This window comes from Streptomyces sp. NPDC127197 (assembly GCF_042672405.1).
Classification (GTDB): domain Bacteria; phylum Actinomycetota; class Actinomycetes; order Streptomycetales; family Streptomycetaceae; genus Streptomyces; species Streptomyces flavusporus.
In genome coordinates this window covers 248,643-306,156 of sequence record NZ_JBHXVG010000005.1, presented here as the reverse complement: position 1 = coordinate 306,156, position 57,514 = coordinate 248,643, and the positions used below count along the sequence as shown (strand labels likewise).

Annotated in this window: 46 protein-coding genes, 1 tRNA gene and 1 pseudogene (2 of these 48 only partly in view); 17 read left to right on the top strand and 31 right to left on the bottom strand. The window is 70.8% G+C overall.

The genetic code is table 11. The annotated features are described in order from the left end of the window. A protein-coding gene (locus tag ACFVJQ_RS10845) for a hypothetical protein (protein ID WP_385782683.1) crosses the window boundary here: on the top strand, positions 1-739 show its final stretch. The gene continues 1,031 nt to the left of window position 1, outside the view; only the last 739 of its 1,770 coding nucleotides appear in the window; its start codon lies off the left edge, out of view; it ends in the stop codon at positions 737-739. Here ACFVJQ_RS10845 and ACFVJQ_RS10840 read toward each other — a convergent pair. Then, positions 726-2,816: a tetratricopeptide repeat protein gene (locus ACFVJQ_RS10840; protein WP_385782680.1), complete on the bottom strand. Its 2,091-nt coding sequence runs from the start codon at positions 2,814-2,816 to the stop codon at positions 726-728. The two genes, ACFVJQ_RS10845 and ACFVJQ_RS10840, sit on opposite strands and share 14 nt — an antisense overlap. Before the next feature lie 112 nt (positions 2,817-2,928). Further along, a complete protein-coding gene (locus tag ACFVJQ_RS10835) occupies positions 2,929-3,354 on the bottom strand; it encodes a PPOX class F420-dependent oxidoreductase (protein ID WP_385782677.1) in 426 nt (141 codons plus the stop codon). Positions 3,355-3,433: 79 nt separating this feature from the next. Here ACFVJQ_RS10835 and ACFVJQ_RS10830 point away from each other — a divergent pair, with 79 nt between their 5' ends. The 3 genes from ACFVJQ_RS10830 to ACFVJQ_RS10820 are packed head-to-tail and all read left to right on the top strand — an operon-like array spanning position 3,434 to position 6,663. Then, positions 3,434-4,006, top strand: coding sequence for a TetR/AcrR family transcriptional regulator (locus ACFVJQ_RS10830; protein ID WP_385782674.1), 573 nt, complete (start codon positions 3,434-3,436; stop codon positions 4,004-4,006). Then, the gene (locus tag ACFVJQ_RS10825; RefSeq protein WP_385782671.1) at positions 4,003-5,370 is read left to right on the top strand and encodes an MFS transporter; all 1,368 of its coding nucleotides are present in this window, start codon (positions 4,003-4,005) and stop codon (positions 5,368-5,370) included. Before ACFVJQ_RS10830 ends, ACFVJQ_RS10825 begins: the two co-directional genes overlap by 4 nt. Positions 5,371-5,430: 60 nt before the next feature. After that, positions 5,431-6,663 carry a serine hydrolase domain-containing protein gene (locus tag ACFVJQ_RS10820; protein ID WP_385782668.1) on the top strand — a complete coding sequence of 411 codons (1,233 nt, stop codon included), beginning with the start codon at positions 5,431-5,433 and terminating at the stop codon, positions 6,661-6,663. A gap of 86 nt (positions 6,664-6,749) precedes the next feature. Here ACFVJQ_RS10820 and ribA read toward each other — a convergent pair whose 3' ends face one another. Continuing rightward, positions 6,750-7,409 carry a GTP cyclohydrolase II gene (gene ribA, locus ACFVJQ_RS10815; protein ID WP_385509941.1) on the bottom strand — a complete coding sequence of 220 codons (660 nt, stop codon included), beginning with the start codon at positions 7,407-7,409 and terminating at the stop codon, positions 6,750-6,752. Positions 7,410-7,450: 41 nt separating this feature from the next. Between ribA and ACFVJQ_RS10810 the strand changes: the two genes are divergently transcribed. After that, positions 7,451-8,230 carry a creatininase family protein gene (locus tag ACFVJQ_RS10810; RefSeq protein ID WP_385509940.1) on the top strand — a complete coding sequence of 260 codons (780 nt, stop codon included), beginning with the start codon at positions 7,451-7,453 and terminating at the stop codon, positions 8,228-8,230. A 155-nt stretch (positions 8,231-8,385) separates the two neighbouring features. On the opposite strand, the pseudogene ACFVJQ_RS10805 reads toward ACFVJQ_RS10810, so the two are convergent. The 5 genes and pseudogenes from ACFVJQ_RS10805 to ACFVJQ_RS10785 form a co-directional block, all read right to left on the bottom strand. Further along, positions 8,386-9,303: pseudogene (locus tag ACFVJQ_RS10805) on the bottom strand (lysylphosphatidylglycerol synthase transmembrane domain-containing protein); the annotation flags it as partial. Next, the gene (locus tag ACFVJQ_RS10800; protein ID WP_385509939.1) at positions 9,300-10,367 is read right to left on the bottom strand and encodes a trans-aconitate methyltransferase; all 1,068 of its coding nucleotides are present in this window, start codon (positions 10,365-10,367) and stop codon (positions 9,300-9,302) included. The pseudogene ACFVJQ_RS10805 and the gene ACFVJQ_RS10800, both read right to left, overlap by 4 nt. Beyond that, the gene (locus tag ACFVJQ_RS10795) at positions 10,364-11,545 is read right to left on the bottom strand and encodes a glycosyltransferase family 4 protein (protein ID WP_385509938.1); all 1,182 of its coding nucleotides are present in this window, start codon (positions 11,543-11,545) and stop codon (positions 10,364-10,366) included. Before ACFVJQ_RS10795 ends, ACFVJQ_RS10800 begins: the two co-directional genes overlap by 4 nt. After that, a complete protein-coding gene (locus tag ACFVJQ_RS10790) occupies positions 11,542-11,940 on the bottom strand; it encodes a 6-pyruvoyl tetrahydropterin synthase family protein (protein WP_385509937.1) in 399 nt (132 codons plus the stop codon). The genes ACFVJQ_RS10795 and ACFVJQ_RS10790 overlap by 4 nt, the downstream gene beginning before the upstream one ends. A gap of 100 nt (positions 11,941-12,040) precedes the next feature. Further along, positions 12,041-13,024, bottom strand: a complete 984-nt coding sequence (locus tag ACFVJQ_RS10785; RefSeq protein WP_385509936.1) for a zinc-binding alcohol dehydrogenase — start codon at positions 13,022-13,024, stop codon at positions 12,041-12,043. Between the two features lie 109 nt (positions 13,025-13,133). On the opposite strand from ACFVJQ_RS10785, the gene ACFVJQ_RS10780 reads away from it, so the two are divergent. Next, a complete protein-coding gene (locus tag ACFVJQ_RS10780; RefSeq protein WP_385509934.1) occupies positions 13,134-14,000 on the top strand; it encodes a CDP-alcohol phosphatidyltransferase family protein in 867 nt (288 codons plus the stop codon). A gap of 10 nt (positions 14,001-14,010) precedes the next feature. Here ACFVJQ_RS10780 and ACFVJQ_RS10775 read toward each other — a convergent pair whose 3' ends face one another. The 11 genes from ACFVJQ_RS10775 to ACFVJQ_RS10725 all read right to left on the bottom strand — a co-directional run bounded on the left by ACFVJQ_RS10775 (position 14,011) and on the right by ACFVJQ_RS10725 (position 27,222). Continuing rightward, positions 14,011-15,243 (bottom strand): MDR family MFS transporter, encoded by a 1,233-nt coding sequence (locus ACFVJQ_RS10775; RefSeq protein WP_385782662.1) that lies wholly within the window; start codon positions 15,241-15,243, stop codon positions 14,011-14,013. After that, a complete protein-coding gene (locus ACFVJQ_RS10770) occupies positions 15,240-17,051 on the bottom strand; it encodes an ABC transporter permease subunit (protein WP_385782659.1) in 1,812 nt (603 codons plus the stop codon). Before ACFVJQ_RS10770 ends, ACFVJQ_RS10775 begins: the two co-directional genes overlap by 4 nt. Positions 17,052-17,054: 3 nt before the next feature. Further along, positions 17,055-18,545 (bottom strand): ABC transporter substrate-binding protein, encoded by a 1,491-nt coding sequence (locus tag ACFVJQ_RS10765; protein WP_385782656.1) that lies wholly within the window; start codon positions 18,543-18,545, stop codon positions 17,055-17,057. A 5-nt stretch (positions 18,546-18,550) separates the two neighbouring features. Beyond that, positions 18,551-19,087, bottom strand: coding sequence for a GNAT family N-acetyltransferase (locus ACFVJQ_RS10760; RefSeq protein ID WP_385782653.1), 537 nt, complete (start codon positions 19,085-19,087; stop codon positions 18,551-18,553). 33 nt (positions 19,088-19,120) lie between these two features. Next, positions 19,121-19,666: a hypothetical protein gene (locus tag ACFVJQ_RS10755; protein WP_385782650.1), complete on the bottom strand. Its 546-nt coding sequence runs from the start codon at positions 19,664-19,666 to the stop codon at positions 19,121-19,123. Between the two features lie 11 nt (positions 19,667-19,677). Beyond that, complete coding sequence (locus ACFVJQ_RS10750) at positions 19,678-21,144, bottom strand: hypothetical protein (RefSeq protein ID WP_385782647.1); 1,467 nt, start codon at positions 21,142-21,144, stop codon at positions 19,678-19,680. 44 nt (positions 21,145-21,188) lie between these two features. Continuing rightward, complete coding sequence (locus ACFVJQ_RS10745) at positions 21,189-21,581, bottom strand: hypothetical protein (RefSeq protein WP_385782644.1); 393 nt, start codon at positions 21,579-21,581, stop codon at positions 21,189-21,191. A gap of 453 nt (positions 21,582-22,034) precedes the next feature. Beyond that, positions 22,035-24,131 carry an Hsp70 family protein gene (locus tag ACFVJQ_RS10740; RefSeq protein WP_385782641.1) on the bottom strand — a complete coding sequence of 699 codons (2,097 nt, stop codon included), beginning with the start codon at positions 24,129-24,131 and terminating at the stop codon, positions 22,035-22,037. Continuing rightward, positions 24,128-24,784, bottom strand: a complete 657-nt coding sequence (locus tag ACFVJQ_RS10735; RefSeq protein ID WP_385782638.1) for a hypothetical protein — start codon at positions 24,782-24,784, stop codon at positions 24,128-24,130. Before ACFVJQ_RS10735 ends, ACFVJQ_RS10740 begins: the two co-directional genes overlap by 4 nt. Positions 24,785-24,835: 51 nt before the next feature. Further along, positions 24,836-26,521 carry a hypothetical protein gene (locus ACFVJQ_RS10730; RefSeq protein WP_385782836.1) on the bottom strand — a complete coding sequence of 562 codons (1,686 nt, stop codon included), beginning with the start codon at positions 26,519-26,521 and terminating at the stop codon, positions 24,836-24,838. Positions 26,522-26,646: 125 nt separating this feature from the next. Continuing rightward, positions 26,647-27,222 (bottom strand): hypothetical protein, encoded by a 576-nt coding sequence (locus ACFVJQ_RS10725; RefSeq protein ID WP_385782636.1) that lies wholly within the window; start codon positions 27,220-27,222, stop codon positions 26,647-26,649. Between the two features lie 239 nt (positions 27,223-27,461). On the opposite strand from ACFVJQ_RS10725, the gene ACFVJQ_RS10720 reads away from it, so the two are divergent. The 4 genes from ACFVJQ_RS10720 (at position 27,462) to ACFVJQ_RS10705 (ending at position 36,201) form a co-directional block, all read left to right on the top strand. Further along, the gene (locus ACFVJQ_RS10720; RefSeq protein WP_385782633.1) at positions 27,462-29,648 is read left to right on the top strand and encodes an N-6 DNA methylase; all 2,187 of its coding nucleotides are present in this window, start codon (positions 27,462-27,464) and stop codon (positions 29,646-29,648) included. Positions 29,649-29,753: 105 nt separating this feature from the next. Then, positions 29,754-31,745 carry an N-6 DNA methylase gene (locus ACFVJQ_RS10715; RefSeq protein WP_385782630.1) on the top strand — a complete coding sequence of 664 codons (1,992 nt, stop codon included), beginning with the start codon at positions 29,754-29,756 and terminating at the stop codon, positions 31,743-31,745. Positions 31,746-31,822: 77 nt separating this feature from the next. Further along, complete coding sequence (locus ACFVJQ_RS10710) at positions 31,823-33,022, top strand: restriction endonuclease subunit S (protein WP_385782627.1); 1,200 nt, start codon at positions 31,823-31,825, stop codon at positions 33,020-33,022. Continuing rightward, positions 33,019-36,201: a type I restriction endonuclease subunit R gene (locus ACFVJQ_RS10705; RefSeq protein WP_385782624.1), complete on the top strand. Its 3,183-nt coding sequence runs from the start codon at positions 33,019-33,021 to the stop codon at positions 36,199-36,201. The genes ACFVJQ_RS10710 and ACFVJQ_RS10705 overlap by 4 nt, the downstream gene beginning before the upstream one ends. A 57-nt stretch (positions 36,202-36,258) precedes the next feature. Here the strand turns inward: ACFVJQ_RS10705 and ACFVJQ_RS10700 are convergent, their stop codons facing one another. Together ACFVJQ_RS10700 and ACFVJQ_RS10695 are read right to left on the bottom strand one after the other, a co-directional pair. Continuing rightward, positions 36,259-36,462: a DUF397 domain-containing protein gene (locus ACFVJQ_RS10700; RefSeq protein ID WP_385782621.1), complete on the bottom strand. Its 204-nt coding sequence runs from the start codon at positions 36,460-36,462 to the stop codon at positions 36,259-36,261. Beyond that, positions 36,459-37,322, bottom strand: a complete 864-nt coding sequence (locus tag ACFVJQ_RS10695; protein WP_385782618.1) for a helix-turn-helix domain-containing protein — start codon at positions 37,320-37,322, stop codon at positions 36,459-36,461. The genes ACFVJQ_RS10700 and ACFVJQ_RS10695 overlap by 4 nt, the downstream gene beginning before the upstream one ends. A 121-nt stretch (positions 37,323-37,443) precedes the next feature. Between ACFVJQ_RS10695 and ACFVJQ_RS10690 the strand changes: the two genes are divergently transcribed. From ACFVJQ_RS10690 to ACFVJQ_RS10670, 5 genes are all read left to right on the top strand, one after another. Continuing rightward, entirely contained in the window at positions 37,444-37,890 is a 447-nt protein-coding gene (locus ACFVJQ_RS10690; RefSeq protein ID WP_385782615.1) for an ATP-binding protein, read from the top strand. Between the two features lie 168 nt (positions 37,891-38,058). Next, positions 38,059-39,603, top strand: a complete 1,545-nt coding sequence (locus ACFVJQ_RS10685; RefSeq protein WP_385782833.1) for a protein kinase — start codon at positions 38,059-38,061, stop codon at positions 39,601-39,603. Between the two features lie 49 nt (positions 39,604-39,652). Next, positions 39,653-41,800, top strand: coding sequence for a UvrD-helicase domain-containing protein (locus ACFVJQ_RS10680; protein WP_385782612.1), 2,148 nt, complete (start codon positions 39,653-39,655; stop codon positions 41,798-41,800). 297 nt (positions 41,801-42,097) lie between these two features. Continuing rightward, positions 42,098-42,226: a hypothetical protein gene (locus ACFVJQ_RS10675; RefSeq protein ID WP_385782609.1), complete on the top strand. Its 129-nt coding sequence runs from the start codon at positions 42,098-42,100 to the stop codon at positions 42,224-42,226. Further along, positions 42,226-43,173 (top strand): RNA repair domain-containing protein, encoded by a 948-nt coding sequence (locus tag ACFVJQ_RS10670; RefSeq protein ID WP_385782607.1) that lies wholly within the window; start codon positions 42,226-42,228, stop codon positions 43,171-43,173. The genes ACFVJQ_RS10675 and ACFVJQ_RS10670 overlap by 1 nt, the downstream gene beginning before the upstream one ends. A gap of 181 nt (positions 43,174-43,354) precedes the next feature. On the opposite strand, the gene ACFVJQ_RS10665 is transcribed toward ACFVJQ_RS10670, so the two are convergent. The 4 genes from ACFVJQ_RS10665 to ACFVJQ_RS10650 all read right to left on the bottom strand — a co-directional run bounded on the left by ACFVJQ_RS10665 (position 43,355) and on the right by ACFVJQ_RS10650 (position 47,826). Continuing rightward, positions 43,355-43,840, bottom strand: a complete 486-nt coding sequence (locus ACFVJQ_RS10665) for a Fic family protein (protein WP_385782604.1) — start codon at positions 43,838-43,840, stop codon at positions 43,355-43,357. Between the two features lie 151 nt (positions 43,841-43,991). Next, a complete protein-coding gene (locus ACFVJQ_RS10660; protein WP_385782601.1) occupies positions 43,992-44,618 on the bottom strand; it encodes a hypothetical protein in 627 nt (208 codons plus the stop codon). A gap of 108 nt (positions 44,619-44,726) precedes the next feature. After that, positions 44,727-46,772 (bottom strand): elongation factor G, encoded by a 2,046-nt coding sequence (gene fusA / locus ACFVJQ_RS10655; protein WP_385782598.1) that lies wholly within the window; start codon positions 46,770-46,772, stop codon positions 44,727-44,729. Between the two features lie 352 nt (positions 46,773-47,124). Further along, a complete protein-coding gene (locus tag ACFVJQ_RS10650; protein ID WP_385782595.1) occupies positions 47,125-47,826 on the bottom strand; it encodes a DNA polymerase beta superfamily protein in 702 nt (233 codons plus the stop codon). 220 nt (positions 47,827-48,046) lie between these two features. Here ACFVJQ_RS10650 and ACFVJQ_RS10645 point away from each other — a divergent pair, with 220 nt between their 5' ends. Beyond that, positions 48,047-49,117: a glycerophosphodiester phosphodiesterase family protein gene (locus ACFVJQ_RS10645; protein WP_385782592.1), complete on the top strand. Its 1,071-nt coding sequence runs from the start codon at positions 48,047-48,049 to the stop codon at positions 49,115-49,117. A 216-nt stretch (positions 49,118-49,333) separates the two neighbouring features. Here ACFVJQ_RS10645 and ACFVJQ_RS10640 read toward each other — a convergent pair whose 3' ends face one another. The 6 genes from ACFVJQ_RS10640 to sucC all read right to left on the bottom strand — a co-directional run bounded on the left by ACFVJQ_RS10640 (position 49,334) and on the right by sucC (position 55,864). After that, positions 49,334-49,972, bottom strand: coding sequence for a LuxR C-terminal-related transcriptional regulator (locus tag ACFVJQ_RS10640; RefSeq protein WP_385510088.1), 639 nt, complete (start codon positions 49,970-49,972; stop codon positions 49,334-49,336). Beyond that, the gene (locus tag ACFVJQ_RS10635; RefSeq protein ID WP_385782589.1) at positions 49,969-51,594 is read right to left on the bottom strand and encodes a sensor histidine kinase; all 1,626 of its coding nucleotides are present in this window, start codon (positions 51,592-51,594) and stop codon (positions 49,969-49,971) included. The genes ACFVJQ_RS10640 and ACFVJQ_RS10635 overlap by 4 nt, the downstream gene beginning before the upstream one ends. Before the next feature lie 224 nt (positions 51,595-51,818). After that, positions 51,819-51,906, bottom strand: a tRNA-Leu gene (locus tag ACFVJQ_RS10630). A gap of 184 nt (positions 51,907-52,090) precedes the next feature. After that, a complete protein-coding gene (locus ACFVJQ_RS10625) occupies positions 52,091-53,632 on the bottom strand; it encodes an aldehyde dehydrogenase family protein (RefSeq protein WP_385509896.1) in 1,542 nt (513 codons plus the stop codon). 205 nt (positions 53,633-53,837) lie between these two features. After that, complete coding sequence (gene sucD / locus ACFVJQ_RS10620) at positions 53,838-54,722, bottom strand: succinate--CoA ligase subunit alpha (RefSeq protein ID WP_385509895.1); 885 nt, start codon at positions 54,720-54,722, stop codon at positions 53,838-53,840. 11 nt (positions 54,723-54,733) lie between these two features. Then, complete coding sequence (gene sucC / locus ACFVJQ_RS10615; protein WP_385782584.1) at positions 54,734-55,864, bottom strand: ADP-forming succinate--CoA ligase subunit beta; 1,131 nt, start codon at positions 55,862-55,864, stop codon at positions 54,734-54,736. Between the two features lie 144 nt (positions 55,865-56,008). Between sucC and ACFVJQ_RS10610 the strand changes: the two genes are divergently transcribed. Continuing rightward, positions 56,009-57,514, top strand: the 5' portion of a protein-coding gene (locus ACFVJQ_RS10610) for a thiamine pyrophosphate-binding protein (protein WP_385782581.1). Its footprint extends 177 nt past the window's final position; only the first 1,506 of its 1,683 coding nucleotides appear in the window; the start codon lies at positions 56,009-56,011; the stop codon falls past the right edge of the window.

Sequence of the window (57,514 nt, the reverse complement as noted above, 5' to 3'; positions counted from 1 at the left end):
CGGTCTCGCCCCGGACGCCCCGGTCCACGAGTTCGTGCGCACCGCACCCCGTCTGGACCCCGCGCTCCCACTCCGTCCCCAGTTGGAGACACTGCTCGACCACCACCGGCCTCCGCCGGAACCGGCCGAGTTCACCAGCTCGGTGCCCGGCGAGTCGGCGACCCTGCTGCGCCGCCACTTCTACGACGTCATCGGCATCCCCGAACCCGACGGCCCCGCCCACCTCGAACCGCTCCCGCTGCCGCCGTACGAACCGTCCGTTCACGCCGTGCCCCTCCTGGTGCTCACCCGGCTGCTGGGCTCCGGCGAGGTCGCCGTCACACGGTACGCGGGCCCGATCGCGCCGGACGACGACACGGGCGAGGCGCACACCGCCATCCACGAGGACACCTGGGAGACGGACCAACTGGACCTCGCCGACGTGGTGTTCCGGTACAGCGATGCCAACGACCTGCGCTTCGGCTCCCCCGCCCGGTGGACGGCGGAGGTCCTGGACCGGCATCCGCACTGCGCGCTCGCGGCCTACGTCACCGGCCCGAGGTCCTGTGTGCTGCGCACGCGCGCGGGAGCACTGCTGCATCTGGACGCCGACTCCGGCGCGGACGCCGACCCGGCCGCGTACGCCTCCGCCCTCCATGCCTGGCTCGCGGCCGGCAAGTCCCTGGACGAGCTGACCGCACAGGGACTGACGGTCCGAACGGGTGAGACCGGGCACCGGGTTACGGTCACTCCGGTGTGACGCACCGTTCCCGCAGCATCCGCAGATGGGCCACGTGATACTCGGCCTTCTCCGCGGAAAGGGCTGCGATCGCCTCCTCGATCAACGGCAGGGCTGCCACGAACTCACCGCCGTCCAGGCGGGTTTCGGCGAGGTCGGTGAGAGTGCGGGCGGTGTTGTAGGCCTCGCCGCCGTCCCGGAAGAAGCGCAGGGCGCCTTCCAGTCGCCGTACGGCCTCGTCGCGGCGGCCCAGACCGCGCAGTGCTCGCCCTCGGTGCCGCTGCAGCAGGGCGCGGGCGCGCGGCAGGTCGGCGGCGCCCTCGTCGGCGGGACCGATGCCGTCGAGGATGCCGTCCGCCTCCTCGAAGCAGGCGTACGCCTCCGCGAACCGCCACTGGCGCAGCCGCAGCAGGCCCAGGAACTCCACGGCGGAGGCGTGGCCGCGGACGTGTCCCGCGGACTGCTCGTCCCGGGCGGCCGCGAGCGCCTCCGGCTCGGCCTCGTCCCAGTGGCGCAACTCGGTGAGGGCGTGGGCGAGTTGGGCGTGCAGGGCACCGGCGGTCCGGGTGCCGGGGAAGTGCTCGTCGGCGGTGCGGGCTCCGGTCCGCAGGGCGGGCAGCAGGACCTCGTGGTGTCCGGCCTTGAGCTGGAGCGGCCACAGGGCCTGGCAGAGCAGGACGACTGTGTCCCTGTCTCCGAACTCGTCCGCCGCGCGTACGGCCTCCACGAGGTTGGGCGCCTCTGCGGCCAGGGTGGCAACAGCTGCACCCCTGTCCGGGTAGGAGACCGGCGAGTCCGCGTCGGGGACCCGCCAGCTCTCCGGAAGGGCCGCCCGCGCCGCGCCCACCGCCAGGTCCCGGTAGCCCTCGACGACTCGGGCCACGGCGGCGGAACAGCCCGCGATGCCGTCGACGGTGGCGGCCGTGCGCTCGGCATGGACGCGCACCGCGGGGCGGTAGCGGTGACGGCCGGTGTCGGTGCGTTCGAGGAGGAGCGCGTCGACGAGCTCGTCCAGGAGGTCGGGGACTTCGGCGGGGTCGAGGTCGGCGGCGCGTGCCGCGGCCGCGGCGTCGAGGGCGGGCCAGCCACGGAGGCCGGCGAGGCGGTACAGGCGGGCCGCCCGCGGTGTCAGCCGGCGGTACGAGTCCTCGGCGGCGGCACGGACCGGGTCGCTCTCGGGCACGGCGGGGGCCTCCGGCTGCGGGGGCGGGTCGGCGAGGCGGGGTGCGGCGGCGCGCAGGGCGTAGGGGGAGCCCGCGCAGCGGTCGAGTACGGCGGGCAGGGTGGCTCGGGCGGCGGTGACCGCGGGTTTCCCGGCCAGCTCGGTGAGCAGCCGCACGGCGTCCCGCCGGGCCAGCGGACCGACCGCGATCGGCAGGGCGTCCAGGCCGATGAGCCGGTGCCGGGCGACGACGATCGTGAACACACCGGGCGCCGAGGTCAGCAGCGGCTGCACCTGCGCGGCGGTCCTGGCGTGGTCGAGCACGAGGAGCAGCCGCCGGTCGGCCAGACAGCGCCGGAGGAGGTCGGCGCGGTCCTCTGCGGCCGGGGGTATCTCCTCGTCCGGCAGACCCAGCCCACGCAGCAGAGTGCGCAGGAGCGCCTCGGGCGTGCGGGCGCGCAGATCGGCGTACAACTGGCCGTCGGGAAAGCGGGCGGTCTGCCGCCAGCCCCAGTGCACGGCCAGTGTGCTGGTGCCGATGCCTTCGGGGCCGTGGAGGAGAACGCGGCGGGGACGTCCGTCGAAGGAGCGCTTCGCCTCCTTGTCGAGGAGTTTCAGGGCCTGTTGACGGTCCGTGAAGAAGCGCGGTGCGTCGGGAAGGCTCGGGCGCCCCGACGCGTTCGGAAGGCGGACCGTGCGCGTGAACTGGGACCACGCAGTGGCCAGTTGAGGATCGTCGTGCAGACGCTCGTGCACCAGGCGGGCCACGTCGTCCAGTTGACCGGGCGTGGTGGGCGCGGGCACCTCGCGTCCGGCGATACGGCGGACCAGACCGCCGGCCGACTCCCAGGCCCACTTGCCCGCTTCGTTCGCCATGCCGGCCCCGACGGCTCCGAGCACCGCGCCGACGGCCCCCACCGAGATCGGATCCACCATGCCGCGCATTCCCCCGTCCAGGTCTCGGTCGTGATCAACCCTAGCGGCATGTGACGGCACATCAAGGCGCGTACCGAAGCACCCACTTGAATCTGCCACCTGGCGAAATGAACTAGCCCCGCGGGGCGCCGTACACCCTCTCCACCCGTAGCCTCACCACCAGTCGACGGTCACGGATCATGGCGGCGCGGTAGTCGTCCCAGTCGGGGTGTTCGCCCCCGATGTCACGGTAGAGGCGGACGAGCTCCTCGACCGTTTCGTCGTACGGGTCCGCGGCCACCGGCGAGAGGTCGGCGGTGCCGTCGACGACCGTGTAGGCCCACCGGTCGGCGGTGGTCACGTGGTACGACGCCCGGGGGTCGCGGCGCAGGTTGCGGGTCTTGGCGCGGTCGTCGGTGACCGAGATCCGAATGGTCCGCTCCTCCGGGTAGTAGGCGTGCATGACGTTCGACAGCTGGGGGCGGCCGTCGCGCCGGAGGGTGACCAGCACCCCGCTGTGACCTTCGGAGAGCAGCTTCAGCAGTGCGTCCTCACTCATGACTCGGTAAACCGCCCGTACATGGCCTCACATTCCCAACGAGTAGACAGTGTCTACGACTGGCTGGTAGACACTGTCTATGAGCGAACCCGAGAAGGACCTGCGGACCCGTCTCGTCGACGTAGGCGTGGAACTGGTCGCCGATGAAGGCGTGCACGCGCTCACCCTGCGTGAGATCGCCCGCCGCGCCGGCGTCTCGCACGGCGCCCCTCGCCGCCACTTCCCCACCCACCTGGAACTGCTGTCCGCCATCGCGCGCCGCGGCTTCGCCGAGCTGGCCGACCGGACGACGACTGTGACCGACGGCGACCCGCGTGCGCAGCTTGAGCAACTGACCCGGATCTACCTGGAGTTCGCCTTCGACAATCCCGGCATGTATGAGCTGATGTTCCGTCACGATCTGTTGGAAAGCGGCCACTTGGGCCTCCGGGACACCAGCCTGCCGCTGTTCGCCGTCCTCGTGGACCTGGTCGGCCGGGTCCGCCCCGACGCGGATGCCCGCGCCGTCGCGGGGGCGCTGTGGGCGCAGCTGCACGGCATCGCCCAGCTGTGGGGCTGGGGCAGCCTCCAGCTCGCCACGGGCGCCGACGACCACCTGCCCCTGCTGCACACCGCCCTCGACGCCCACCTCGGCCCCGGCGGCGAGCGATGAACCGCCGGCTGACGCTGGCGAGCAGCGTGGCCGGTGCCGTGCTCGTCGCTCTCGACGGCACGGTGCTCACCATCGCGCAGCCCACCCTGCAACGGGAGCTGGACGCGTCGTTCGCACAGGTCCAGTGGACCAGCACCGGCTATCTGATCGCGGTGGCCGCCCTGCTGGTGTTCGCCGGGCGGCTCGGCGACCGGTACGGCCACCGGCGCCTGTTCGCCGTGGGCATGGTCGGTTTCGGCGTCACCTCGGCCGCGATCGGTCTGGCGCCCGGCATCGGCTGGGTGATCGGGCTGCGGATCGCGCAGGGAGTCTGCGGCGCCCTGCTCCAGCCGGCCACGCTCGGCATGCTGCGCGCCGCCTACGCGCCCGACCTGCTGCGGACGCCCCTCGCGGTGCGGACCGGCGCGATCGGGTTGGCGGCCGCCGCGGGGCCGCTCGTGGGCGGGGCGCTGGTGGACTTGCTGGGCTGGCGCTCGGTGTTCTTCGTCAACGTCGTCCCCGCCCTGGTCTTCGGTGTGCTCGCCGTGACGGCGGGCGGGCCGGAACCCCGGACGGCCACCGCACGGCTTGATCCGCCGGGTGCACTGATGCTCGCGGTGAGCCTAGCCTGCCTGGTGTACGCCCTGGTCACACTGCCGGACGCCGGCCGGGCGGCAGTCGGCTGGATCGGAGCGGTGGTCGCCGGTGCGGCGTTCGTCCGGCATGAGCGCCGTACCGCCGCCCCGCTGGTGCCACCGGAGGTCGTCGGCTCGACGGCGGTCGCTGCGGCGCTCGGCGTGCTGGTGGCAGCGTCGGCGGCACTGTTCGGCACGCTGTTCGTGGGCACATACGTCCTACAGGGCGCGCTCGGCCTCGGCCCGTTGCGCAGCGCCCTGGTCAGCCTGCCGCTGGCGGTGCTGATGGTGGTGGCGGCACCGGTGTGCGCGGTGCTGCTGCGCCGGACCGGCCCCCGGCGTACGACGGTGGCGGCGATGGCCGTCCTGGCCCTCGGCATCCTGGTGCTCGCCGCGGGCTCGGCCGCCCTCACGCTGGGCTGCGGTTTCGCCCTGCTGGGCGCCGGGTTCGGCACGGTGATGGTGGCGGCGACCCATGTCGTCGTACGCCGTGCCCCGGTCGAGTCGGCCGGCGTGGCGGGCGGTCTGCAGCAGACGGCGATGAACATCGGGCCGGTGCTGGGCGTGGCGGTGGCGGCCACGCTCCTGGGCACCGGCAGAACCGGCGTGTCCCTGACCGTCCTCGCCGTCGTGGCCGCGGCCGGGGTTCTGGCGGCCCTCGCGCTGCCGGGCCGGGACGACGAGGAGTCCGCAAGTCAGGCGCATCGCGGCCGTCCGGCGGACCGTTTGCGGATTGGTGCGCGACGATGAGGTCTGAGGGCGCCTGGGCCGGGTATGTCCGATCGCACTCGACGGAACCGGAGGCGAGCGATGGCACAGTTGCGGCAAGAGGTCGACCCGCGCGAGGCCGGGCTGGATGCGAAGGCGCTGGACCGCCTCGACCAGCACTTCGCCCACTACGTCGACGAGGGCCGCCTGCCCGGCTTCCTCGTCTGCGTGGCCCGCGGTGGCCGGGTCGCCCACCTCACGACGCACGGCCGCCGCGACATCGCCGCCGGACTCCCCGTCGAGCCCGACACGCTCTGGCGGATCTACTCCATGACCAAGCCGGTCACCGCGGTCGCCGCGCTGCTGCTGGTGGAGGAGGGGCGGCTGTCGCTGGACGACCCGGTCGCCCGTCACCTCCCCGCCTTCGCCGACGCGCGGGTGTACGAGAGCGGCTCCGGCACAGACACCAGAACCCGCCCCGCCGCCGGGCCGATACTCGTCCGGCATCTGCTGACCCACACCTCGGGCCTGACCTTCGGCTTCTACCACACCCACCCCGTCGACGCCCTCTACCGCGAGGCCGGTCTGGAGTCATCCGTGCCGCCGGGCGCGAACCTCGCCGAGACCATCGAGGTGTACGCAAGGCTGCCGCTGCAGTTCGAACCGGGCACGCAGTGGAACTACTCGGTGGCCAGCAACGTCCTCGGCCGGGTCATCGAGGTGGTGTCCGGGCAGCCGCTGGACGTGTTCTTCGCCGAGCGGATCTTCGGCCCGCTGGGGATGCCGGACGCCGGATTCGAGGTCACCGGCGAACAGGCGAGCCGACTGGCCGAGTTGTACGGGGAGAAGGAGGACGGCACCGGAATCGAGCCGATCCCCGGACTGCCGCTGCACGGGCGACCGCGGTTCCTGTCGGGCAGCGGCGGCATGGTGGCCGGCGCCTACGACGTGCACCGTTTCACGGAGCTGCTGCGCCGCCGCGGTGAGCTCGACGGCACCCGGCTCCTCACGCCCGAGACCGTGGACCTGATGACCGCCAACCACCTCCCCGGCGGTGCCGACCTGCGCGCCTTCGGCAGCCGCCCGGCCCACGACGAGCCCGGCAACGACGGGGTCGGCTTCGGCTTCGGCGTGTCCGTGGTGATCGACCCCGACCGGACGATCGCGCCCGCCGGGCTCGGCACGTACGGCTGGAGCGGCGTGGCGACCACGACGTTCTGGGTCGACCCGACCCGCGACCTGACCGTGCAGTTCCTGACGCAGGTGCGCCCGCGCACCTCGCACACGATGTTCCGGGACCTCAAGCAGCTGATCCACGACGCGGTGACGGACTGACCGTTTCAGCACGTGAGCGGCCCCCGGCGGGTCGCCCCGGCCCGGACGCCGGGGCGGTCTCCCGTCAGGACGCGTGCCGCGCCGGCTCAGGACCAGTGCGCCACCGCGTCCAGGTGCGGCAGATGATGGTCCAGTCGCTCCCGCTTCGTCCGCAGATACGTGATGTTGTTCTCGCACGGCGGGATCAGCAGCGGAACCTCCTCGGCGACCTGGATGCCGTGCCGCAGCAACGCCTCCCGCTTGCGCGGGTTGTTGGACATCAGGCGCACCGAACGCACGCCCAGGTCGCGCAGGATCTCGGCGGCGACACCGTAGTCGCGGGCGTCCACCGGCAGGCCGAGGGCGAGGTTGGCCTCGACGGTGTCCAGGCCCTCCGCCTGCAGGGCCATCGCGCGCAGCTTGGCGAGCAGGCCGATACCGCGGCCCTCATGCCCTCTGAGGTAGACGACGATGCCGCGTCCCTCGGCGACGACGGCACGCAGTGCGGAGGCCAGCTGGTCGCCGCACTCGCAGTGCTGCGAGCCGAAGGCATCCCCGGTCAGGCACTCCGAGTGCAGCCGGGTGAGAACGTCGTCGGTGCCGATGTCGCCGTAGACCAGGGCCACTTGCTCGTCACCGCGGTCGTGGTCCAGATAGCCGACCGCGCTGAATTCGCCGTACACGGTGGGCAAGGGGGCATTCACGACGCGTTCCACGCCCGTGCGCTGCGGTGACTTCTTGCCGATTATGCCAAGGTTTTCTGTCATGATTCTCGAGTTCCTATGCAGAGACGAAAGGCCGGGAAAAGATGAGTGGTTCGGGAACGCGGTCGGTGACACACGGGCTGGTGCCGTCCGACACCACGGAGGATGTACGCGCGCGCGGAGCCGGTGTCTCACGACAGGTCGCCGTCCTTCCCGTCGGCAGCTTCGAGCAGCACGGTCCGTTCCTTCCGCTGGCGACCGACACGCTCGTCGCCTGCGCGATCGCCCGGGAGATCGCCGACGCGTACCCGGTGCACCTCCTCCCTCCGGTGACGGTCTCCTGCTCGCACGAGCACGCGGCCTGGCCGGGAACCGTCAGCATCTCCTCAGTGACCCTTCATGCGGTGGTACGGGACATGGCGGCGTCGCTCCGCCGGTCGGGCGTCGAGGCCCTGGTCCTGGTCAACGGGCACGGCGGAAACTACGTCCTGGGCAACGTCGTTCAGGAGTCCTCCGCGCGGGGCGAGACCATGGCGCTGTTCCCGGCCGCGGAGGACTGGGAGGCGGCAAGGGAGCGGGCCGGGGTGCGGACCTCGCTGCTCACCGACATGCACGCGGGGGAAATTGAGACCTCCATCCTTCTGCACACTCATCCGGAATTGGTCCGGCCCGGTTATGAGAGCGCCGATTTCGTTGCGGACGACCGGCGCCGGCTGCTCACCCTGGGCATGTCCGCATATACCGATTCGGGCGTCATAGGCCGTCCTTCACTCGGAGCCGCGGAAAAGGGGAAGGAGCTGCTGGCGAGTCTGGCCGAGTCGTTCGGCGCGTATTTCAAGGTGCTCACCTCGCCATCGGCCCCGGCGGGGGGCGAGCGCGGGTAGTCGCCGTCGGATGTGTGACCCGGTTCCGCGTCCGGTACGACGGTCACGGAACCGGCGCGCAGGCTCACGCACCAGCGGGCGACCAGGACGAGAGCGCCCGGCAGACTCGCCACGAAGCTCAGCACCCCGTACACGACGGCGACGGCCAGTCCGTTGCCCGCACCCAGCCCGGCGGCGCCGAACGCCCAGGCGGTGACGCCCTCCCTCGGGCCCCATCCGCCGACGTTGAGCGGCAGGCTCATCGCCAGCAGCGCAAGCACCGCGAGCGGCAGCAGTACGGTCACGGAGGCGGACGTTCCGGCAACCCGGGCGGCAAGCAGGAACATCGCCACATAGCCGGCGAGGACGACGACGGACGAACCGACGACGCCCGGGCCGTTGCGGCGGGACAGCAGGGCCTCACGTGCCTCGTCGAGAAGGGCACGCCGACGGGTCGCGGACGTCCGGTTCATGCGCAGGGCGAGCACGATCGCAAGCGCGCCCAGCGCGGCGAACGCCAGCAGCACGGCGACGTGCCGGGCCCCGGCCATGACCGGGGACGGGACGGTCAGCAGGACGGCCACGCCCACCACGGCCAGCACGGCCTGACCGGCGGTCCGTTCAAGGACCACCGAGCGCACACCGCGGCCCAGATCACCGGCGCTCCGCCCGTGCCGTACGGCGCGGTGCACATCGCCGAGGACGCCGCCGGGCAGGGCGGCGTTCAGGAACAGCGCACGGTAGTAGTCGGCGACAGCCGGCCCGAACGGCAGCCGGATCCGCAGCCCCCGGGCCACCAACTGCCAGCGCCAGGCGCTGAACACGGTGGTGACCAGGCCGATCCCGACCGCCGCGACCAGCGTGAACGCATCGATCCGCCGCAGCCCGTCCAGGAAGACACCGGTACCGAGGCGCCACAACAGGACGGCGAGGATGACGACACCGGCGATCGTGCCGAGGTGGGCGCGCAGGGCGCGCCCACGGCGGGGGCGGTCGGACGGGCGAGGGGTCACCGCGTTCCCATCAGGGAGCGGCCTCGCCGTCCCGGGCCTGGGTATCGGCAGCGTGCCCGCGTGCGCCGTCCGCGCGCTCATGACGCTCCGCCCGTCGGCCGGGCCAGCGCCAGGAGGTCGCTGTGGTGGACGACGACGCGCAACTCGCCCGCCGCGCAGGCGGCCAGGCGGGCCGCCAGGTACTTCTGGGCGCGCGCCGCCAGTTCCGGGCGTTGTTCGACCGCCGCGCCGACCCAGCCGCGCAGCCACTGCGCCGTGAGCGTGGCCTCGTCCGGGCCGAGCCGCCACGGGCTGGGCTGCACCCGTACGGTCGCCCCGTGGTCGGCGAACGCCTCGCACGCCACCGTGACCGCGTCCGGGCCGAGCAGGCCGCTGCGGCGCTGGTGGGCGTTGAACGCCTCGGTGATCTCCGCGTCGAGCGGGTCGGCCGGTGTCAGGTCGACGCGGCCGACCACGGACAGCGTCAGCAGTGCCGGGCAGCCGGCCCCGGCGCAGGCGGCGGCGAGGGTGTCGACCTCCTCCCGGGTGAGGACGTCGAGCAGCGCGGACGCCGTCACCAGGGATGCGCCGGCCAGGGCGTCCGGGGTGAGGCGGGCGACGTCACCGCGGCGTGTCTCGACGGTGACCCGGCTGCCGTCGGCGGCGGAACGCGGGGAGCCGACGGCGGCGAAGTGCAGGAGGTAGGGGTCGCGGTCGTGGAGGATCCAGTGCTGGGCGCCGTCCAGCCGGGGGGCGAGCCAACGGCCCATCGAGCCGGTGCCGCAGCCCAGGTCGTGCACGACGAACCCGTCCGCCCGTCCCGGCAGGTTGGCGAGCCGGATGCGCAAGGGGTCGAGCAGCTCGGGCGCCCGCGCGGCCGCGTCGGCCCCCTCCCGCAGCTCCAGCCACTCGGGCGCGTACCGGGGCGGATCGTCGGGATCGGCGTCACGCAACCGCACGGTGGGCCGCTCACCGGGGCGCGAGACGGGACCGGCACCGGCACTGACGGCCTCGCCGGGAGCCGCAGCAACGGGGCCGTCCTGGGGATCGGCCTCCCCCGCGGCCGGAGCCGCCTGCGCACTCCCCCCGCTGTCCTCGCCCCGCGGTCCCGGCTGGGCCGGGATCCTCGCGGCGGCCCCCTGCGCAGCCGTCGGCGTGCTCCTCATGCTGCCCTCCGGGGTTCGTTCGGGAGCCGGCCCAGTACGCCGGCCAGGTTCTTCGCCGTGGTCGCCCAGCCGTCGAGTGCGGCGCGGCGGCTGCGGGCGGCGGACTTCAGGCGGCGCCGTACGTCGGGCTCGCCGAACCAGCCGCGCAACTCGGCGGCGAGGGCCGCCGGGTCCTCCGGCGGGACGAGGATGCCGGGGACGCCGCCGTCGGGGGCGCGGCCGACCGCCTCGGGAACGCCGCCGACGTCCGTGGCCAGCACCGGGATACCGCGCGCGAGAGCCTCTGTGACCGCCATGCCGTAGGTTTCGGCGTAGGAGGCGAGGACCATGAGGTCTGCGGTGGCATAGCTGGCGTCGAGTTCGGCGCCGGCCTGGGGGCCCGCGAGGTGGATGCGGTCCTGCAGGCCGTACTTCCTGATCAGGGTGCGCAACTGCGTGACGTACTCCGGGTCCTGGCCGAGTCCGCCGACGCAGACACAGCTCCATGGCAGGTCGGTCACCGCGGCGAGCGCCTCGACGAGCCGGTGCTGTCCCTTGCGCGGGGTGACCGCGGCGACGCACAGCAGTCGTGAGACACCGTCGGTTCCGGAGGCGAGGGGCGCGATGTCGGCGCCGGGGGCGGCGACATGGACCCGGTCGGGGGCGAGGCCGTGGTGGGCGACGAGCCGGCGGACCGCCCAGTCGCTGGTGGCGATCACTGCCCCGACGGCCCTGAGGACCGTACGTTCCCTGGCGTCCAGCTCGGCGGCCACGGCGGGCGCGAGGCCCGTCTCGTCACCGAGGGGGAGGTGGACGAGGACGGCGATGCGCAGCCGTTCGGCCTCGGGGACGACGATCTCGGGGACGCCGCACGCGACCAGCCCGTCGAGGAGCACGACCGAACCGTCCGGCAACTCCTCCAGTCTTCGGGCGAGTTCCGTACGAGCCTCGGCCCCCGGCCGGGGCCACGCCCCGTCGACCACCGCCTTGCGGACCTGCCAGCCGAAGCCGGGCAGGTCCAGACAGACCCGCCGGTCATAGGCGTTGCCGCCGCTCGGAGTGGCCGGGTCGTCCACGCCGCCCGGCATGACGAAGTGCACGGTACGCAGGGACATGGGGATGATCTCGCCGATCTTCGGGGCGGCGGGCTGTGCGGGGACGAAGGCGAGGGGCGACTGCTCCATGGTCGTGTCGGTCACAGGGCACGCTCGTAACTCGCCCAGGCGACATGCGACTCGTGCAGCGTGACCGTGATGCCCGCCAGCCCCCTGGCGCCCTCGCCCAGCGCACCCTTCTCGATCCGCTCGGCGAGCCGGTCGGCGATGACCTTCGCCAGGAACTCGGTGGAGGTGTTGATCCCGGCGAAGTCGGGTTCGTTGTCGAGGTTGCGATAGTTCAGCTCGGCGACGACGGCACCGAGTTCCCGCGTGGCCAGTCCGATGTCGACGACGATGTTGTCGTCGTCCAGCTGCTCGCGCCGGAACGTTGCGTCCACCAGGAACGTCGCTCCGTGCAGGCGCTGCGCGGGCCCGAAGACCTCACCGCGGAAGCTGTGGGCGATCATGATGTGATCGCGGACGGTGACACTGAACAACGGACGACCCTCCAGGTGCGGGGCATGGATGCCGAGTAGTACGGCTGCTGTCCTTCCCTTGTTCAGCGGCTCGTACGTCTTTTCTGAGGTCAGGCTCGCATTAGGCGGGGTCCTCGTACCGCACCCGGTGGCACAGCGCGGGAATCTCCCCGGAGGCGAGCCGGGGCAGCACGTCCGGGAGTTCACCGAAGGCGCACTCTCCGGTGACGAGCGCGTCGAGGGCCGGGTCGGCGAGCAGCTCGAGGGCGAGGGCGAGCCGGTCGGCGTAGGTGCGGCTGGCGCGGCGGGCCGGGGAGACGGTGCCGACCTGGCTGCTGCGGACGACCAGGCGCCGGGAGTGGAAGGCCTCGCCGAGCGGGAGACTCACCCGCCGGTCGCCGTACCAGCTCAGTTCGACGACCGTGCCTTCGGCGGTGAGGAGTTCCAGGGAACGGGCCAGTCCCTGCTCCGTCGCGCTGGCGTGGACGACGAGGTCGCACTCGCCGAGCGCGCCCTCGGGGGACGCGAAGTCGACGCCGAGCGCCTCGGCGACCTCGGCCCGGCCGGGGTCGGCGTCGACCAACTGGACGCGCACGCCGGGGAACCGGGCCAGCAGCGCGGCCACCGAGCAGCCGACCATGCCCCCGCCGACCACCGCGATCCGGTCGCCGACCAGGGGCGCCGCGTCCCACAGCGCGTTGACGGCGGTCTCCACGGTGCCGGCGAGCACGGCCCGTTCGGCGGGGACGTCGTCCGGTACGGGCGTCACGGCGGCGGCGGGGACGACGTACCGCGTCTGGTGCGGGTAGAGGCAGAAGACGGTACGGCCGGCCAGGTGTGCCGGTCCCTCCTCCACGAGGCCGACGTTGAGGTAGCCGTACTTCACCGGGCCGGGGAAGTCGCCCTCCTGGAACGGCGCCCGCATGGCCGCGTACTGGCTCTCCGGCACCCCGCCGCGGAAGACCAGCGTCTCCGTGCCGCGGCTCACCCCGGACCACAGGCTGCGGACCAGCACCTCGTCCTCGGCGGGATCCGGAAGGTCCACGTCCCGTATCTCGCCCTGACCTGGCGAGCGGAGCCAGAACGCACGTGCGCTACGGGTCATCGGCGGGTCCTCCTGAACGATCGGGAAGTTGTTCACGTACCGAGGTGTGCACAGGCCGCGCACAGTACGCGGCGTTGATCGACTCTGTCACACGGCCGGAGGATGTTCGGTGGCCCTGAACAACACTTACGACGCGAGGCTGGTCCAGCAAGAGACCGCCGTGGGCGCGGGCCTGCAGGTCCTGTTGCTGGCCCTGCTGGGCACGGCGGTCGGCATGGGACCGGCGGGCTGGCTGACCGGCCTCGCCTTCGCGATCGCCACCTGGGCGGTGCTCTCGCGGGCCCTGCACCGGTCACGGCTGCGGTCCTTCGGCCCGGCCAACCGCGTCACACTCGGACGCGCGATCCTGGTCGGCGCGGTGACCGCACTGGTCGCCGACTCCTTCCAGAGCTCACCGCCGGTCACGCTGTTCGTCGGCCTGACGGCGGTGGCGCTCATCCTGGACGGCGTGGACGGCAAGGTCGCCCGGCGCACGGGCACGTCGTCGGCGCTGGGGGCGCGGTTCGACATGGAGGTCGACGCGTTTCTGATCCTGGTGCTGAGTGTGTACGTGTCGATGTCGCTGGGTCCGTGGGTGCTGCTGATCGGCGGCATGCGGTACGTCTTCGTCGCCGCGGCACGTGTCCTGCCGTGGCTCAACGCCCCGCTGCCGCCGAGCACGGCCCGCAAGACGGTGGCCGCGCTGCAGGGCGTGCTCCTGCTGGTCGCCGCCGCGGACCTGCTGCCCCTCCTGGCGAACGCCGGGGTGGTGGCGGTGGCGCTGACTCTCCTGGTGTGGTCGTTCGGGCGGGACGTGCTGTGGCTGTGGCGGACGTCGCGGGGCCGGCGGGACGGGGCCTACGGGGCCGTGGAGGCTACGGGCGCGGTGACGCTCACCGAGACGCGTGCACGCGTCGAGACCACTGCACATGCGACCACCGAGGCAGCCTCCCCCCTCGACGTTTCCGAGAAGGTGCTGGAGCCCGTCGCCGGCTGACGGCCGTCGTTCAAGTGGCCCGGCGCGGCAGCAGCCAGACCGCCGCTGCCGGTACGGCAGCCAGCGCCAGCCACGGCACGGCCGACGGCAGACCCGCGTCGAGCAGTGAGCCGGTGGCCGCGCTGCCGATCAGGACGATCAGGCCGGAGACCGAGGACAGCGCCCCGGTGTACAGACCGAGCCGGCCGTCCTCCGCAAGGTCCGGTACCCAGGCCCGGGCCGCGGGCGCGACGAGCATCTGCCCGACGGTGAGCAGCACGACGAACCCGGCCGCGGGCACCAGCCCCGCCGTACCGCTCCACCCGGCGGGCCGCGCCACCGCGACGACGGCGAACCCGGCGGCGATCAGCAGCAGTCCGGCCGCCATGGAGCGGCGCAGGGCGAGCCGGTCGCCCACCCAGCGGGTGACGGGCAGTTGGGCGGTCACGACCAGCAGCGAGGACAGCGCGAACAGCCAGGCCAGCGGCGCCTGCGAACCAGTAGCACGCGCCACCTCGTCGGGCAGGGCGAGATAGAGCTGGTTGTACGCCAGGAGGTAGGCACCGTAGGCGCAGCACAGCGCCAGGAAGCGCCGGTTGCGCAGCAGGGCCCGAAGCCCGCCCTTCGCCCGGACGCGCTCCCGCCCGGGGGTGCGCTGTGGCAGCAGCCATGCGTGCCCGGCGAGGACCAGCACGAAGACCCCCGCACCGGCGAGGCACGCCGTACGGAAGTCCACCGCGAGCAGCAGCGCGCCGAGCAATGGGCCGACGAACGCACCGGCCTGACCGGCCACGGTGAACAGCGCCAGCACCCGGGTGCGCGAGCCCCCGCTCTCCTCCTCCCACAGCACCGCCTGCCGGGCGACCTCCGATTCCACGGCGGGCGAGAACAGCGCCGCGGCGAAGCCGATCAGCAGGACCGAGCCGATCACCGACCAGGTCTGCTCGGCGTGTCCGAGCCAGGCGAACCCGGCGATGCGCAGCGCGCAGCCGGCAAGCACGACCGGCCGGATGCCGTACCGGTCGGCGAGCGCACCGCCGACCACGAACAGCCCCTGCTGGCTGAACGTCCTGAGCCCGAGCACGAATCCGACCAGCCAGCCCGCCATGCCGATCGCCTGTCCGAGGTGTTCGGACAGGAACGGCAGGACGGCGTAGAAGCCGATATTGAAGGCGAGTTGGGTGAGGATCAGCAGCCGCAGGAGCGCCGACAGGCGGGTGCGCTCCGCTGACCGTCGAACGCGGGAGGCGGACAGGGCGGTCATCGGGTCTCCGTTCCGGCGGCGGCCAACTCCTTGGTGACCGGCTGCTGTTCGGCGCCGGCCGCGGCCGTATGGCGCTCCGCCCGCCGGGGCCGCCATCGCACTCCTCCCGCCGCGGTCACCGCGAGCGCGCCGAGGAGGGCGAGGACGGCGGCGGGGGCGAGGACGGCCCAGGGGGCGCGCTCGGCGTAGGGCTGGTTCTCGGCGAGCAGCAGGCCCCACTCCGGGGACGGCGGCTGGGCGCCGAGGCCGAGGAAGGCGAGGGAGGCCAGGGAGAGTGCGACGCCGGGCAGCCGCAGCAGGGCGTGGCGGGTGACGGGCGGCAGGACGGCGGGCAGCAGTTCGTGGCGCAGCAGGTACCAGCGGCCGGCGCCCAGGGCACGGGTGGCGGTGATGTGTACGGCGGCGCGTTCCTGGAGCAGCAGCGAGGAGGTGTGCGCGGCGAGCGGCGCCCAGGCGACGACGCTCACCGCGAGCGCGGGCGTGGCCGTCCCGCGGCCCGCGACGGCGGTGACGAGGAGGGCGCCCAGGACGGCCGGTACGGCGTTGACGGTGTCGACGAGCGGCCCGGAAAGGCGGGGCACCAGCCCGAGCAGCACGCCGGTGAACAGGGCGACGGCGGTGATGGCGAGGGCGAGCAGCAGGGTGTCCAGGGCGCCGTGACCGATCCGGGCGAGCATGTCCCGGCCCAGCGAGTCGGTGCCGAACGGGTGTGTCCAGGAGGGCGGTCGGAGGCGCTCGGTGGTGTCGAGGGCGAGCGGGTCGCGGGGCAGTCCGGCGGCGATGACGCCGAGCAGTACGGCGGCGTGCACGAGGGGCAGGATGCGGCGTGCGGGCGGGGTGGGCCGGTGCAGGGTGGGCAGGGCACCGTCGCGCAGGGCGGGGCCGATCAGCGGTCGCGCGGCGAGCCGGGCCAGTCCGGTGGCCGCCGCCGCGAGCAGCAGGAGGGCCAGGGTGCCGGCCTGGAGGACGGGCAGGTCCTGGGCGAGGGCGGCCTGGAGGGTGGTGCGGCCGAGGCCGGGAATGTCGAAGATCTGCTCCACGGCGACGGCACCGCCGGTGAGGCCGACGACGAACAGCCCGGCGTTCGGCAGCAGCGCGGGCACACACCGCCGCACGGCCTGACGTGCGATGCTCCGCCCCGGCAGCCCGCGCGCCGCCGCGGCCAGCGCCCACGGCTCGGCGAAGGCACCGGGCAGCAGATCGTCGAGCATCCGCCCGAGCACGGCCCCGGCGGGCACCCCGAGGGCCAGCCCGGGCAACACCGTCCACTGCGGCCCGTACCAGCCGAGCGCGGGCAGCCACCCGAGCTGCACTCCTACGACGGTGGCGAGCACGGACGCGGCGAGGAACTCGGGCAGCGCGGCAAGGACCGCCGACCCGCTGCCGCCCGCCCGGCGCCCACCGAGCCGGCGGCGCGAACCGAGCCACAGGGTGCGGGCGCACACGAGCCCGGCGGTGACCGCCGCGACGACCAGCGCCACCGCCGTCAGCAGCAGGGACACGCCGAGCGCGTCGAGCACGGCGGGCATGACCTCGGTACCGGACAGCCAGGACCGCCCGGCGTCCCCCCGCGGCAGCCCGGCCAGCCACTGCCCGAGCAGGTGCAGCGGACCGGCGTCGAGCCCGAGTTGCGCGCGGATGTCCGCCAGCACCTCGGGCGTGGGCTCACGGTCGACCGAGCGCGCCTTGAGCACGGTGAGCGCCGGGTCGGTGTGCGCGAGCCACGGCAGCAGGCCGATGGCGCACACGAGGGCGGCGGCGAGGGCGGCCCGCCACAGCAGCGTGACCGCCCGTCGGTGGTGTTGCATCGTTCAGCGCCGCGTCCCGGTGCCGACGAGGGTGCGCTCGTACGGGTCGAGGAGCGCGCCCCGGACGTCGGTGCCCACACCGGTGATGACCCGCTGGTGGACCAGCGGCACCACGGCGTCGGTGCCGAGGATCCGCGCCTCGGCGGCCATGACGGCGTCCTGCCGCTCGGCGGTGTCGGAGGTGGCCTCGGCCTGCGCGACGGCCCGGTCGATGTCCTTGTCGCACAGCAGCGCCAGGTTGTAGCCGCCGTCGCAGGTGAAGTCGCTCGCGAGGACGGCTACGGGGTCGCCGGTGTCGACCAGGCTGTTGCGCGCGAGTACGAAGGCGTCGAACTTGCCGGCCAGCGCGTCGCTCTCGATCCGCGAGTACTCGCGCACCTCCAGCCTCACCTTGAACCCGGCCTTTTCCAGCTGCTGTTTCAGCACCTGGGCGACCTCCGGCAGTTCGGGCCGGTTGTCGTACGTGGCAAGAGTGATCGACGCGCCGTCGGGCTGCGCGGCCCGCGCCCGCCCCACGGGCTGCTGCCGCTTGCCCTCGGCCCAGGTCACGGCCGGCCCGTAGATGCCGACACCGGCATCGGCGTGCCCCTCGTAGACGCCGTCGGCGAGCGCGGAGGTGTCGACGGCGGCCCGCGCGGCGGCCCGCAGCTTCGCGTCCTTGAAGGCTCCGGACCTGCTGTTGAGCAGCAGGCTCGTGGTGCGGGTGGTCGCGGTCTCCCGGCCGGCGCCCTCGTCGAGGCTCGCGGCCTGCGAGACGGGCACCGCCTCGGCGATGTCGATGTCACCGGTACGCAGGGCAGCGGTGCGGGCGGTGCCGTCGGCGATGAACTTCGCGTCGATGCCGGAGGCCTGGGCCCGGCCGCCCCAGTAGTCGTCGTAGCGGTCGAGGGTGGCGGAGCTGCTGCCGGTGACCTTGGTGAGCTCGAAGGGCCCGGTGGCGGTGCCGACGAGGTCGACCCGGTCCTTCTCGTCGTACGCCTTCGCCGCGAGGATCGCGAGGCTGGGACTGGCGAGCCGCAGCGGCAGCACGGGATCGGGTTCACCGGTGGTGATCCGTACGGCACTGCTGCCCTCGGCCTCGGCGGTGAGGGTGACGCCGGAGAGGGCAGCGGGCTCGGGCTTGGCCTCGGTGGCCTCGGTGAGGGAGGCGGTGACCGCCTGCGCGGTGACGTCGGTGCCGTCCTGGAAGGTGGCCTCGCGCAGGGTGAACAGCCAGGTCCGGGCGTCCTTGCGCTGCCAGGAGGCGGCGAGCGCGGGCGCCGCGGCACCGTTGGCGTCCAGGGCGGCCAGACCCTCGGTGACGCCGAGCCGGCTCAGGACGGTGGCGTCGGCACCGTACGGGGAGAGGTTCTCGGCGGGCGGGAAGGCGAGCGCGACACGGAGCCGGGAACCGTCCTTGTCCTCACCGGAGGAGTCGGTGTCGCCGCCGGAGGCGAAGCAGCCGGCGAGCAGCGGTATGAGCAGCACGGAGGCGAGCAGTCGGGAGGAACGCACGCGTGTCACCGCCCCAGGGGGATCTCGAAGTGCACGATCCCCTGCCCGCCGCCGGGATCCTCCCGCTCGTCGTGCACCACCTTGGCGCACGACCGCCAGAAGCCTTCGGCGCCCGGCACGGCAGGATCGGTGTGCAGATACGCGGAGCGGTATCCGCCGTCGGCCTCGGCGAAGGCGACCAATGCGTCCACCAGCCGCCGGGCGAGCCCGCGACGGCGGTGCTCGGGGCGCACGTACACCCGGCGCAGCTGCGCGGTCTCGCCGGAGGGGAAGCGCTCGGCGACGTCCCGTGGGTTGGGCGGAAAGGCCGGGCCACGGGAGTCGAGGGCGGCGGTGGCGACCACGCTGCCGTCGCCCTGGTCCACCGCGACGAGGAGGGTGTGGCGGGCGGGGACGAGATAGGCGGCGGCCGGGTCGATGATGTCGCCGTGCCAGCGGGGCACGTATCCGGTCCCGAAGTCGCGGTAGACGGTGTCGAGCATGACGGCTCGGGCGCCGTCGAGGTCTGCGGGTTCCGCGGTCCTGATGCAGTAGTCACGCACTTGCACATCATATGCATTAAGTTCGGGGCATGATCACCAGTCGTCGTTGCCCATCTTCGTGAGGTAGTCCATCGCTCCGTCATTCCATGTGATCACGAACGTGTCCTCGCCACCGATCGGGTCCGGGGAGATGACGGCCGTGCCTTCGAACACGTCGGTCTTCGGGCGCCCCGGTTTCAGGTCCTCCGTGTTGACGCACGTGATCTTCACCTTGTAGGGGTCCGGCCCGGCGGTGAGGTCTCCGAAGCAGAGGTCGGTACCGCTCCCGCTCGCCCCGCCCCGGGGGCGGCCCAGCATGCTGAGGTCCCGGTTCTTCTCGACGGTCAGGACGTAGAAGACGGAGCCGGCATCGCTGTGGCTCAGCGTCCAGTCGCCGACGGGGCTGACCGGACCGCGGGTGGGGGTCGGACTCGGGCTCGGGCTCGGGCTCGACGGGGACGCGGACGGACGGGAGCGGGGCTTTCGCGTGTCGTCGTCCGTGCCGGACGTGCCGTCGCCGCAGCCCGCGGTGGCAAGTAGCACGGCGGGGAGGACGGCAGTGAGGGCGCGGTACGTGGGGAACCAGTATGGGGTGGGCATGGGCTGTCCGTTCACCGGTTGACGATCGATGAGAAAGCGTTGCGTACGTCGGAGTCGGACGGACTGACGTAATCCGCGTCGCCGAAGTAGGTGAGGAGGTAGGGGCAACTCGAACCGCCGATCTGCACGCTGCGGTCGGCCACGAGCCTTCCGGTGCGCAGTTCGTACGCCTTCACTGGGAGGCGGATCTTGTGGAACGTGACATACCTGATGGGCCCGCCGGAGTCGTCGGGATCCCGGTAGGGGCACGTCTCCACGGCGGTGCCGTAGCTCGACTCCCCCACGCACACGATCAGCGCGGCCTTCTCCGGGACCGTTGCCTCCCACCGATCGGGCACCTGCTCCGAGTAGTCGTCGTAGCCCACGAAGTACGCGAGGTTCGATCCCTTGCGGTAGGCGGGCGCCGCGCTGTACTTCGCCGGTGCCGCGCAGTACCCGCTCTTCATGTCGTGCGTGTCCTGCAGCAGTTCGCGGACGTGGTCCAGCTGGATGCCCAAGGTCACCTTCCGCAGTCCGCTGCGGGCCTGCTTGGTACGGGCGTTCTCCGGGTGCTCGTCGAGGAGTTGCCGGTATCGCGACCGGGCCTGCGTCCACTGCTGCTTGCCCAGGAGGTCGTCGCCGCATTCCAGAAGGGCGTCCGGCGCGGCCCGGGTGGCGGCGGCCGACGACGGCTCCAGTACGTCACTGCCGTACTTGCGGGCGCGGAGCCAGTCGGTGATCCGTACGGTCTCGCACGCGTCGCCCGTGGGCAGGCCGCCGAGGAAGTCGTCCAGGGCCGTCTCGACCGTCTTGTCGTTGCCCGGCTCCTTCAGGAGCGCGGACAGCACCGCGTACCCCACCCCGAGCGCCTCGACGTCGGCGTCGAGAAGCCCCGCGGACAACTCGGCCCGCGCCTCGTCCAGCCGCCCGCAGGCCTCGACGGCCACATCACCACGGGCGGCCTGCGGGGCGCCCACGAGACGGTGGCCGAACCACACGTCCTCCTGCGCGGACACGACGCCCACGCAGTCCCCGCTCTCGCGCGCCTCGGTGACGCGGTCCTCTATCGCGTGCGCGTCGAACCGCAGCAGCCCGACGACCAGCAGCACAGGGACCGTCACGGCGAGCGCGCGCAACCACTGCCCGAGCCGTGCCGGGCCCTGCGGCACGGGCAGTGCGGGATGCAGCTGAGCGCGCGCTGCCGGGTCCTGCTGCTCAAGTCGCAACCGAAGCTGCTCCCCGCGCGCCAGCAGCCACCCGTGTGCGATGACCACCAGCCACCACACCAGCAGCAGGGCCTCGCACCAGGCCTCCGCGACCGACACGACCGTCCACACCAGCGCGACGGTGACCGTGCCGGAGGCGAGGAACAGCCCCCGGCGCCCCATCAGCAGATAACCGACGCCCAGCAACGATGCGTTACCGACAGCGACGGCCACCGGGTCGCGCTCCGCCCGGCCCTCGGGCGGCTCGTCCGCGGCGTACGCCGGCTCGTCCATGATCCTGCCCCCCCTTTTCGGTGCTCGGTGTACGCCGGCTCGTATCAGTCGTCGCTCAGGGCCCGGTCGGCATGCAGAAGGTCCATCCGGGCGCGGACGTACGCCTCGGCTCTGGGCGTGTACAGCAGGGCCACCCCCGGGACCGCGAGGGCGGCGGCGAGGAGGAGGGTGACGCCGCCGTAGAGCGGGTCGGCGAGGGCGAACGGCGTGGCGAACACCAGCATCACCACCGTCAGACAGGTCACCGTGGTCCGGGCGGTACGCCGTCCCCGGCCGGCCCGGATCCCGAACCAGAAGCAGGCCAGGACGAGCCCGGCCGTCAGGTTCTGCACGCCCGGGTCGGACGACGCCGCCACGGCCGCCACGAACGTCCCCAGGATCAACAGGATCACCGCGAGGGTCACGCTCCCGGGCCGGCGGGCGTCGTCGGTGCTCATCGGTGTTCCTCCCTCGGTGCAGGTGTGCGGGCCTTGCGGGGCGACGCGGCACACGAGCGGTAGCGCTCCGCGCCGCCCCGGGCTCCCCCCTGGCATCAATCACACCGCCGTACACCGTTGTTCAGCAGCCCGATCGCGGCACTGAACAATGCGGCGCGACGGCGGACCCGTGCTTGAACAACCATCCGCGCGCAAACAGTGAACACACCGTGAACCACTCGTGCCCCAAGGGCCGGAGGGCTCCGCTCCGCTTGCAGCCGGTCTCGCGGGCTCCCTACGGTGGGCGCCCGGACGGACACCGACAGCTGCCGGGGCTGGAGTTCCGGGACGGGTGCGGAGGCTAGCGGGGTGGCTGGCCCGTGCCGTCGACGGCGGGATGCCGCCGACGGCGTTCGACCGGGGCAGTTCTTTGCACCACGCATTGCGTGAAGCGCTATCGGACCAGGATCGCCGTCAGCGGCGACGCCCTGACACGGCGAGGTTGGGTCTGCGCGGGTTGAAAACCCAGAGGCCCTGGGACTGAGTGGCCCCCAACACCCGGCCGACATCCAGGAGCCAGGGGTTGGACTTCTGGAAGGGTGCGAAGTTGTCGTTGGAGACGATCACTCCGTTGATCTCGTCCGCGATACTGATCACCAGGGCGTCTCCGCGGCCCTCGGTGCCGGCGGGCGGCTGGACCACCGTGCCGCTGGCGATGGCCTCCTCCACCAGCGGTCGTTCCTCCGCGGCGACGTCGTGGCGGAGCGTGGCGTCGACAACGACGTGGATGTCCTTGTCCGGGTTCTTGAACCGCAGCGCCTTGATCGCCGCCTGAAGGGCGAGGAAGCTGGGCCGTCCTCCCGCTGAGCGCGGAGGGCGCCCGTTCCATGCCAGGTTCGACCCGTCGACGACCAGGGCGGCGGACTGCTGCTTGGTCACTGGAGCGGGCTTCTTGGCCAGGGAGGCCGGGGACGGTGGCGCGGCGTTCGGCCGGGACGCGTTGTCGGGTCGTCCGCCGGACTGCGCAGCGGCAGGGACCGGTTGAGGGTGAGTGGGCCGGGGTGTTGTGCGCTCCGACGATCGCAGCGCAAACAGTGCCTTGAGCTCTTTCTCGATCTCCGGAGGCACGGTGCTGTCGCCGAAGACTCTGACCTCGCCGTCGAGGACGACCTCGCCGGTCTTCTGAAGGGTTGCCTTCACTGTCAGCAGCCCTTCCTTGCTGTAGGTGTACTCCAGGTCGAACACGCCGTCCTCTGCCTGGGACCGTTGCGGGTAGGCCAGGACGAGCTCGGTCAGTTTGACGTTGTCAGGGTGGTCGACGGGCCGGTCGGGGTCTCCTTCCCACACTTCCACGGTCAGTCGGCGCACTCCGTCCTGGGACGGTTGGTAGGACTTGCTCCGCTGCTGGGGCAGTCTCTGGTTACGGTCGATGAGCGAGCTGAAGGCACGCTTGCCGTGACGGTCCTTGGTGACCGTCCCCAATGCGTGGGTGTTGACGACTCGGATGATGCTCTTCAGCTCGCCGTCCATGGCCGCCGCGCTGATGGCGGCACCTTCGGCGACGGCGGTCATCGGATTGCACAGCTCAGGGCCGACCAGTTCGCAGTCCAGTGCTTCGGCCACGGCCTCGCGCACCGCGGGGATCTGGCTGCTGCCTCCGATCATCAGTACCGCTGTGAGCTCGCTCGGGTCTATGCGGGCTTGTTCGAGGCATTGCTCGACCGGGTCGAGTGCCCGGCTGATCAGGTCCTGGATCTCGGCGGAGAACTCGTCCTGGCCGATCTCCACGGCAATGCCGTCCGGGGTCGTGATGCGTACGGACTCCTGGGAAGACAGCAGGATCTTGTTGCGTTCGAGGTCGAGGCGGAACTGCCGCTGCTCGGACTCGGACCACTGCCTGCGTGCGGGCGCCCGCTCGAGGACCATGCGGCGCAGTCGTTCGTCGATCTCCAGACCGCCGAGCTGGTTGACGCCACGGCTGGCCTTCTCGTCGAAAAAGCCGTCGTCGTGCAGCAGCAGCGTGGCGTCCATGGTTCCGCCGCCCCAGTCGAAGACGAGGAACTCGCCCTCCTCCTCCACGGCATGCGCGTAGGCGATGGCCGCGGCCGTGGGCTCGTTGAGCAGTGTCTTGACCGTGATGCCTGCCGCCCGTGCCGCTTCACGGGTACGGAAGCGGGCCGCGCCGGTGGCGTTGGCCGGGACGGTGATGACGGCTTCCCCGATCTCGGTCGCCGCCTCCTCCTCCGCGGCTGCGGCCATGGAGCGGAAGACCCCGGCGGCCGCGGTGGTCGCGGCGAATCGCCGCCCTCCGATCGTGACGAGGGGCTCCTCGCGCAGCATGCGTTTGCACGCTTCGACGGCCTGCTCGGAGCGGAGCTTGGCCTCCCAGCCGAAGAGGGCGCCCGCCCGGAGGGAACTGGTGCCCACGACCGACGGGTAGAGCTTCTCGAAGCCGGGTCGCTCCCAGTCGGCGTCGAGTCCCTGTCCGCCGAGTTCCAGGATCTCGACGTATGCGCCGTTCCACTGTGCAGCCACCGAGTTGGTGGTGCCGAAGTCAATACCCGTTGTCACTCTTCCTCCCCCACTGCACTGTTGCGCGCGGAAACCCTCCGCAGGTGCCCGGCCAGAACGACCTTGCCGGTCAGTTCATCCACGTATGCCGGACGCAGTACCTCGAAGCTGTCGCCTTCGCCCTCGGTGACGACGAACCGGTCCCCTTCCTCCGGCTCGGTCACCCTGAGAATGCGCAACTGCCGCAAATGGTCCTGCAGCGTGCCGCTGACGAGCTCGCCACCGTGGTCCGTCTGCGCCCAGAGCAGTACGTCGATCTCCGCGAGCCGCCCTGCGAACTGGGCCCGGGTCCGGAACTCGTCTAGAACGGCCTTACGGACGGCCACGTTGAGGCTGGCGGCCGGGACGGCTTCGCCGGCCCTCGTGGTCTCCAGAGCTGCGGGGATCCGTTCGACCACGCCCTGGATGATCGTCTTGGCGTCGATGGGCTCCGGCGCCTGGGGGACGGCCTGCTGCTTCGCGGTGGCGGGCTGCTCGACCGGCTCCTGCCGCTTCGCTCTGCGGTGCTTCAGTCCGCCGGGCTTGTGCGGCGCGTCCGCACGAGTCTTGCCCGGCTGTATCTGCCCGCAGTGCGGGCATGGGCGATGGGCACGCTCGTTCTTGGGAACCTTCTTCTCACCACGGCGTGCCGCGGTCTTCCTGTTCGGGGCCATGGACTGGTTGCGCCTCGCTCACCATCGTGCGTCATCTATCAGGAAAATCCGTCAGCGGGTGGGGCCGTGACGGTCGAGGTGGGGTGCGGTACTCCGGAAGTCGTCGAGTAGCTCGACGGCTGCCCGGGCACGAATGGTCTCCAGTTCCGTGCCGCTGGTGAGCGAGGTGCGGCGGGCCATCGGCTCCAAAGGGGGCACCAATTGCCCGGGCACGGCGTCCGGCATCTCGTACCGGGACCTGTCGAGCTGTAGCTGGAAGAACACGTCGAGACCGGCGTCATGGCGAAAGGCGTCGTGGATACGGTCCTCCGCCTGGTTGACGCGCGCCTGGCTCGCCTGGTCACCCTCATGCTCGTACTGCCGGAAGAGTTCCCGGCAGTGGCGCTCCCAGCGTTCGGCTGCATGGTCCAGGCCCAGTTCCAGGAACGGGTTCGTCATCGACCCCCGCTGGTTCTTCGGCGTGGATCTCCACGTGCGGACGAGGGCGAGATTACGTTCGGCCGCGGCACTGCCGGTCCCTGTTGCCTTACGGGCGTGTTCTTCCGCCAGGGCGAGCTTCTCGCTCCCGGCGGCGGTGGCCGACGTGACCACGGCCACGTAGGCCGCGATGGTGTACGCCTCACACACCAACCCGGCAGGCAGCGACCGGACGGCGCGGTCCCGCAGGAAGGAGTCCGCCTGACGGCCCGCCGCCTCCATGTCTCCGGACTTGGCCAGGTCGTAGGCGCGCCTGAGCGCGACCAGAGCGTGGAAGTCGCTGCGCGTCGGATCGACGGGTTCGGTCGGCTGCCACAGGGCAGCCATCAGTTTCCACAGTCCCTTGTCGCGGACCGTCTCCATGGCCCACTGCCCGTTCAGGGCCCCCGACTTCAGGTTGCGCAGTTCGATCTGCTGGGCGCGCGGCAGGGCAGCGTCCAGGGCGCCGAGGGACGGGAGGTGGGCCTCCGCCACGACGTCGTACAACAGGTCCCAGACGTCCTCTGGTTCCTTCCGCACGATCTCGTCGCCGTCCAGGAACGCGCGGCGGCGCAGGAAGCCGTCCCAGCCGAGTCGCGCGGCGTCCCGTGGGTTGACGGATGCCGGGGCCAGACGCGCACGCAGGTAGAGCGCGTCAGCCTCCTCGCGCGCTTCCCAGGGCCGGTCCTCCGCCAGCAGACCGCCGTGGTCCACAAGGTCGTCGATGACGGACAGCGGTGCCCACGGCAGAACCTGCGGCAGATGTGCGTTCGGTATGGGGATCGCCCCTCGCGTCGCCGCCGTGGCAAACAGGGAGAACGCCGGCCCTCCCGAAATCGCTCGGGATTTCACGTTGACGAGTTCGATCCCCGGGGCGGTCGAGCACAGGATCCGGCACCGTTCCGATCCGGGCTCGTTGAGCCAGCGCACCCCCGTGGCCCACAAGGAACGCAGATGGCCGAGGACGCCGTCCGGCTCCAGGGTCGCGAGGCCGACCCGGACCGCCGGAAGCAGGGCCTCGCGGTCCGGTGTCCCGGCGACAGCGCGGCTCAATGTGCCGCGCTGGCTGTCCGTCAGAGTGGGCGCCCCAGCAACGTCCTTCAGTAGCGCCAGCACGGCCTCGACGGCCTCACCACCGTTGACGCCCAGCCAACGCCACTTCCGTTGCGCGAAGCCGTTCGCGCCGGCCGGTTCGCGGCTCAGCCGGCGCTCCCGTGCCCTCGCCAGGCGCTCCTTCTCGGCGGCTATCGCCGCACGGCGGGCGGCAACGGGGTCGGTCATGTCGTACACGCCGACAGAGTAACCGTGCACAGGGACTTCACCTAGTCCTCACCTGAACCGCAAATCCGCAGGTAACCTGCCTGCCCAAGGGCGTGCAGCAGTTGGGGCGGACCCATGCCCCCGCCTCAGCCGACCCTCGTCCACTCCTGGCACCGGTTCGTCTTGAAGTACTCCCCGTTGTTGAGCGTCACCCGCCCCGGCCCGTTGAGGTTGTTGTTGGCGATGATGGAGTCGAACTCGCCGCTGGCATCCTTGGCGCGCTCCCAGTAGCAGCCCCACTCGTCCTCCGGGCCGGCGGTCTTGTACGTGCCGGGCTTGATGTCCTCGCCGACGAGGTATTCGCCTTCGCCGGAGAAGCTGGTGGCAGGGCCGGGCTGCTTGGTCTCCTTGGGACTGGCGGTGACCGTCTCGGTGACCGTGGGGCCGGGTTCGGCCTCCGCCCTGGCGGTCTCGGTGACGGTCACCGCCGGTCCGGGCTCAGCCTTCGCGTGGGCCGTGTCGCCGCCCCCACCGCTGGAGCCAATACCGACTCCGACGAAGAGGGAGACGAGGGGGACGACGCCGTAGATGACCCAACCCTTGCGGCGTCTCGGGGACTTGGGGCTGCCGAGTGGAGGCGGCGGGGTGCCCCACGGAGCCTGCTGGGGCTGCGGGCCCTGGGGGCCGCCCTGCGCGCCGGGGTTCGGGGTCGGAGTGGTCATGGTCGAGCTCCGTTCGGTTCGGTTCGGGACATGTGGTGATCACGTCGGTGCGTCTGCGATCCCGGCGCACGGCGCAGCCGGTGCGGGCATGACGGATGAACACCCTCCACAGACCGACGCTCACTGCGGAAGCATCATTAGGTAAGCACGGCCGTGAAAGCATCGTCAAACACATTGACAGATTTGACGAGTGCTATAGGTTGTTAACCGTTCGCTACCGAGAGGCCCAGGACTCCGTGATGCCCCAGCCATCCGCCCAGGTGACGGCAGCCGAGATCTCCCGCATCGCGGGGGTCACCCGCGCCACCGTCAGCAACTGGCGCCGCCGGCACGACGACTTCCCCGCGCCCTCGGGAGGCACGGAGAGCAGCCCCTTGTACGACCTGGAGGAAGTGCGCGCCTGGCTCGCGGCCCGTGGGCAGGCAGCGGCGGCCAGCCCGGCGGAGGAGCTGCGCACGGTGCTGCGCCTGCACGCACAGAGCGGTAAGTCCGGCGCCTCCGACCTGCTCTCCCTTGTTCTCGCGGCGGCCCGCCGCACCCCGGACGAGCTGACCGCACTCGCGAATCTGCCGGACGCGGAGCTGACAGAGCACGCCGACGAGGCGGTGGCGGACGTGGCCGATGTCGTACCGGCAGCGGACACCGCGCGCTTCACGCCCGACGAAGCCACCGTCCTGCGGGCGCTGCTCCTCTGCGTGCGCGACCAGGGCGGCGAGGTCGCGCTGGGCGTGCTCGCGGAACGGGAGCTGGAGGACAGCGCCGCGTCCGGGACGTACCGGACGCCGGAGCCTCTCGCCGACCTCATGGCCCGCCTGGTCCCCGGCTCCCCAGCGCGCGTCCTCGACCCCGCGTGCGGCAGCGGCAGCCTGTTGGCAGCAGTTGCCCGGCGCGGCACGAGCGCGCTGTACGGCCAGGACGCCGTGCCAGTGCAGGCCCGGCGCAGCGCGGTGAGCTTGACGCTGACAGCACCCGAGGACACGACGGTCACGGTGCGCACCGGCGACAGCCTGCGCACGGACGCCTTCCCGGACCTCGTCGCCGACGCCGTTCTGTGCAACCCGCCCTACGGCGACCGGGACTGGGGCCACGACGAGCTGGCCTACGATCCGCGTTGGGCGTACGGCTTCCCGGCCCGCGCCGAGTCCGAGCTGGCCTGGGTGCAGCACGCGCTCGCGCACCTCGAACCGGGAGGTCACGCGGTGATGCTCCTGCCGCCGGCGACGGCGACGCGAGCCTCGGGCCGTCGCGTACGGGCGGAACTCGTCCGCGCCGGCGCGCTGCGCGCGGTCCTGGCGCTCCCGCCGGGCGCGGCGACCCCGCTCCACATCGGCCTGCACCTCTGGGTGCTGCAGCGCCCGGAGCCGGGCGGCCCGGAACGCAAGTCGGTGCTGTTCGTCGACACGGTGGACGCGGCAGTTGGCTCGGGTTCCGGTACCGCTTCCGGTACGGCAAAGACCCGTACACGAGGGGGCGGGCGTTCGGCGGCGCTGGACTGGACGGCGATCAGTGAGCGGGCGGTCGCCGCGTGGACCGCGTTCGCGGCGGACCCGGACGCGTTCGAGGGCGAGGCCGGGGTCGCACGTGCGGTGACGGTCGTGGACCTGTTGGACGAGGTCGTCGACCTGACCCCCGCACGGCAGGTTCGGGCCTCACGGGCGGATGTCGACCCGGATGAGCTGTCGGCAGAGGTCGAGGCGACGCGGCGGAAGCTGGTGACGGCGGCCAAGTCACTTGGCCAGGCGGGCCAGAACGCCGAGTGGAGCCCCGCGGGCGCGTCCGCACGGGAGTGGCGTACGGCGACGGCGTCGGACCTGGCGAGAGGCGGGGCTCTGACGCTGCTGCGGACGGTCCCGGAGGCCCCGAGGCGGGCCGAGCAGGGCGGCGGCGCGGCGGCGGAACCCCGGCCGGTCCTCACCGGCTCGGACATCGCCAGGGGTACCGGCCCGACGGGCGACTCGGCGGAGCTGCGCAGTGACGCGGCAGCGGTCATCGCGGTCGGGGACGTGCTGGTTCGGGCGGTCGCGAGCGACGGGGGTGCCATGGCCCGGGTCGCGGGCGAGGAGGAGGCCGGTGCGCTGCTTGGCCTTCACGTGCACCTTTTCCGCCCGGACCCGGCACGCCTGGACGCCTGGTTCCTGGCCGGCTTCCTGGGCGCCGAGGACAACATCGCGGGCGCATCCACCGGCAGCTCGGTGCTGCACATCAGCCCCGGCCGGCTGCGCGTCCCGCTGCTGCCGCTGGAGGAGCAGCGGCGGTACGGGGAGGCGTTTCGGCGCGTGCACGAACTTCGGGTGGAGGCGCAGCGGGCGACGCGGCTGGCGGAGGAGACGGCGCGGCTGCTGTCGGGCGGGCTCACGGGCGGCCAGTTGCTGCCCTCGCGGGAGACGGCGGGGGCACGCGGCCGAGGTGGCGATTCGCCCCATTAGGCACGCAGGCCTTCACACATAGACCACACTTGTCGGACCGTCCCGGTCGGCCAACCGGCTCGGGCGGTGGGGTTGGGACATTTCGGAAGGAATCCGGGGATCCAGTTGAACAGCAGTAAGCACACGGAGCTGGCGAACCACGCGTGGTCCGTCGCCGACCTCCTGCGGGGGGACTACAAGCAGTCCGACTACGGCAAGGTCATCCTGCCGTTCACCGTGCTGCGACGCCTGGAGTGCGTGCTGGAGCCGACGCGCGAGAAGGTCGCGGAGATCGCGGAACAGCACAAGGACAGCGGGATCGACCCGGACCGCTTCCTGCGCCGGGCCTCGGGCCACTCCTTCTATAACAAGTCCAGCCTGACCCTGAAGAAGATCGCGGACGACCCGCAGAACGCGGCGCAGAACCTTCAGGTGTACGTGGGGGCGTTCTCCGACAATGCGCGGGGCGTGCTGGAACGCTTCGAGTTCGCCCAGCAGATCAAGCGGCTGGACGGCGCGGGGCTGCTCTACAAGGTCATCGGCAAGTTCACGGACCTGGACCTGCGCCCTGAGATCGTGCCCAACCACAACATGGGCTACATCTTCGAGGAGCTGATCCGCCGCTTCGCGGAGCAGTCCAACGAGACGGCCGGCGAGCACTTCACCCCGCGCGAGGTCATCCAGCTGATGGTGCGGCTGCTCGTCGCCCCAGACGGTGACGCGCTCCAGCTGCCCGGTACGGTGCGCACGGTTCTCGACCCGGCCTGCGGTACGGGCGGCATGCTCTCCGCGATGGACGACCTCATCACCGAGTTCAACGAGGACGCCACGGTGGAGGTGTACGGGCAGGAGCTCAACCCCGAGTCGTGGGCGATCTGCCGGTCCGACCTCATGATCAAGGGTCAGGACCCGGAGAACATCGCCTTCGGCAACTCCTTCTCCGACGACGGGCATGCCCGCAAGACCTTCGACTACATGCTGGCGAATCCGCCGTTCGGCGTGGAGTGGAAGAAGGTCAAGGAGGAGGTCGAGCACGAGCACAAGGCGCTGGGCGAAGCCGGCCGCTTCGGGGCGGGGCTGCCGCGCATCAACGACGGTTCGCTGCTGTTCCTCCAGCACATGATCTCGAAGATGAAGCCGGTGGACGTCAACGGCGGGGGTGGCTCGCGCCTGGCGATCGTCTTCAACGGTTCGCCGTTGTTCACGGGTGCGGCGGGTTCAGGCGAGTCGGAGATCCGCCGCTGGATCCTGGAGAACGACTGGCTGGAGGGCATCGTCGCCTTGCCGGACCAGCTCTTCTACAACACCGGTATCTCGACGTACTTCTGGATCCTGACCAACCGGAAGAACCCGGACCACAAGGGCAAGGTCGTGCTGCTGGATGCGCGCGACCAGTGGCAGAAGATGCGGAAGTCCCTGGGCGACAAGCGCAAGGAGCTGGGCAAGGACCACATCGCGACGGTGGTCAAGCTGTACGGCGAGGCGCTGGCGGTGGCTGGCGATCCGGAGCACCCGATGCACGGCAAGGTGAAGGTCTTCCGCAATGAGGACTTCGGCTACCAGCGGATCACCGTGGAACGCCCGCTGAAGCTGCGGTTCGAGGTGACGGAGGAGACGCTGGCGGCACTGGAGGCGTCCAAGGCGATCCAGAAGCTGCCGCAGGCTTCGGCTCTGGCCGACGCCTTCAAATCCCTGACGGGCACGAGCTGGGCCACGAAGCAGGAGGCCTGGCTCGCCCTCAAGGACGCCGTGGTCGCGGCCGGCTCGACGTGGCCGACGGGGGCGCCTTTCAACAAGGCGCTGCGTGAGGTGATCGGGGTGCGGAACCCGGAGGGCGAGGTGCAGCGCGTCAAGGGGCAATTGGAGCCGGATGCGGAGCTCCGGGATTACGAGAACGTGCCGTTGGGCGAGGACGTCGAGGAGTACCTGGAGCGGGAGGCCCATCCGCATGTGCCGGATGCGTGGATCGACCACGGCAAGACGAAGGTCGGGTACGAGATTCCGTTCACGCGACATTTCTACGTATACGAGCCGCCTCGGCCGTTGGCGGAGATCGACGCGGAGTTGAAGGCGCTAGAGGCGGAGATTCAGAGCCTGTTGGGGGAGGTTGCAGGATGAGTGATGGTGACGTTCGCCTCTCTCAGGGATCGCCGGTTTCATGGCCTTCACACTGGCGATCCGCACCTCTTTGGTCAATGTTCGATCGGGTCAAAGACGTGAACCACCCAGAAGAGGACCTGCTAAGCGTCTACCGCGATCACGGCGTGGTGCGACGTGACGGTCGCGACGACAATTTCAACAAGGCGGCCCTGGATCGCAGCATCTACCAACTTGTGCACCCTGGCTGGCTTGTCGTAAATCGCATGAAGGCTTGGCAAGGCTCAGTCGGAATCTCTCCGTTCAGAGGGATTGTTTCCGGGCATTACATCTGTTTCCGCCCGGCCCATCACGAAAACGACCGGTTTCTGAACTGGCTCCTCCGCTCAGCACCCTATACCGCAGAGTATGCAGCGCTCTCGCGGGGAGTTCGACCAAATCAAGTCGAAATCGACAACGAGTGGCTCCGGTCCTTGCGAATCATGTTGCCACCGCTGGAGGAACAGCGCCGCATCGCCGACTTCCTCGACGCCGAGACCGCTCGTCTCGATCGCCTTGCGGTCGCGATGCATAAACAAGATGACCTCCTAAAGCATCGCCGTCTCCGCGTGTTGGATTTGTTGGGTGATGTCGGTACCCAACCCAAGAAGGCAAGACTCGGATATCTTTCGCTCTTGGTGACCAGCGGTTCCCGCGGATGGAGCGAGTACATCGCCGACAGCGGCGAACTCTTCTTCCGAAGCGCCAATCTCCATGCGGACCGAATCCAGCCCAAGCTAGCGAACACTGCCTACGTACAGATCCCGGAGTCCGAGGCGACCGAAGGTCAGCGAGCAAGGATCAAGAGGGGAGACGTACTCATTGGCATCACGGGGGCGAACGCAGGGTGGGTATGCCTTGCTGATGACGCAGTCGCCAATGGCTACGTCAGCCAGCACGTTTGCCTTGTACGTCCAGACAGCAGTCGACTCAACAGCCGATGGCTTGCGCTTCTTGCCGCTTCGACCTCTGTCCAGTCCGAATTGATGCGGAGCCAGTACGGTGGCACCAAGACGCAACTCTCGTTGCCTGACGTGCGAGCAATAAGGGTCCCCGTGCTTCCGGTCGAGCGACAGGCCCAGCTTGCTCTATCCGTCGAGCGGAGGATCGAGTCGCTCGATCGCCAGCGAGCATTGCGCCAGCGACAGCTTCAACTCTTGACCGAGCGTCGCCAAGCCCTCATCACCGCCGCCGTAACCGGCCAGTTCGACGTAACCACCGCCAGCGGACGCAACGTAACTGAAGGAGTCGCCGTATGAGCCCCGTGCACGACGAGTCCTCCTTCGGGTCCGCCATCGTTGCCGCCCTCTGCGAACGAGGTTGGTGCGAGGCGAACCCCGAGGACTACCAAGCCGACCTCGGGCTCGACACCAACGAGCTGTTCACCTTCCTCGGCGCGACCCAGCCCGACGAGTGGAACGAACTCCTCACCGTCTACGGCGGTGACCCCAACGAGGCCCAGCGCGGTTTCGCGCAGCGCCTCGACCGGGCGATCGCCGATGACGGCCTGCTCCACGTCCTCCGCAACGGCGTCAAGGACCGCGGTGTCCGCCTCCGTGTCGCCTACTTCAAGCCCAACCTCATCTCCGCTGACTCCGTCCTCGACGGCTACCGGGCCAACCGCCTCACCGTCGTCCGTGAACTCCCCTACGCCACCAAGCAGGCCGACTGGGGCCACCGCCTCGACCTGACCCTGTTCCTCAACGGCATCCCGGTGGCCACGGCCGAGTTGAAGAACCCGCTCACCGGGCAGGGCGTCGAGCAGGCCAAGGAGCAGTACCGGACCGACCGGGACCCGACCGAGCTGATCTTCACGCGGCGCGTCATCGCGAACTTCGCCGTCGACCCCGACCTGGTCTTCGTCGCCACTCAACTGCGCGGCAAGAGCACCCGGTTCCTGCCGTTCAACACCGGCTCGAACGGCCCCGGCCAGCCCGGCGGTGCCGGCAACCCGGCGCCCACGGCCCACGGGGCGTACGCCACCTCCTACCTCTGGGAACAGGTCTGGCAGCGGGACAACTGGCTCGACCTGCTCCAGCGTTTCGTGCACCAGCAGAAGCACAAGACGCCCGGCGGCGGCACCACCAAGTCGACGATCTTCCCCCGCTTCCACCAGTGGGACGTGGTCCGGAAGCTCACCGCGCACGCGTCCGTCCACGGCGCCGGCCAGAACTACCTGGTCATGGCCTCCGCCGGGTCCGGCAAGTCGAACACCATCGGCTGGCTGGCCCACCGCCTCAGCGACCTGCACGCCCGCACCGATCCGCACGTTCTCCGGCCCGAAGCCCTCGCCAGCGGCCGTATCAAGCCCGGCGAGCCCGTCTTCGACAAGGTCATCGTCATCACCGACCGCCGCGCCCTGGACGCCCAGCTCGCGGCGACCGTCGGCAGCTTCTCGCAGACGGACGGTCTGGTCGTGAAGGTCGACGAGAAGCACGGGTCCAAGAGCGAACAGCTCGCCCGCGCCCTCTCCCGGGACACTGGCAAGATCGTCACCGTCACCCTGCACTCGTTCCCGGCGCTGCTCGACTACATCAAGCGCAACCCCACAGAGATCAAGGGAACCCGCTTCGCGATCATCGTCGACGAGGCGCACTCCTCCCAGTCCGGCGACGCCGCCACCGCCGTGAAGTCCGCCCTGCGCGACCTCGGCCTGGACGCAGACTCGGACGACGAGGGCGCGACCACGGTCACCGTGGACGACCAGCTGAAGGCGAAGGCGGTGGCGCGCTCCCAGGCCGCCAACCTCTCCTACTTCGCTTTCACCGCCACGCCCAAGTCCAAGACGCTCGAACTCTTCGGTACGGAAGGCATAGAGAACGGCAAGCCCGTCTACCGGCCCTTCCACACCTACTCCATGCGTCAGGCCATCGAGGAAGGCTTCATCCTCGACCCGCTGCGCAACTACGTCACGTACAACACGTACTGGAAGCTCGCGAACCTGAACCGCGACGAGAAGGAGGTCGACCCCTCCAAGGCGAACAGCCTGCTCGCCCGGTTCGCGCTCATGCACGAGCACACGGTGTCGCAGCATGCCCAGGTGATCGTCGAGCACTTCGTCGCCCACACCTGCGGCCGGCTCGGCGGACGCGCCAAGGCCATGGTGGTCACGGCTTCCCGCCACTCCGCCGTGCAGATGGCGCGGGCCATCCGGAGTTACATCGCCGACGTCGAGTACGACACCAAGTACCCGGACCTGGGCGTCCTGGTCGCCTTCTCAGGGTCCCTCACCATCGACGGTGAGGAGACCACTGAGAGCAAGGAGAACGGCGGTCTGCCGGAGAGCGCGCTGCCGAAGGCGTTCGGCTACACCCGCGCCGACGACAGGGCCGCGAAGGCCGGCGGCAAGGGGCAGCAGGAGTACCGAATCCTCGTCGTCGCCGAGAAGTACCAGACCGGCTTCGACCAGCCGCTCCTGACCACGATGTACGTCAACAAGACGCTGACCGGCATTGCCGCCGTGCAGACCCTCTCCCGCCTCAACCGCACCACCGAACGCAAGTCCCAGGCCGACCTCGCCGTCCTGGACTTCGTCAACGAGGCCGAGGACATCCAGGACGCCTTCCGCCCGTACTTCGAGGAAGCGCACACCCTGCCCTCCGATCCGAACCTCCTCTACACGGCGCAGAGTCGCGTCATGTCCGCCCCCATCATCTCGGAGCAGGACATGGACGAGTTCGTCGCCGCGTACATCGAGGCGGAGAAGAAGGCAGGGGGCTCCCAATCCAAGTGGGAGAAGCTGCACGCTGAGCTGTACCGGCTCCTGTCCCCCGCCGTCACCCGCTTCACCGCCCTCCTGGAGAGCGAGGAGGAGGACGACGCCGAGACGGCTGAGGAGTTCCGGGCCAACCTGAACGACTACGTCCGCAAGTACGGCTTCCTCGCACAGATCGTGCCGTACCAGGACGCCGAGCTTGAGCGCCTGTACCTCTACGGGCGCCACTTGCTCAACCGCCTTCCCCGCCTCGCGGACGGCGGAGTCGACATAGGAGAGGTGGATCTCAGCCACCTGCGCGTCGAGAAGACCGGCGAGCACGATGTGTCCCTCAACCCCGAAGGCCCCGCCGAACTCAAGGGATTCAGCGACGGGGTGGGCGGTGCGAAGGACGCCGAGAAGTCACTGCTGTCCGAGCTGATCGATAAGTTCAACGCCAAGTTCGGCACGGAGTTCACCGAGGAGGATGTCCTCCCGGCCTTCAATGCCACCAAGGAGGACCCGAAGGTTCGGGCCGCCGCCCTCGTCAATGACGAGGAGAACTTCGGCATCGTCTTCGACAAGAAGTTCGAGGAGAACATGATGGATCATGTCTCCACGATCGACACCCTCGGCAAGCGCTACTTCGGCACCGACCGGGACTTCAAGTCCAACCTCGACCGCAGCGCCCGCCGGGCGGCCTGGCGGATGATCCGCCGGGAGGAGGGGCTGGACGGGCTCTGACAGGAGCTGGGCTCGGTGCGATGCACGCACCGAGCCCCTTTGCCGTACGTCTGCCGATCAGCGCCCGGCGGCAAGTCGCACGAAGTCCGTCCACGCCGCTGCCCCCACGGCCAGCCGCTCCCCTTCTGGCCGCTTCGAGTCCCTGACCAGGACGGCCCCGGGGACGGCTGCGACTTCGAGGCATTCCCCGCCGCCGCCTGTGCTGTAGCTGCTCTTGCGCCAGGCGACCTCTGGCACGGCGTGCGCTATGCGAACGCTCATGACTCTCCCAACAGTTTCTCGATGAAGGCGGATGACTCGCTCGGCGTCAAGGCCTGTGACCGGAGGATGCCATACCGAGCCTCCAACTCACGCACCTTGATCACCTCGGTGTACAGCCGACTGTCGTCTTGTACCTCTGCGTACGCGATGCGCTGTCCCTTGTCCGTATCGATCAGCGTGAAGGGGCCGCCCAACGCAGCATTGTCCTCACGATCGGTCGGCATGACCTGCACTTCAACGTGCCTCAACTGGGCCGTCAACAGGATTTGTTCCAGCGCCTCCCGCATGACCTTCCGGCCGCCCAACGGCCTCCGCAGTACCGCCTCTTCGATCACGAAACTCATCAGAGGCGCGGGCCGCCGACTGAAGACCTCCTGTCGGGCCAGGCGCGCTTCCAGACGCTGTTCGATGACCTCGTCGGGCAGCAGTGGGCGCTGCATCTGAAAGACGGCCCGTGCGTAGTCCTCCGTCTGCAACAAGCCCGGCACCGCGTACACCGCGTACAGGTTGAGCGCCGCAGCCCTGGCTTCCAAGCGAACCGCGTCCTGGAAGTAGGCCGGATACTGCGCCCGCCCCACCTCCTCCTTCATGGCCATCAGCAAACCCCCGGCCCCCAACACCTCATCCGCCCTGTCGATGAACCGAGGCTGCGGAATTCGCCTCCCCTGCTCAATCGACGCCACCGTGTCCGCCGAGTAACCGACCAGCTTGCCGAACTCGGCCCGGTCCAGTCCCGCCCGCGTCCGCAGCAGCTTCAACTGCCGTCCGAACACGGTCACCACGCCCGTCCCCGGCTCGTCCTCCGGCCGCCGCTGCTCCTGCCCCCGCGCCGCCGGCTCCTCGTCCCTCACCTCGGTCATCGCCTTACCGCCTCTCCCCCGCGTACCGACCCGTACAGCACCCGCGCCCGCCCCGTACGAAAGATCGGTGTCAGCGCATCACCACTGGTCACGCTATGCCACAGAAGGCCACCGTGAGTGCATGACCGCAACACAATCACCCCTCCCAGTGCGCCAGTTCACGATGCGCTTCAGCTCGACCCCGCGCGGCGCCCGCCTGGCCCGGCGCCTGTGCGGGCACCGCCTCGACGCCTGGGGCATCCCGTACGGCAGCGACGCGCACGACGTCGTCACACTCATCGCGTCGGAGCTGTGCGCCAACGCCGTACGGCACGGGCACGTCGCTGGCCGCGACTTCCGCGTCCTCCTCACCGCCGACCCGGCCACCGGCACCGTACGGATCGAGGTCAGCGACACCCGCGGTGAACACCTCCCCTTCCTCCCCACCACCACACCCGAGGAGGGCGACAGCGGACGCGGGCTGCTCCTCGTCGAGGCGCTGGCGGACCGCTGGGGCTGTTCACCCCGCGCCGAGGGCGGCCCCGGCAAGACCATCTGGGCGGAGTGCACCGCCCTTTCCCTGTCCTGATCACATAGCTCACGTGCGCCCCGGCTGGACTCACCAAACTCCACCCACGACACTGATCCCAACCACATCGAAGACCTTTCGGACACTCGACGGGGCGGGGGCCAGGTGCCGGAACCACGGCGGATCGCGGGACGTTACGAACTGCTGGAGCAGTTCAGCCACGGCGGCATGGGGGACGTGTGGCGCGGCTACGACGCCGTACTGGACCGGCCGGTCGCCGTGAAGCTCATCCGCCCGCAGGCCGTCACGTCACCGCACCTGGCGCAAGAACTTGAGAAGCGGTTCAAACGCGAGGCGCGGATCACCGCGCGGATCCAGCACCCGGGCGTGCCGCAGGTGTACGACGCCGATCTGGACGAGTCGTACGAGCAGTTGTTCCTGGTGATGGAGCTGGTCGACGGCGTGCCGCTGACCGCTTACGTGCACCCGGACCAGCCCCTGCCCCTCAGCTGGGCGGTGGCCGTGGCGGCGCAGGTTGCGACGGTGCTGTCGTACGCGCACGACGTGCCCGTCGTCCACCGTGACCTGAAGCCGAGCAACATCCTCGTCGCCCGCGACGGCACGGTGAAGGTGCTGGACTTCGGCATCGCGGCGATCCTGCGGACGGACGTCACCAAGCTGACCGTGACGGGCAGTCCGATCGGGACGCACCAGTACATGGCGCCGGAACAGGTGCGCGGCGGACGGGTCACGCCGCGCACCGATCTGTACGCGCTGGGCTGCGTGCTGCACGAACTGCTCTGCGGACGGCCGCTGTTCGGCGGGGACAGCGAGTGGCAGCTGATGATGCAGCACGTCAACGCGGCACCGACGCCGCTACGGCAGCTGCGTGCCGACGTACCGGCGGCGCTGGAGGAACTCGTCCTGCACCTGCTCCGCAAGGCGCCCGAGGCGCGTCCGGCGGACGTGCAGGAGGTGTACGAGCGGTTGCGGCCGTTCCTGCCGGTGACCGGCGAGGAGTCCGTACCGGAGGAGGCAGGGCCCGCCGGGGTGCCTGACCCGACCGGGATCTTCCGCCGCCCGTACGCGCCCCGCTCGCGCGCCGGTTCCGCGAGCGCGCGGCCCGCCGCGTCCCCCGCCGGGCCGGACGCACCACCTGCCGTCCCCGCGGCCGAGCGGGAGGCACTGCGGGAGCAGATCCTCGACGTGCACGCGCACTACCGCGCCCTGATGGAGGAGGAGCGGTATGCGCAGGCCGCCGAGGTGGTGGGCGAGATGATCGAGCCGGCCGCGCGTGCTCTCGGCTCGGAGAGCAAGGCGGTCCTCGGGCTGCGGATGCGCCGGGCGGTCAGCCGTCAGCTGGCGGGTGACCACCGGGCCGCGCTGCCGGAGTTCGAGGCACTCGCCGACGCCTACGCGCGCGTGAGTGGCCCGAGCAGCGAGGAGGCGCTGGACAGCCGGGCGCAGGCGGCCCGCTGCCGCGGGGAACTGGGGCAGGTGACCGAGGCGCTGGCGGGGCTGCACGGCGTCCTCGATGTCGTCCGCTCCGTCGACGGCGACGTGAGCGAGAACGCCGTGGAACTGCGCCGCGACATCGGCATGCTGCTGCTCGCGCAGGGGCGGGCGGCGGACGCCTTCGACGTCCTGGACCCGCTGCACGCGGATCTGTGTCTGGTGTTCGGCCCTGACGACGAACTTACCGCCGAGGTGGCCGAGACCTTGGCTGTGATCCGGCTGGATCTCGACGGTGACATCCCCCATTCCTCGCCCTGACCTGCTTGTTCGTCCGCACCGACGCCCGACCGGACACTAGGATCCACGCATGCCGCAGCTCGCCTTCGACATCGGCTTCTTCGCCGAACTCCCCAAGCTCCAGCCGCCGGTCAGGAAGGGCGTTCTCGACGCCTGGGAGAAGTTCAACCGGCTCACTCTCGATCAGCTCTTCAAGGACCCGGGGCTGAAGCTGGAGAGCCTGACGAACGCGAAGGACAAGCAGATCCGGACCATCCGCATCGACCAGTTCTGGCGCGGTGTGGTTCTCGCCCCGCCCTCCGGGGACACCTTCGTCCTGTTGCGGGTCATGCAGCACGACAAGGCCATCGCGTGGGCGAAGAAGCAGAAGTCCAGCATCAACGAGGTGACCCGGGCCGTCGAGATCCGGGACGCGGCGACCCTGGACGCGATCACGCCGGCGTACGAGCGGGTGGCTCAGGCCTCGCCGAAGGAGCGGCTCTTCGCGAAGTTCTCCGACGGGGACCTGACCGCGCTCGGCATCGACGCCGAGACGCTGCGACAGGCCCGGTCGCTCGTCGACAAGGAGCAGTTGGAGGTCTTCGCGCCGCTGCTGCCGCAGGACCAGCGCGAGGTGCTGCAGTACCTCGCGGAGGGCTGCACGGTCGAGGAGGTGTGGCAGGACATCGTCGCCCCCGCCCTGCAGGCGGCGGCGCAGCCGGTGGACACGCAGGACTACGACACGGCGATCCAGCACAGCCGGGCGCGCATCGCGCTGGTCACGGCCTCGGAGGAGTTGCGGGACATCCTTGAGAAGCCGTTCGCGGCCTGGCGGGTCTTCCTGCATCCGTCTCAACGGAAGGTGGCCTACCGCGCGTCCTACTCGGGTCCTGCCCAGATCACGGGCGGGCCAGGCACCGGCAAGACCGTCGTCGCGCTGCACCGGGTCAAGCACCTGCTCGGATACCTGCGCGACGGCGACCGCATCCTCCTCACGACGTACACCAACGCCCTCGTCAACGCGCTCCGTTCGGGACTGGAGTCCCTGGTGGAGGACCCGGAGCTGCGCGAGCGGGTGGACATCTCGACGGTGGACGGCTTCGCCAGCCGGGTCATCGCCGAGGCGCCGGGCGCGGTGGCCCTGCGGCCGCTGATGAACAACGAGGAGGAGAGCCGCTGGGCGAAGGCCGCCAAGGCGACGGGCTTCACTGGCAGCGCGCGGTTCCTGGCACAGGAGTACCGGCACGTCATCCTCGCCCAGGGCATCAGGACCCTGGCCGAGTACGAGGCGGCGGACCGGCGTGGCCGCGGGAGCCGGCTGCCCCAGGCCGAGCGGCCCCTGGTGTGGGAGACGGTGGAGCGGTTCACGGCCGGACTGGCAGAGGGCGGGGCACGCACCTGGCTGCAGACGTGTGCGGAGGCGGCCCGGCTGCTGGAGGAGAAGGGCCCGCAGTACCGGCATGTCGTGGTGGACGAGGCACAGGACCTGCACCCGGCGCAGTGGCGTCTGCTGCGCGCGGCCGTTCCCGCCCGCCCGGACGACCTGTTCATCGCGGGCGACCCGCATCAGCGCATCTACGACTCGAAGGTGTCCCTGAAGTCGCTCGGCATCAAAGTGACCGGGCGGTCGGTGAAGCTCCGCAAGAACTACCGCAGCACCCAGGAGATCCTGCGCTGGTCCACGGCGCTGCTCGTCGGCCGCCCCATCGCCCAGCTGGAGGACGAGAACCGCAACGACACCCTGCTCGGATACCGCTCCGCACTCCACGGGGACGGGCCCGCCGTGCACGCGGCGGCGACCGAGGAGGCCGAACTGGACGCGCTCGTCACCCAGATACGGGCGTGGATGGACGCGGGCGTCGGCGCCGGGGAGATCGGGGTCAGCACCCGGTTCAACAAGACGTGCGCGAAGACGGTGGCGCATCTGAAGGCCGCCGGCGTCCCCGCCACACCGCTGCGTGCCGCGGACGCCGAGGGCGAAGCGACGACCGTGCGGGTCGGGACCATGCACTCGTTCAAGGGGCTCGAGTTCCGTTGCGTCGCCGTCATCGGCGTCACCGAGGAGGCACTGCCGTTCCCCAAAGCGGTGACGCCGCCCGACGTGGACCCCAAACAGCACGAGACGGACATGATGGCCGAACGCTGCCTGCTGTTCGTGGCCTGCACCAGGGCGCGCGACAGCCTCTACGTCTCCTGGTCCGGCAAGCGCAGCCCGTTCCTGGTGGAGGCGGGCGTGTAACGCCGGTGGGCCGTACACGCGGCATGTGCAGACGACTGTCGCGGGCCGCCATGAGTGACGAGACTCGACGAACGTGGGATCAGGTACCGCTGAAGACGTCAACGAAGCGTCTGCGTGGTCGCGACCAACCTCGCCGCGTCATCCAGCCAGGGAAAGTGCCCCTCCCCCGACTGCACCACCACCTACGCCTCCGGAAGCAGCCCTGTTGATCAAGTACGCCGCCGAGGCGGACGGCGACGAGCAGTAGCGCCAGGTTGCTCGACAGGCCCTTGACGCGCTCCAGAGGATCAACGTCTCATGCCGGTCGATCGCCAGGTCGCGGTACGTCGCCAGGGCCTTGCGCAGCTGTTTTTCGTTCAGCTTGGGCTCTCCGACGGGACCGTCGAGGACATGAACGGCCGCATCCTGGAGGGAGAGGAGGCGTGATGCGGACCAGCGACGAGATCTATCACCGGGTCCTCTGGGACCCGCGCTTCGACCCGGCCCGTTTCGTGCTGGGGATCAGCCAGCGCGGGGACGCCCCCGAGCGCATCCCGCTGCCCTCCTTCGTGCCCGGGGGCGACATCCCGTGGCACCGGGTGGTGTTCATCGAGGCGGACGGCGAGGTGGTCTGGGACCGGGCCACGGGTGTGGACTGCATCGACGCGTCGGACGCCGGCCGGGTGCGGGGTGATGCGCCCACCCCCGAGGGCTGGCCCGTATCGGACCATCACGGTGTGGAAACCGACCCGAGCTTCGGCGGGAGCGAGCCCACTGGCGTCCTCGACGTATCCCCGACGCCCCGCACGGCGGTGGCGTGGATCCCGCCTGCGCAGTTGTGGCCGCCGATCCAGGACATCCGCCGGGATCACGATCCGCAGATCCACCGCTGGCCGCCGCACGTCAATCTGCTCTTCGGCTTCGTGCCGGAGTCCGACTTCGAGCGGGCGGCCCCGCTGCTGGCCGCGGCGGCGGCCGAGGCGCCGGTCTTCACCGCCCGGCTGAACGGGGTGCGCACTTTTCGGCACCGGGCGTACTTCACTGTGTGGCTCGACCCGGCGGCGGCCGGCGAGACTCCGTGGGCGGGTCTGTACCGCGCTCTGCAGCAACGGTTCCCACGCTGTCGTGGGCGCGCCAAGGGCTTCACACCGCATCTGTCCCTGGGCCGGACCCGGGATGCGCAGCGGGTCACCGCCGACTGTGCCGCCCGGCTCGACGCCATGACGGCGACGGTCTGGGAGCTCGTCCTGCTCTCGCGCAGGGGCGACGGGCCGATGCGGCCGCGGGCAACGGTCGCTCTCGGCACGGGCGAGGTGCGCTGGCTGCCCGACCCGGGCCCCGGTGCGCCGGGCGCGGAGGACGCGGCCTGGCTCTCCGTGATCACCGACAGGTGAGGCAAAGGGCCGCCTGAGTGGCGGCCCCGCCCGCTCACGGGAGGGGCCGCCGTCGGCGTCAACGGGCCGACACCATCACCGGCGCGTACCTGGTAGGCCGGGCCGTGAACGTGCCGCGCCCGGGTGACCGAGCCGGAGACCCGGGCGCGCCGGGCGGAGCGATCCGGCGCCTCTGTGCCCTTCACGGGTACGGGGTGCGTGCCTGGCGGCGGTGTGCCGCTGCCGTGGCCAGGACGTGGATCAGGCGGGCCAATGAGAGTGCGCCCACCGGATCATCTGCGTACCTCTGTACTTGCACGGGGCCGACCTCGTCCAGGAACACATCCTCGCGTGCCAGGACAAATGCCATCGTGAGCAGGGCCGCGCGCCCGTTGCCGTCGTCGAACGGGTGAAAGAAGCACACATCCAGGTAGGCGCGGGCGGCGCGGGCGGGAAGAGGGACGTCCGTACCGGCGGCACTGGCCTGCGCCAGGCACTCCTCGAACTGCTCACGGGTTCCGGCGTACAGGCCGTACCGTTCGCGTCCCCCCTTGGAGAAGGCAGGGAGTGTCCGGAACGAGACGTCCGGACGGCCGAGGACCAGCTTCTGCCACCCAGTCATGAGATCGAAGCCGAGTGAGCGCTCGGCCACGGCGTCGTCGCGGACCGATCGCCAAGCTGCGCGCATGCGTTCTCCACGCGCCGTATAACCCGGCTCGTCGCGAGCGCCTGCGGCCACGTCGATCCCGTCGCACCGGCCTCGGATGGGGCCGACCAGTTCCTCGGACGCCTGCTCCCACGCGATCTGCGAGCGTACCCTGAGCCAGCTCTGGAGATCGTCACGCACCGTGCTCTCCAATGGTCTCCCTGGCACGGCCGACCGCCTCCTCGTCGGGGGCGACCCAGCTCTCGAAAGCGGAGTCCACCACTTCGTCCGCCAAATCCTCCGCTTCCCCGGCGGACATGCCGGTCGACTCCAGGTACCACGCGAACGCCTGCGCGCACGGACCACGCCACAGCTCACCGGCCTCGGTGCGCTCGACGACAAGCGTCACGAGAGGCGCGACAGCACGCTCGCGCAGCCGCCGTACCTCTTCTTCGTCGGTGTCCGACCCCGGAGCGAACTGCGCGAAGAAGGCAGCGAGTTCCTCCAGCCACGCGCGCCATTGGAGCAGTGCGCTGGCGTACCGCTGTGCCTGCTGCTCCAGGTCGTGGGCGCCGAGACCGCTGACTGGAAGATCTCTGATGATCGCCCCGGAGTAGGGGGATTCATCCACCGCGTGGTACCAACCGAAGGCCCACGAGCCGTAGTGCTCGGCAAGGCCGCGGGCAATCGAATGGGTTGACCACAGCCCTCGTGGTCGTCCCGACTCGGGGTCCTGCGAGGACACCACGTCACGCACCACGTCGAGTGCCTGATCGGGATTGAACGGATGTGTGGTGGGGTCGAGGTCCTGCCACGTCATCGACATGGGGTACCAATCGGAACTGATGGCTGCTCCTGGCATCTGTGCGTCTGCGTTTCTACGGACAGGGGGCGGCCCAGCCCGCATACGGGAGGGCCGCCCTCGGCACTACCGCGCCGACACCGTCACCGGCGCCGGCGCGTACCCCGTCGGCCGGGCCGTGAAGGTACCGCGGCCCTGGGTGCGGCTGCGCAAACGGGTCGCGTAGCCGAAGAGTTCGGCCAGCGGCACCGTGGCGGTGACGACCGCCGAGCCCGCCCGGGTGACCGAGCCGGAGACCCGGCCGCGCCGGGCGGCGAGGTCACCGAGGACGCTGCCGACGGCGTCCTCGGGCACGGTGACCGTGACCTCGACGACTGGTTCCAGCAGGGCCATCGTGCTCGCCCGCAGGGCGCCCTGCAGCGCGAACCGACCTGCCGTCCGGAACGCCATCTCGGACGAGTCCTTCACATGGGTCGCCCCGTCGGTGAGGATGACGCGCAGCCCGGTCACCGGGTGCCCGTCGAGCGGCCCCTCCGCCAAGGCGTCCCGGCAGCCGGCCTCGACCGCCCGGACGTACTCCTGCGGCACCCGGCCGCCGACGACCGTCGAACGGAACTCGAAGCCGGTCTCCAGGGGCTCGACATCCAGGACGACCTGCGCGAACTGGCCCGCTCCGCCGTCCTGTTTGACATGCCGATGGACGTGCCCGGACGTGCCGCGCACGACTGTCTCCCGGTAGGTCACCCTCGGCCGGCCGACCTGCACGTCCAGCCCGTGGGCACGCCGGAGTTTCTCCACCGCGACCTCCAGGTGCAGTTCGCCCATGCCCGAGAGGACCGTCTGCCCGGTCTCGGGGTCGGTCCGCACGACCAGCGACGGATCCTCCTCGGCCAGCCGGGCCAGCGCCGTGGCCAGCCGGTCGGTGTCGGTGGAGCGTGCGGCCTCGACCGCCACGGTGACGACCGGGTCGGCGACGCTCGGCGGTTCGAGGACGAGCGGCGCGCCAGGGGCGCACAGGGTCGAGCCGGCGCGGGCGGACTTCAGCCCGACCACGGCGACGATGTCCCCGGCGACCGCCCGCTCCACCTGGGCGTGCCGGTCGGCCTGCACACGGAGGATCCGGCCGATCCGCTCACTGCGCCGCGCGCCCGCGTCCCACACGGTGTCTCCCTTCTCGATCGTCCCCGAGTACAGCCGCAGGTAGGTCAGCCGTCCCGTCGCTGTGGCGCTCACCTTGAACGCCAGTGCCGCGAGCGGTGCGTCCGGGTCGGCGGCCCGCTCCTGTTCCACCCCGTCGAGCGTGCCGCGCACCGGCGGTACGTCCAGCGGTGACGGCAGGTACGCCACGACCGCGTCGAGCAGCGGCTCGATCCCGCGGTTGCGGTACGCCGAACCGCACAGCACGACCACGCCGTCGCCGGTCCGGGTCAGGTCGCGCAGGGCGGAGGCAAGAGTCGCTGCCGTGAGCGTCTCCTGGTCGCAGAACTCCTCCAGCGCGGCAGGGTGCAGCTCGGCGACGGCTTCCTCCAGCAGCCGACGCCGCCGCAGCGCCTCGTCCCGCAGCTCCTGCGGAACCGGCTCCTCTACGAGCGCCTCGGCGCCGTCGGTCCACACCAGCGCCCGCATCCGTACCAGGTCCACCACGCCGGTGAAGCCGTCTTCCGCGCCGATAGGCAACTGCACGACCAGCGGCGCCGCATGGAGCCGCTCGCGAATCGAGGCGACGGCCGTATCGAGGTCGGCGCCCGCGCGGTCCAGCTTGTTGACGAAGGCGATCCTCGGCACGCCGTGCCGGTCCGCCTGCCGCCACACGGACTCGCTCTGCGGCTCGACCCCGGCGACGGCGTCGAACACCGCGACCGCCCCGTCGAGCACCCGCAGCGATCGCTCCACCTCGTCGGCGAAGTCGACGTGCCCGGGCGTGTCGATCAGGTTGATCCGGTGCCCGTCCCAGTCGCAGCTGACGGCGGCGGCGAAGATGGTGATGCCACGGTCGCGTTCCTGGGGGTCGAAGTCGGTGACGGTCGTGCCGTCGTGGACCTCGCCGCGCCGGTGGGTGGTGCCGGTGGCGTAGAGGATCCGTTCCGTGACGGTGGTCTTGCCGGCGTCGACGTGGGCGAGGATGCCGAGGTTGCGAACGGTGGTCGGTCGACGATTGAGTGCGGTACGCACGGCCCATGGCCTTTCGGGATGGTTCGGTGAAAGGGCAGCGCGATTCCCGGACGGAACGGGCAGGCAGACGCCAGGAGTTGGCGTTGCGCGTGGCTCAGTCGTTCGTCACGGGCGTCCGGTACCGGCCGCGCAGCGGGCACCGGGCGGCCGGAGACACGAGGATCACCTCGAAGCGGGAGCGGGGAACGACGACGGCGATGCGGTCACGCACGGCCCGGCTCCCCTCACTCGACTCGCTGTTCGGAACATGGCGAGTGTAGGGAACCGGGTGGGCGCGAAGCACCGGATTTTTTTCGAGGTCTACGTCCGGAATCCTTTCTCGAGGCCTACGCCCGGATTCTTTTTCCGAGGTCTACGTCCGGATCGCGTCCGGTGTGTAGAAGCACGCCCGGACCCGCCGCAGCCATGCCTCCGCGGCCGTCTCGTCGGGCTGTTCGGGCAGTACGGTGCGGGACTCGTCGAAGGCCGCCTCGAAACGGCGCAGCAGCGGCAGCGCGGCCGCGGGGTCGGCGGCGACCTGCTCGCCGAAGGCGTGGTAGCTCTCGGGGTCCTCGACCCGGATGGTCAACTGCCCGGTGGTGTAGAGCTCGTAGCCCTGCCGGCACAGTCGCTTGAGATGGCGGGCGTGCTTCGCGGTGCGCTTGCGGGTGTCCGCGGAGAACGAACCGTCGCCGCGGCTCTGGAGCTTCCTGAACTGCTGTGTGGCGTAGCCGAGATAGGCATCGCGGACCCGCCGGGCGCTCAGGAAGGACGCCCGGATGCCGATGAGCTCGTCGCCGAGCTCCGTCCGCACCTCGTACAACTCCTCCGGCAGCCAGACGAGTTCCATGACGGTGGGATTGCCGCCGAGGGCGAGCCGGCACCACTTGGCGGCCTCGTGCAGAGTGCGGTCGGGGGCCGTGGTGACGTGGGACTCCTTCGGGCCGTGCAGGCCGTGCAGGGTCTCGGTGGAGGCGGCGAACAGGCCGAGCCGGTCCACGTCGGAGCCCTCGTGGGCCAGTCCGTAGGCGGTCGAGCCGACGACGCCGGACAGCAGGATGTTCGTCACGGTCACAGGTCCCCCCGGATTCATCGCGCGCCCCGGTGGCACGGGCGGCGGCGGACGGCCATGATGCCGCGCTCGCCCGGCGGCCGGCCTGCCATTTTCGGGTGACCGCCCAGTCACCCTCGGGTTCGTCGAGCGTTCACAGCTGCATCACGCCGAGGTCTTCAGCCGCGCCCGGCGTCGAACTAGCGTCCTGGGATCGCCCCAACCCCCAACGAGTGAGGTTTCGATGTCCGCACGACATTTCCTCGCCGGCCTGGCCCTGGTGCCGGTGCTCGCCCTCCCGACGGCCGCCCATGCGACGACGACGGGTGACCCCGGCGTCCTGCCCCGGAAGTCGCACTTCGACCTGCAGGCCCACCGCGGCGGCCTCGGCATGACGACCGAGAGCACCCTGGAAGGGTTCGGCAAGGCGCTGCGGCTGGGTGTCACCACCCTGGAACTGGACACCCAGGTCACCAAGGACCGGAAGGTCGTCGTCACCCACGACCGGCAGGTCAGCGCCCAGAAGTGCCGGGACACGGCACCGGTCGTGCCGGGCGACCCGATGTACCCGTACGTCGGCAAGTACATCAAGGACCTGACGCTGGCGCAGATCCGCACGATGGACTGCGGCTATCAGCAACTGCCCGGCTACCCCGAGCAGGAGCAGATCAAGGGCGCCCGCATGGTCGAGCTTCGGGACGTCCTGGACCTCGTCAAGAGCTACAAGGCCGGGCAGGTCACCCTCAACATCGAGACGAAGGTCGAAGCGGGAGCGCCCGAGCAGACCGCGCCGCGCGAGCTGTTCGTGCGCCGCGTGTACGAGGAGATCCGCGCCTCGGGCCTCGAGCGCCAGGTCACCATCCAGTCCTTCGACTGGGGCGCGCTGAAGGAGATGCACAGGCTCGCGCCGCGGTGGCCGCTGGTGGCGCTGACCAACTACGACTTCCTCCAGGTCGGCAAGCCCGGCGCCTCCCCCTGGCTCGGCGGGATCGACGCCGACGACTACGGCGGCGACTTCGTCAGGGCCGCCGCGGCCGTACCCGGCGTCAAGGCGCTCTCCCCCAACTACGGCTTCCCGCAGAACGGCAAGATCGGTGACCCCGGCTTCCGCTTCTACCCCGACCGCACGATGATCGCCGAGGCCCACGCGCGGGGCCTGAAGGTCGTCCCGTGGACCTGCGACGACCCGGCCACGGTGGAGGCGCTCATGGACATGGGGGTCGACGGCATCATCACGAACTACCCGGACCGTGTCCGGCAGATCATGGCCGACCGCGGGATGCGGCTGCCGAAGGCGTACTTCCCGCGCCACTGACACGCACGGCGAGGACCAGCCGGTCGCCGGTCCAGACCTGGTGGCCCCGGTTCCGGATCTCAGGGCTGACCCTGATGTCCCGGGACCCGGGCCCGTTTACGGTTGTTCTCACCGGCACCGCTCCGGGAGACGGCAGGGAAACACGGGGGACTCACGGGGGAGTACGGGGGAACTGCCGTCCCCGGAGCGGGGCGCCGGCTTGAGCCTGGCGAGGGGTCAGGCTCGCAGATACGTCAGCACGGCCATCACCCGGCGATGGTCCATGAGGTCGGCTTCGAGCTGCAGCTTGGTGAAGATGTTCCGTACGTGCGTCTCCACCGTCTTGCCGCCGATGACCAGTCGCTGCGCGATGGCCTCATTGGACCGTCCCTCGGCCATCAGGGCCAGCACCTCGCGCTCCCTCGCGGTGAGTTCGTCGAGCGGGTCCACCGGCCGGGGGGCGTCCATCAGCCGGGCGACGACCTCCGGCTCCACGACGGTCCCGCCGGCGGCGACCCGCTTCAGCGCGTCGGCGAGTTCGTCGGCGTCGGCGACACGTTCCTTGAGGAGGTAGCCGAATCCGCGCTGGTTCTGCAGGAGCGCCTGGACGGTGCCGGCGGTCTCGACGTACTGGGACAGCAGCAGCACTCCGGTGCCGGGGTGGTGCTCACGGACGGCGGCCGCCGCTCGGATGCCCTCGTCGGTGTGTGTCGGGGGCATCCGGATGTCCAGCAGGACCACGTCCGGCCGGTGCTGGGCGACCAGGTCGAGCAGGGGGCCGGTGTCCCCGCAGTGCGCGGGCACCTCGAAGCCCTCGTCGGTGAGAAGACGTACGATCCCCTCCCGCAGAATCGCCGAATCCTCGGCCACGATCACACGCACGGCAGCTCCGCCCTGATCCTCGTCCCGCCGCCCGCGGGGCTGTGAATGTGCAGTACGCCGTCGACGGCGGCGAGCCGGTCCGCGAGGCCGAGCAGCCCGCTGCCGCGCCCCGTGTCGGCGCCGCCGACACCGTCGTCGACCGTCTCGATGACCAGCTTGCCGTCGTGGTGCCGGGCGGAGACACTCACGGCCTTCGCCCGTGCGTGCTTGGCGGCGTTGGACAACGCCTCGCAGACGGTGAAGTAGGCGGTGGACTCGACGACCGGATCGTACCGTCGGGGTTCGGCGGCCACGACGACGGTCAGTTGGGCCTGCTCCGCCAGCGCCTTCAGCGCCGGGCCGAGGCCCTCACGGGTGAGGACGGCCGGATGGATGCCGTGCGCGATGCCCCGCAGCTCCTCGAGCGCCAGCTTCAGACTGCTCTCGACCTCGGCGACCGAGCGGCGCAGCGACCCGTCCGGATGGTCCGCGAGCCCCTTGTCCAGGCGGCGCAGCGCCATCAGCGCGAAGACGATCCGGGCCTGGGCGCCGTCGTGGAGGTCCCGCTCCAGCCGCTTGCGTTCGGTGTCGGCGGCCCGGACGATACGCGAGGTCACTTCCTTGGCCTGGTTGCGCAGCCAGACGTTCTCCAGCGCCAGCCGCAGTGCCGCGGACACGGCCTCCAGCAGCTGCGGGTCCTCGGCGAGCGCCGGGTCGTGCCGCAGCAGTGCCAGCGCGGCGCCGCGCGAGGAGTCCACGCGGGTGCGCCCCGCGCCCTCCGGCCGCACGGGCCGGCCTTCGCCGTCGAGATATGCGCCGCGCTCCTCGTTCCACAGGCCCAGTCTCAGCCCGGGGTCGCCGAGCACCCGGGCGAGCGCCTCGCGCAGCCGCACCGGATCCGGGTCGGCGCCGACCTCGATGACCAGGCCGCTCACCTCGGCGCGCTGCAGCTGCATCCGCAGCAGACCGGCGAGGAAGGCCAGCGGCACGGCGGCCTGTGCGAGGTCGGAGGCCAGGTAGACAGCGCTCTCCCCGGAGTCGCCGATCCCGGGGACCACGCGCAGCACGACGTGCGAGAGCAGGAAGGCGGTGGCGATGACGACGGCGATCCAGGCCGGCAGCAGCGCCCGTCGCCGCGCCACCGAGGCATGCCGCCAGCGTCTGACGAGCATCACCACCGCGGCCACGGTCAGGACCCAGCCCACCGCCCGGTAGGCACCGTCGACGTAGTCGAAGAGTCCCGTGGTGCCGGGCACCAGCAGCAGATTCGGGCCGCAGCCGCGGCAGTCCAGATAGGTGGCGTCCGAGGAGACGGCCGGGTCGAACATCATCGCCCTCAGGAGCCCACCCACGGCGACGAGCCCGTACGCGAAGAAGACCATGCGCCGCGTCAGCGCCGTGGTGAGGCGCCCGTCGGGGAACGAGAGCAACAAATGCGCCAGGACGGCCATGTTGAGCGCCTCCCACCAGGCGCCCAGGGCGAACAGGGCGGGCACGTCGGTCCCCTGGAGATTGCCCAGGAACCAGGTGACGCCCTCGGCGACCAACAGCGCGCCCGTGCGGTTCGCGGGCCGGCGCCACCAGGCGATCAGGCCCGCGCCCGCATACGTCCAGCCGACGGCCAGATCCCGTGTCACGTCCCCGGCCGAGCCGCCCGCCCTCGCATAGGCCCAACCGCCGATCGCTCCGGATAAAACGGCTGCCGCCGCTGCCCCGCCCAGCCGGAGCCCCAAGGCGTGCTTTCTCTCCCTCTTCACGGGCCACACCGTAGGCCATCGAGGTGATGCATGACGGCCGCTCGGGTGTTGGTCACGCCACAGCCCGGACAAGCAAGAGACCCCTGGTGAACAGGGGTCTCAGCTGGTGTCCGAGGGGGGACTTGAACCCCCACGCCCGATAAAGGGCACTAGCACCTCAAGCTAGCGCGTCTGCCATTCCGCCACCCGGACCAGGTGTCCGCCGCCTTGCCGGGGGTGTTCCCCGGGGCGACACGGACAACAATACCAAGGTTTCGGAGTGCCCTTCACCTGCGTTTCCGTCCCCTGAGGCGGGTGTGTCACCCCGACCGGCCGGGGCACGGCGAGTGGTCGGGGTGTCACTCTTCGGTGCAAGTCCGGCAGGCGCGACGGGTGATCACGGCATGAGGTGGTAGTCCGGGAAGTTGCCGGGCAGCCTCTCCCCCGCCGGCCCCTGCGTCACCGCACGCACGAGCAGCTCGCCGCCGACGAACGCGCCGCGCCAGGACGCGCCGAAGCCGCCGAACAGCTCCTCGCGGTCGCCACGGGAGCGGGGCTTGCCGTGACCCACCTTGAAGGCACGGATCTGCGGGGCGAGCCGGTCGAACGTCGCCCGGTCGTCCGTGGACAGCGTGGCGACCAGCGCGCCGTTGGACGCGTTCATCGCGGCCAGCAGCTCCGCCTCCGTGTCGACCAGGACGATGGTGTCGACCGGGCCGAAGGGTTCCGCGTGGTGCAGCGGGGAGGACGGCGGCGGGTTCAGGATCGTGACCGGCTGGACGTACGCCGAGGTGTCCTGGCCGGGCAGGAAGCGCGCGTCGCTCAGCCGGCCGCGGTGCAGCGGGACGGCCCCGCGGTCGATGGCCTCCGCCACCTGGTCGTGCAGCTCCTTGGCCTTGGCCGCATTGATCACCGGCCCGAAGTCCAACGCCGGGTAGGGGTCGTCGCGCTGCTCGACCGCGAGCGGATGGCCGACCCTGAGCGTGCGGACCGCCGGGAGGTACGCCGCCAGGAACTCGTCGAACAGCGCACGCTGGACGACGAAGCGCGGGTAGGCCGTGCAGCGCTGTTTGCCGTAGTCGAAGAGCTTGGGAACGACCGCCGTGAGCGTGTCCCAGTCCGTGAAGTTCCAGATGCCCCAGGTGTTGAGTCCTTCCTGTTCGAGGATGTGCCGCTTGCCGAGATCGGCGACGGCCGTGGCCACCGCGGCGCCGGTGTCGCGGCCGCCGACGAAGGAGACGCAGCCGATCTCGGGCGCCCGCACCAGCGCCTGGGACAACTCGCCTCCGCTGCCGCTGACGAGGGTGACGGGAAGTCCCTCGCGGGCGGCGAGCGCGCAGGCCAGGGTCAGACAGGCGACACCGCCGTCGGTCGGGGTCTTGGCGATGACCGCATTGCCTGCCAGTGCCTGTGCCAGCAATGCGTGAACGAGCACGCTCATCGGGTAGTTCCAGCTCGCGATGTTGGACACCGGGCCGTCCAGCGGGGCCCGCCCGGCGACCATCGGCTCGATGCCGTCGACGTACCAGCGCACCCCGTCGATCGCCCGGTCGACGTCCGCCTGGGCGAGCCGCCAGGGTTTGCCGATCTCCCAGACCAGCAGCAGCGCGAGCAGTTCGCGGTGCTCGGTGAGGGCGTCCAGGGTGGCCGCGACGCGGGCCCGGCGTTCGTCGAGGGGGATGTGCCGCCAGGCGCGGTGCTGGTCGAGTGAGGCACGTACGGCCTGGTGAGCGGTGGTGCCGTCGAGTCGCGGCGGACCCGCGATGGGGGTGCCGTCGACGGGTGTGGTGGCGGGCAGGGCCCGGCCGTCGGCCTGCCAGGCGGCGTTCCAGAGGTTGAGGATGCGGTCGTCGCGGAAGGCCTCGGGGGCGACGACGAGGCAGCGCTGCCAGGCGTCGGCCCAGGAGGTGTCCGACTTGAGGGTGAGGGTGGGTGCCATTGGTGAGCTCCGCTCTCGGTGCACAGTCGAGAGGAAAAGGGCCCGTAGGGCCTTCCTTGGAAGGGTGGTGGTGGGTGACGGGTGGGCCGGAGATGCATGGCTGGTCCCGCGCACGGCTCGCACCGCCGTGCGGGGACGTCGTACCGGGGAAGCCAGTGACGCGCCGGGCTGCGCGACAGTCACCTCGCGACAACTATGAGTGACATCACTCGGTGGCCGCCAGCGCGGCCGACACCAGCTTGGCCGTCTCCGTCGGCGTACTCCCCACCCGCACTCCGGCCGCCTCCAGCGCCTCCTTCTTCGCCTGCGCTGTCCCGGAGGATCCGGACACGATGGCGCCCGCGTGCCCCATGGTCCTGCCCTCGGGGGCGGTGAAGCCGGCGATGTAGCCGACGACCGGCTTGGTGACGCGCTCGCGGATGTATGCGGCGGCGCGTTCCTCCGCGTCGCCGCCGATCTCCCCGATCAGCACGATCAGGTCGGTTTCCGGGTCGCCCTGGAACGCGGCCAGGCAGTCGATGTGCGTGGTGCCGACGACCGGGTCGCCGCCGATGCCCACGCAGGTCGAAAAGCCGATGTCACGGAGTTCGTACATGAGCTGGTACGTCAGCGTCCCGGACTTCGACACCAGGCCGATGCGGCCGGGCTTGGTGATGTCGGCCGGGATGATGCCCGCGTTGGACTGACCGGGGCTGATCAGGCCTGGGCAGTTGGGGCCGATGATGCGCGTGCCCTTCGACCGCGCGTACGCCGTGAAGGCGACCGAGTCGTGCACCGGGATGCCCTCGGTGATGACGACCGCGAGGCCGATACCCGCGTCCGCGGCCTCGACGACGGCCGCCTTGGCGAAGGCGGGCGGTACGAAGACGACCGTGACGTCGGCTCCGGTCGCGTCCATGCCCGCGCGGACCGAGCCGAAAACGGGCACGGCACGGTTGTCGAAGTCGACCGTGCGGCCCGCCTTGCGCGGGTTGACCCCGCCGACGACATTCGTGCCGGCCGCGAGCATGCGCCGGGTGTGCTTCATGCCCTCGCCGCCGGTCATGCCCTGGACGAGGACCTTGCTCTCCTTGGTGAGATAGATCGCCATGTCCCGTCTCCTCAGGCTGCGTTGGCGAGCTGGGCCGCCTTGCGTGCGGCGCCGTCCATGGTGGTGGCCTGCTGGACCAGCGGATGCGCCCGTTCGTCGAGGATCACCCGGCCGCGTGCGGCGTTGTTGCCGTCCAGGCGGACGACCAGCGGCTTGGTCAACTGGACCGCGTCCAGGGCCTGCACGATGCCGTCGGCGACCGCGTCGCAGGCGGTGATGCCGCCGAAGACGTTGACGAACACCGACTTCACGGCCGGGTCGGAGAGGATGACGGTCAGACCGTCGGCCATGATCTGGGCGGAGGCTCCGCCCCCGATGTCGAGGAAGTTGGCGGGACGGGCGCCGCAGCCGGCGACCACGTCGAGGGTCGACATGACCAGTCCGGCGCCGTTGCCGATGATGCCGACCTCGCCGTCGAGCTTGACGTAGTTGAGGCCCTTCGCGGCGGCCACCGCCTCCAGCGGATCGTCGTGCTCCGCCCCCTCGGCGCCCCACCGGACCTGCCGGAAGCGGGCGTTGTCGTCCAGGGTGACCTTGCCGTCGAGAGCCAGGATCTGCCCCTGCCGGGTGCGCACGAGCGGGTTGACCTCGACGAGGAGCGCGTCCTCGCGGATCAGCACCTCCCACAGCCGTACGAGCACGTCGACGGTCTGTGGCGGCAGTCCGGCCGCCTCGGCGATCTCACCTGCCTTCGCCGAGGTGACGCCCTCGGCAGGGTCGATGTGCACGCGCGCCACGGCATCGGGCCGGGTGGCGGCGACCTCCTCGATGTCCATGCCGCCCTCCGCGGAAGCGATGGCGAGGAAGCCGCCCGCTGCCCGGTCGAGGACGTAGGAGACGTAGAACTCGGTCTCGATGTCGACGGGTTGAGCCAGCATGACCTTGCCGACCGTGTGGCCCTTGATGTCCATTCCGAGGATCTGTCGCGCCGTCAGTTCCGCGGCGGCCGGGTCGGCGGCCGGCTTCACTCCGCCTGCCTTGCCCCGGCCACCCGTCTTGACCTGGGCCTTGACGACGACCCGGCCACCGAGTCGGCGGGCGATCTCGCGTGCCTCCTTGGGCGAGTCGGTGACTTCGGCCCGCGGCACCAAGATGCCGTGTTCCTCGAAGAGTTCCCTTGCCTGGTGCTCGTACAGGTCCATCTCGGCTCCTGTCTGGAAAGTGCCGCACGCCCCCTGGACACCACCCACCGGATGCGGGATAACAAGCTTCATACAGTATTCGTCGACTGTATGCAATGTACCGCGAGAGCGTGCCAACCCCCTATGAAGGGACAGGACTTCGCCATGCCCGACGACACCCAGGACGTGATCTCCGGCGGTCACCTCGTCGCCAAGGCCCTCAAAGCCGAGGGGGTGGAGCGCATCTACACCCTGTGCGGCGGCCACATCATCGACATCTACGACGGCTGCGTCGACGAGGGCATCGAAGTCGTCGACGTCCGCCACGAGCAGGTCGCCGCACACGCCGCCGACGGTTACGCCCGCATCACCGGCAAGCCCGGCTGCGCGGTCGTCACCGCCGGCCCGGGGACGACCGACGCCGTCACCGGAGTCGCCAACGCCTTCCGCGCCGAGTCCCCGATGCTGCTGATCGGCGGTCAAGGAGCCCTCACCCAGCACAAGATGGGCTCCCTGCAGGACCTACCGCACGTCGACATGATGACGCCGATCACCAAGTTCGCGGCGGCCGTTCCGGACACGGCGCGCGCGGCGGACATGGTGTCGATGGCGTTCCGCGAGTGCTACCACGGCGCGCCCGGCCCCTCCTTCCTGGAGATCCCGCGCGACGTCCTCGATGCGAAGGTGCCGGTGTCCAAGGCACGCGTACCGAAGCCCGGCGCCTACCGCGCCTCCACCCGCTCGGCCGGCGATCCCGAGGCGATCGAGAAGCTTGCCGACCTGCTCGTGCACGCCGAGAAGCCCGCGATCCTGCTGGGCAGCCAGGTGTGGACGACCCGTGGCACCGAGGCGGCCATCGAACTGGTGCGCACGCTCAACGTCCCGGCGTACATGAACGGCGCCGGACGCGGCACCCTCCCGCCCGGCGACCCGCACCACTTCCAGCTCTCCCGCCGCTACGCCTTCTCCAATGCCGACGTCATCGTCATCGTCGGCACGCCCTTCGACTTCCGTATGGGCTACGGCAAGCGGCTGTCGCCGGACGCGACCGTCGTACAGATCGACCTCGACTACCGCACCGTCGGCAAGAACCGGGACATCGACCTGGGGATCGTCGGCGACGCGGGGCTGGTGCTGAAGTCGGTGACCGAGGCGGCCTCCGGACGCGTCAACGGGGGCGCGTCGAAGCGCAAGGAGTGGCTCGACGAGCTGCGCGCCGCCGAGCAGACCGCGCTGGAGAAGCGGCTGCCGCAGCTGCGCTCGGACGCCTCGCCGATCCATCCGTACCGCCTGGTCAGCGAGATCAACGACTTCCTCACCGAGGACTCGATCTACATCGGCGACGGCGGCGACATCGTCACCTTCTCCGGGCAGGTCGTGCAGCCCAAGTCGCCCGGGCACTGGATGGACCCGGGTCCGCTGGGCACGCTCGGCGTCGGCGTCCCGTTCGTGCTCGCGGCCAAGCAGGCGCGGCCCGACAAGGAGGTAGTCGCCCTCTTCGGCGACGGCGCCTTCTCCCTGACCGGCTGGGACTTCGAAACCCTCGTCCGCTACGACCTCCCGTTCGTCGGCATCGTCGGCAACAACTCCTCGATGAACCAGATCCGCTACGGCCAGGCCGCCAAGTACGGCAAGGAGCGCGAGCGGGTCGGCAACACCCTCGGCGACGTC

Bases quoted from the DNA above. Each gene is read 5' to 3' on its own strand.
- ACFVJQ_RS10840 (WP_385782680.1), bottom strand. From the start codon at position 2,816: ATGGTGGATCCGATCTCGGTGGGGGCCGTCGGCGCGGTGCTCGGAGCC.
- ACFVJQ_RS10835 (WP_385782677.1), bottom strand. From the start codon at position 3,354: ATGAGTGAGGACGCACTGCTGAAGCTGCTCTCCGAAGGTCACAGCGGG.
- ACFVJQ_RS10830 (WP_385782674.1), top strand. From the start codon at position 3,434: ATGAGCGAACCCGAGAAGGACCTGCGGACCCGTCTCGTCGACGTAGGC.
- ACFVJQ_RS10825 (WP_385782671.1), top strand. From the start codon at position 4,003: ATGAACCGCCGGCTGACGCTGGCGAGCAGCGTGGCCGGTGCCGTGCTC.
- ACFVJQ_RS10820 (WP_385782668.1), top strand. From the start codon at position 5,431: ATGGCACAGTTGCGGCAAGAGGTCGACCCGCGCGAGGCCGGGCTGGAT.
- ribA (WP_385509941.1), bottom strand. From the start codon at position 7,409: ATGACAGAAAACCTTGGCATAATCGGCAAGAAGTCACCGCAGCGCACG.
- ACFVJQ_RS10810 (WP_385509940.1), top strand. From the start codon at position 7,451: ATGAGTGGTTCGGGAACGCGGTCGGTGACACACGGGCTGGTGCCGTCC.
- ACFVJQ_RS10800 (WP_385509939.1), bottom strand. From the start codon at position 10,367: ATGAGGAGCACGCCGACGGCTGCGCAGGGGGCCGCCGCGAGGATCCCG.
- ACFVJQ_RS10785 (WP_385509936.1), bottom strand. From the start codon at position 13,024: ATGACCCGTAGCGCACGTGCGTTCTGGCTCCGCTCGCCAGGTCAGGGC.
- ACFVJQ_RS10775 (WP_385782662.1), bottom strand. From the start codon at position 15,243: ATGACCGCCCTGTCCGCCTCCCGCGTTCGACGGTCAGCGGAGCGCACC.
- ACFVJQ_RS10770 (WP_385782659.1), bottom strand. From the start codon at position 17,051: ATGCAACACCACCGACGGGCGGTCACGCTGCTGTGGCGGGCCGCCCTC.
- ACFVJQ_RS10755 (WP_385782650.1), bottom strand. From the start codon at position 19,666: ATGCCCACCCCATACTGGTTCCCCACGTACCGCGCCCTCACTGCCGTC.
- ACFVJQ_RS10750 (WP_385782647.1), bottom strand. From the start codon at position 21,144: ATGGACGAGCCGGCGTACGCCGCGGACGAGCCGCCCGAGGGCCGGGCG.
- ACFVJQ_RS10745 (WP_385782644.1), bottom strand. From the start codon at position 21,581: ATGAGCACCGACGACGCCCGCCGGCCCGGGAGCGTGACCCTCGCGGTG.
- ACFVJQ_RS10735 (WP_385782638.1), bottom strand. From the start codon at position 24,784: ATGGCCCCGAACAGGAAGACCGCGGCACGCCGTGGTGAGAAGAAGGTT.
- ACFVJQ_RS10730 (WP_385782836.1), bottom strand. From the start codon at position 26,521: ATGACCGACCCCGTTGCCGCCCGCCGTGCGGCGATAGCCGCCGAGAAG.
- ACFVJQ_RS10725 (WP_385782636.1), bottom strand. From the start codon at position 27,222: ATGACCACTCCGACCCCGAACCCCGGCGCGCAGGGCGGCCCCCAGGGC.
- ACFVJQ_RS10720 (WP_385782633.1), top strand. From the start codon at position 27,462: ATGCCCCAGCCATCCGCCCAGGTGACGGCAGCCGAGATCTCCCGCATC.
- ACFVJQ_RS10710 (WP_385782627.1), top strand. From the start codon at position 31,823: ATGTTCGATCGGGTCAAAGACGTGAACCACCCAGAAGAGGACCTGCTA.
- ACFVJQ_RS10705 (WP_385782624.1), top strand. From the start codon at position 33,019: ATGAGCCCCGTGCACGACGAGTCCTCCTTCGGGTCCGCCATCGTTGCC.
- ACFVJQ_RS10700 (WP_385782621.1), bottom strand. From the start codon at position 36,462: ATGAGCGTTCGCATAGCGCACGCCGTGCCAGAGGTCGCCTGGCGCAAG.
- ACFVJQ_RS10695 (WP_385782618.1), bottom strand. From the start codon at position 37,322: ATGACCGAGGTGAGGGACGAGGAGCCGGCGGCGCGGGGGCAGGAGCAG.
- ACFVJQ_RS10690 (WP_385782615.1), top strand. From the start codon at position 37,444: ATGACCGCAACACAATCACCCCTCCCAGTGCGCCAGTTCACGATGCGC.
- ACFVJQ_RS10685 (WP_385782833.1), top strand. From the start codon at position 38,059: ATGGGGGACGTGTGGCGCGGCTACGACGCCGTACTGGACCGGCCGGTC.
- ACFVJQ_RS10680 (WP_385782612.1), top strand. From the start codon at position 39,653: ATGCCGCAGCTCGCCTTCGACATCGGCTTCTTCGCCGAACTCCCCAAG.
- ACFVJQ_RS10675 (WP_385782609.1), top strand. From the start codon at position 42,098: ATGCCGGTCGATCGCCAGGTCGCGGTACGTCGCCAGGGCCTTGCGCAG.
- ACFVJQ_RS10670 (WP_385782607.1), top strand. From the start codon at position 42,226: ATGCGGACCAGCGACGAGATCTATCACCGGGTCCTCTGGGACCCGCGC.
- ACFVJQ_RS10665 (WP_385782604.1), bottom strand. From the start codon at position 43,840: ATGCGCGCAGCTTGGCGATCGGTCCGCGACGACGCCGTGGCCGAGCGC.
- ACFVJQ_RS10660 (WP_385782601.1), bottom strand. From the start codon at position 44,618: ATGACGTGGCAGGACCTCGACCCCACCACACATCCGTTCAATCCCGAT.
- ACFVJQ_RS10645 (WP_385782592.1), top strand. From the start codon at position 48,047: ATGTCCGCACGACATTTCCTCGCCGGCCTGGCCCTGGTGCCGGTGCTC.
- ACFVJQ_RS10625 (WP_385509896.1), bottom strand. From the start codon at position 53,632: ATGGCACCCACCCTCACCCTCAAGTCGGACACCTCCTGGGCCGACGCC.
- sucD (WP_385509895.1), bottom strand. From the start codon at position 54,722: ATGGCGATCTATCTCACCAAGGAGAGCAAGGTCCTCGTCCAGGGCATG.
- sucC (WP_385782584.1), bottom strand. From the start codon at position 55,864: ATGGACCTGTACGAGCACCAGGCAAGGGAACTCTTCGAGGAACACGGC.